The organism is Acidobacteriota bacterium, assembly GCA_009861545.1.
Taxonomy (GTDB): domain Bacteria; phylum Acidobacteriota; class Vicinamibacteria; order Vicinamibacterales; family UBA8438; genus WTFV01.
In genome coordinates this window covers 162,140-218,830 of record VXME01000040.1, presented here as the reverse complement: position 1 = coordinate 218,830, position 56,691 = coordinate 162,140, and the positions used below count along the sequence as shown (strand labels likewise).

At 69.6% G+C, this 56,691-nt stretch carries 55 protein-coding genes, 1 tRNA gene and 2 pseudogenes (1 of these 58 running past the window's edge); 45 read left to right on the top strand and 13 right to left on the bottom strand.

Going from position 1 to position 56,691, the window contains the following annotated elements; genetic code table 11:
• A protein-coding gene (glcF, locus tag F4X11_06250) for a glycolate oxidase subunit GlcF (GenBank protein ID MYN64616.1) crosses the window boundary here: on the bottom strand, positions 1 to 723 show its 5' portion. 594 nt of this gene lie to the left of the window's left edge; the window shows 723 of its 1,317 coding nt (coding positions 1-723); its start codon is at positions 721 to 723; its stop codon lies off the left edge, out of view.
• 167 nt (positions 724 to 890) lie between these two features.
• Between glcF and F4X11_06245 the strand changes: the two genes are divergently transcribed.
• Both F4X11_06245 and F4X11_06240 read left to right on the top strand, forming a co-directional pair.
• Positions 891 to 1,871: a quinone oxidoreductase gene (locus F4X11_06245; GenBank protein MYN64615.1), complete on the top strand. Its 981-nt coding sequence runs from the start codon at positions 891 to 893 to the stop codon at positions 1,869 to 1,871.
• Positions 1,872 to 1,901: 30 nt separating this feature from the next.
• On the top strand, positions 1,902 to 2,375 hold the full coding sequence (locus F4X11_06240; protein MYN64614.1) for a RidA family protein: 474 nt from the start codon (positions 1,902 to 1,904) through the stop codon (positions 2,373 to 2,375).
• A 25-nt stretch (positions 2,376 to 2,400) separates the two neighbouring features.
• On the opposite strand, the gene F4X11_06235 is transcribed toward F4X11_06240, so the two are convergent.
• The gene (locus F4X11_06235) at positions 2,401 to 2,823 is read right to left on the bottom strand and encodes a putative toxin-antitoxin system toxin component, PIN family (GenBank protein MYN64613.1); all 423 of its coding nucleotides are present in this window, start codon (positions 2,821 to 2,823) and stop codon (positions 2,401 to 2,403) included.
• Complete coding sequence (locus F4X11_06230) at positions 2,820 to 3,119, bottom strand: type II toxin-antitoxin system Phd/YefM family antitoxin (protein MYN64612.1); 300 nt, start codon at positions 3,117 to 3,119, stop codon at positions 2,820 to 2,822. The genes F4X11_06235 and F4X11_06230 overlap by 4 nt, the downstream gene beginning before the upstream one ends.
• A gap of 106 nt (positions 3,120 to 3,225) precedes the next feature.
• Here F4X11_06230 and F4X11_06225 point away from each other — a divergent pair, with 106 nt between their 5' ends.
• The 12 genes from F4X11_06225 (at position 3,226) to F4X11_06170 (ending at position 15,197) form a co-directional block, all read left to right on the top strand.
• Positions 3,226 to 4,068 (top strand): formylglycine-generating enzyme family protein, encoded by an 843-nt coding sequence (locus tag F4X11_06225; protein ID MYN64611.1) that lies wholly within the window; start codon positions 3,226 to 3,228, stop codon positions 4,066 to 4,068.
• Positions 4,069 to 4,141: 73 nt separating this feature from the next.
• The gene (locus F4X11_06220) at positions 4,142 to 6,193 is read left to right on the top strand and encodes a thiamine pyrophosphate-binding protein (GenBank protein MYN64610.1); all 2,052 of its coding nucleotides are present in this window, start codon (positions 4,142 to 4,144) and stop codon (positions 6,191 to 6,193) included.
• Between the two features lie 17 nt (positions 6,194 to 6,210).
• The gene (locus F4X11_06215; protein ID MYN64609.1) at positions 6,211 to 6,705 is read left to right on the top strand and encodes a hypothetical protein; all 495 of its coding nucleotides are present in this window, start codon (positions 6,211 to 6,213) and stop codon (positions 6,703 to 6,705) included.
• The gene (locus F4X11_06210; protein MYN64608.1) at positions 6,689 to 7,129 is read left to right on the top strand and encodes a c-type cytochrome; all 441 of its coding nucleotides are present in this window, start codon (positions 6,689 to 6,691) and stop codon (positions 7,127 to 7,129) included. Before F4X11_06215 ends, F4X11_06210 begins: the two co-directional genes overlap by 17 nt.
• A gap of 47 nt (positions 7,130 to 7,176) precedes the next feature.
• On the top strand, positions 7,177 to 7,659 hold the full coding sequence (locus F4X11_06205) for a GNAT family N-acetyltransferase (GenBank protein ID MYN64607.1): 483 nt from the start codon (positions 7,177 to 7,179) through the stop codon (positions 7,657 to 7,659).
• A 2-nt stretch (positions 7,660 to 7,661) separates the two neighbouring features.
• Positions 7,662 to 8,909 carry a DegT/DnrJ/EryC1/StrS family aminotransferase gene (locus F4X11_06200; GenBank protein MYN64606.1) on the top strand — a complete coding sequence of 416 codons (1,248 nt, stop codon included), beginning with the start codon at positions 7,662 to 7,664 and terminating at the stop codon, positions 8,907 to 8,909.
• 27 nt (positions 8,910 to 8,936) lie between these two features.
• Entirely contained in the window at positions 8,937 to 9,071 is a 135-nt protein-coding gene (locus F4X11_06195) for a hypothetical protein (GenBank protein MYN64605.1), read from the top strand.
• Positions 9,072 to 9,209: 138 nt separating this feature from the next.
• Positions 9,210 to 11,990: a hypothetical protein gene (locus tag F4X11_06190; protein MYN64604.1), complete on the top strand. Its 2,781-nt coding sequence runs from the start codon at positions 9,210 to 9,212 to the stop codon at positions 11,988 to 11,990.
• A 9-nt stretch (positions 11,991 to 11,999) separates the two neighbouring features.
• Complete coding sequence (locus tag F4X11_06185; protein ID MYN64603.1) at positions 12,000 to 12,305, top strand: J domain-containing protein; 306 nt, start codon at positions 12,000 to 12,002, stop codon at positions 12,303 to 12,305.
• On the top strand, positions 12,220 to 12,966 hold the full coding sequence (locus tag F4X11_06180) for a nucleotide exchange factor GrpE (protein ID MYN64602.1): 747 nt from the start codon (positions 12,220 to 12,222) through the stop codon (positions 12,964 to 12,966). The genes F4X11_06185 and F4X11_06180 overlap by 86 nt, the downstream gene beginning before the upstream one ends.
• The gene (locus F4X11_06175) at positions 12,966 to 14,792 is read left to right on the top strand and encodes an Hsp70 family protein (protein ID MYN64601.1); all 1,827 of its coding nucleotides are present in this window, start codon (positions 12,966 to 12,968) and stop codon (positions 14,790 to 14,792) included. The genes F4X11_06180 and F4X11_06175 overlap by 1 nt, the downstream gene beginning before the upstream one ends.
• 57 nt (positions 14,793 to 14,849) lie before the next feature.
• Positions 14,850 to 15,197 (top strand): hypothetical protein, encoded by a 348-nt coding sequence (locus F4X11_06170; protein ID MYN64600.1) that lies wholly within the window; start codon positions 14,850 to 14,852, stop codon positions 15,195 to 15,197.
• Here the strand turns inward: F4X11_06170 and F4X11_06165 are convergent.
• Positions 15,155 to 15,814 (bottom strand): hypothetical protein, encoded by a 660-nt coding sequence (locus tag F4X11_06165; protein ID MYN64599.1) that lies wholly within the window; start codon positions 15,812 to 15,814, stop codon positions 15,155 to 15,157. The two genes, F4X11_06170 and F4X11_06165, sit on opposite strands and share 43 nt — an antisense overlap.
• Positions 15,815 to 16,083: 269 nt before the next feature.
• Here F4X11_06165 and F4X11_06160 point away from each other — a divergent pair, with 269 nt between their 5' ends.
• From F4X11_06160 to F4X11_06135, 6 genes and pseudogenes are all read left to right on the top strand, one after another.
• Entirely contained in the window at positions 16,084 to 16,329 is a 246-nt protein-coding gene (locus F4X11_06160) for a hypothetical protein (protein ID MYN64598.1), read from the top strand.
• An 89-nt stretch (positions 16,330 to 16,418) separates the two neighbouring features.
• Entirely contained in the window at positions 16,419 to 16,814 is a 396-nt protein-coding gene (locus F4X11_06155; protein ID MYN64597.1) for a HigA family addiction module antidote protein, read from the top strand.
• Between the two features lie 37 nt (positions 16,815 to 16,851).
• Positions 16,852 to 18,039: a hypothetical protein gene (locus F4X11_06150; GenBank protein MYN64596.1), complete on the top strand. Its 1,188-nt coding sequence runs from the start codon at positions 16,852 to 16,854 to the stop codon at positions 18,037 to 18,039.
• Positions 18,023 to 18,640 (top strand): hypothetical protein, encoded by a 618-nt coding sequence (locus F4X11_06145; protein MYN64595.1) that lies wholly within the window; start codon positions 18,023 to 18,025, stop codon positions 18,638 to 18,640. Before F4X11_06150 ends, F4X11_06145 begins: the two co-directional genes overlap by 17 nt.
• 215 nt (positions 18,641 to 18,855) lie before the next feature.
• Entirely contained in the window at positions 18,856 to 19,878 is a 1,023-nt protein-coding gene (locus tag F4X11_06140; GenBank protein MYN64594.1) for an IS110 family transposase, read from the top strand.
• Positions 19,879 to 20,439: 561 nt separating this feature from the next.
• Positions 20,440 to 20,709 (top strand): annotated as a pseudogene (locus F4X11_06135) (hypothetical protein).
• A gap of 32 nt (positions 20,710 to 20,741) precedes the next feature.
• On the opposite strand, the pseudogene F4X11_06130 reads toward F4X11_06135, so the two are convergent.
• From F4X11_06130 to F4X11_06120, 3 genes and pseudogenes are all read right to left on the bottom strand, one after another.
• Positions 20,742 to 21,498, bottom strand: a pseudogene (locus tag F4X11_06130) (N-6 DNA methylase).
• A gap of 57 nt (positions 21,499 to 21,555) precedes the next feature.
• On the bottom strand, positions 21,556 to 23,220 hold the full coding sequence (locus tag F4X11_06125) for an AAA family ATPase (GenBank protein MYN64593.1): 1,665 nt from the start codon (positions 23,218 to 23,220) through the stop codon (positions 21,556 to 21,558).
• Positions 23,221 to 23,239: 19 nt separating this feature from the next.
• Positions 23,240 to 25,762, bottom strand: a complete 2,523-nt coding sequence (locus F4X11_06120; GenBank protein ID MYN64592.1) for a pyrroloquinoline quinone-dependent dehydrogenase — start codon at positions 25,760 to 25,762, stop codon at positions 23,240 to 23,242.
• 126 nt (positions 25,763 to 25,888) lie between these two features.
• Between F4X11_06120 and F4X11_06115 the strand changes: the two genes are divergently transcribed.
• The 24 genes from F4X11_06115 (at position 25,889) to queC (ending at position 47,969) form a co-directional block, all read left to right on the top strand.
• On the top strand, positions 25,889 to 26,860 hold the full coding sequence (locus F4X11_06115) for a class I SAM-dependent methyltransferase (GenBank protein MYN64591.1): 972 nt from the start codon (positions 25,889 to 25,891) through the stop codon (positions 26,858 to 26,860).
• Between the two features lie 101 nt (positions 26,861 to 26,961).
• Entirely contained in the window at positions 26,962 to 29,463 is a 2,502-nt protein-coding gene (locus F4X11_06110; GenBank protein MYN64590.1) for a TonB-dependent receptor, read from the top strand.
• Between the two features lie 71 nt (positions 29,464 to 29,534).
• Positions 29,535 to 30,284, top strand: coding sequence for a YebC/PmpR family DNA-binding transcriptional regulator (locus tag F4X11_06105; protein ID MYN64589.1), 750 nt, complete (start codon positions 29,535 to 29,537; stop codon positions 30,282 to 30,284).
• On the top strand, positions 30,281 to 30,850 hold the full coding sequence (gene ruvC, locus F4X11_06100) for a crossover junction endodeoxyribonuclease RuvC (protein MYN64588.1): 570 nt from the start codon (positions 30,281 to 30,283) through the stop codon (positions 30,848 to 30,850). Before F4X11_06105 ends, ruvC begins: the two co-directional genes overlap by 4 nt.
• The gene (gene ruvA, locus F4X11_06095) at positions 30,847 to 31,452 is read left to right on the top strand and encodes a Holliday junction branch migration protein RuvA (GenBank protein ID MYN64587.1); all 606 of its coding nucleotides are present in this window, start codon (positions 30,847 to 30,849) and stop codon (positions 31,450 to 31,452) included. The genes ruvC and ruvA overlap by 4 nt, the downstream gene beginning before the upstream one ends.
• A 61-nt stretch (positions 31,453 to 31,513) precedes the next feature.
• Positions 31,514 to 32,533, top strand: coding sequence for a Holliday junction branch migration DNA helicase RuvB (gene ruvB, locus F4X11_06090; protein MYN64586.1), 1,020 nt, complete (start codon positions 31,514 to 31,516; stop codon positions 32,531 to 32,533).
• 52 nt (positions 32,534 to 32,585) lie between these two features.
• Positions 32,586 to 33,617 carry a ketoacyl-ACP synthase III gene (locus F4X11_06085; GenBank protein MYN64585.1) on the top strand — a complete coding sequence of 344 codons (1,032 nt, stop codon included), beginning with the start codon at positions 32,586 to 32,588 and terminating at the stop codon, positions 33,615 to 33,617.
• An 18-nt stretch (positions 33,618 to 33,635) separates the two neighbouring features.
• Positions 33,636 to 34,679 carry a tRNA preQ1(34) S-adenosylmethionine ribosyltransferase-isomerase QueA gene (queA, locus tag F4X11_06080; protein ID MYN64584.1) on the top strand — a complete coding sequence of 348 codons (1,044 nt, stop codon included), beginning with the start codon at positions 33,636 to 33,638 and terminating at the stop codon, positions 34,677 to 34,679.
• 71 nt (positions 34,680 to 34,750) lie between these two features.
• Positions 34,751 to 34,827: transfer RNA gene (locus F4X11_06075), tRNA-Met, on the top strand.
• Between the two features lie 316 nt (positions 34,828 to 35,143).
• Positions 35,144 to 36,343: an AAA family ATPase gene (locus F4X11_06070; protein ID MYN64583.1), complete on the top strand. Its 1,200-nt coding sequence runs from the start codon at positions 35,144 to 35,146 to the stop codon at positions 36,341 to 36,343.
• Positions 36,237 to 37,814, top strand: coding sequence for a tRNA lysidine(34) synthetase TilS (gene tilS, locus F4X11_06065; GenBank protein ID MYN64582.1), 1,578 nt, complete (start codon positions 36,237 to 36,239; stop codon positions 37,812 to 37,814). The genes F4X11_06070 and tilS overlap by 107 nt, the downstream gene beginning before the upstream one ends.
• Before the next feature lie 29 nt (positions 37,815 to 37,843).
• Entirely contained in the window at positions 37,844 to 39,736 is a 1,893-nt protein-coding gene (locus F4X11_06060) for an ATP-dependent metallopeptidase FtsH/Yme1/Tma family protein (protein MYN64581.1), read from the top strand.
• Between the two features lie 81 nt (positions 39,737 to 39,817).
• Positions 39,818 to 40,726, top strand: coding sequence for a dihydropteroate synthase (gene folP, locus F4X11_06055; protein ID MYN64580.1), 909 nt, complete (start codon positions 39,818 to 39,820; stop codon positions 40,724 to 40,726).
• Between the two features lie 17 nt (positions 40,727 to 40,743).
• Complete coding sequence (locus tag F4X11_06050) at positions 40,744 to 41,547, top strand: TIGR00159 family protein (GenBank protein ID MYN64579.1); 804 nt, start codon at positions 40,744 to 40,746, stop codon at positions 41,545 to 41,547.
• Positions 41,547 to 42,458 (top strand): hypothetical protein, encoded by a 912-nt coding sequence (locus F4X11_06045; GenBank protein MYN64578.1) that lies wholly within the window; start codon positions 41,547 to 41,549, stop codon positions 42,456 to 42,458. The genes F4X11_06050 and F4X11_06045 overlap by 1 nt, the downstream gene beginning before the upstream one ends.
• A gap of 48 nt (positions 42,459 to 42,506) precedes the next feature.
• Entirely contained in the window at positions 42,507 to 43,841 is a 1,335-nt protein-coding gene (locus tag F4X11_06040; protein ID MYN64577.1) for a phosphoglucosamine mutase, read from the top strand.
• Between the two features lie 40 nt (positions 43,842 to 43,881).
• On the top strand, positions 43,882 to 44,133 hold the full coding sequence (locus F4X11_06035) for a YHS domain-containing protein (GenBank protein MYN64576.1): 252 nt from the start codon (positions 43,882 to 43,884) through the stop codon (positions 44,131 to 44,133).
• A gap of 25 nt (positions 44,134 to 44,158) precedes the next feature.
• Positions 44,159 to 45,043, top strand: a complete 885-nt coding sequence (locus F4X11_06030; protein MYN64575.1) for a class II aldolase/adducin family protein — start codon at positions 44,159 to 44,161, stop codon at positions 45,041 to 45,043.
• A gap of 38 nt (positions 45,044 to 45,081) precedes the next feature.
• Positions 45,082 to 45,366 carry an ethanolamine utilization microcompartment protein EutM gene (gene eutM / locus F4X11_06025; GenBank protein ID MYN64574.1) on the top strand — a complete coding sequence of 95 codons (285 nt, stop codon included), beginning with the start codon at positions 45,082 to 45,084 and terminating at the stop codon, positions 45,364 to 45,366.
• Between the two features lie 3 nt (positions 45,367 to 45,369).
• Entirely contained in the window at positions 45,370 to 45,648 is a 279-nt protein-coding gene (locus tag F4X11_06020) for an ethanolamine utilization protein EutN (protein ID MYN64573.1), read from the top strand.
• A gap of 42 nt (positions 45,649 to 45,690) precedes the next feature.
• Positions 45,691 to 45,972, top strand: coding sequence for an ethanolamine utilization protein EutN (locus tag F4X11_06015; protein ID MYN64572.1), 282 nt, complete (start codon positions 45,691 to 45,693; stop codon positions 45,970 to 45,972).
• Positions 45,973 to 45,986: 14 nt separating this feature from the next.
• Positions 45,987 to 46,310 carry an ethanolamine utilization protein EutN gene (locus tag F4X11_06010; GenBank protein MYN64571.1) on the top strand — a complete coding sequence of 108 codons (324 nt, stop codon included), beginning with the start codon at positions 45,987 to 45,989 and terminating at the stop codon, positions 46,308 to 46,310.
• A gap of 272 nt (positions 46,311 to 46,582) precedes the next feature.
• Complete coding sequence (locus F4X11_06005; protein MYN64570.1) at positions 46,583 to 47,281, top strand: queuosine precursor transporter; 699 nt, start codon at positions 46,583 to 46,585, stop codon at positions 47,279 to 47,281.
• The gene (gene queC, locus F4X11_06000; GenBank protein MYN64569.1) at positions 47,274 to 47,969 is read left to right on the top strand and encodes a 7-cyano-7-deazaguanine synthase QueC; all 696 of its coding nucleotides are present in this window, start codon (positions 47,274 to 47,276) and stop codon (positions 47,967 to 47,969) included. Before F4X11_06005 ends, queC begins: the two co-directional genes overlap by 8 nt.
• 32 nt (positions 47,970 to 48,001) lie before the next feature.
• Here the strand turns inward: queC and dacB are convergent, their stop codons facing one another.
• The 6 genes from dacB to F4X11_05970 form a co-directional block, all read right to left on the bottom strand.
• Positions 48,002 to 49,687 carry a D-alanyl-D-alanine carboxypeptidase/D-alanyl-D-alanine-endopeptidase gene (gene dacB / locus F4X11_05995; protein ID MYN64568.1) on the bottom strand — a complete coding sequence of 562 codons (1,686 nt, stop codon included), beginning with the start codon at positions 49,685 to 49,687 and terminating at the stop codon, positions 48,002 to 48,004.
• Between the two features lie 197 nt (positions 49,688 to 49,884).
• Positions 49,885 to 51,267, bottom strand: coding sequence for a DUF4340 domain-containing protein (locus F4X11_05990; protein MYN64567.1), 1,383 nt, complete (start codon positions 51,265 to 51,267; stop codon positions 49,885 to 49,887).
• Between the two features lie 5 nt (positions 51,268 to 51,272).
• The gene (locus F4X11_05985) at positions 51,273 to 52,910 is read right to left on the bottom strand and encodes a hypothetical protein (GenBank protein MYN64566.1); all 1,638 of its coding nucleotides are present in this window, start codon (positions 52,908 to 52,910) and stop codon (positions 51,273 to 51,275) included.
• Positions 52,907 to 53,677, bottom strand: coding sequence for an ABC transporter permease subunit (locus F4X11_05980; protein MYN64565.1), 771 nt, complete (start codon positions 53,675 to 53,677; stop codon positions 52,907 to 52,909). The genes F4X11_05985 and F4X11_05980 overlap by 4 nt, the downstream gene beginning before the upstream one ends.
• Entirely contained in the window at positions 53,670 to 54,680 is a 1,011-nt protein-coding gene (locus F4X11_05975) for an ABC transporter ATP-binding protein (GenBank protein ID MYN64564.1), read from the bottom strand. Before F4X11_05975 ends, F4X11_05980 begins: the two co-directional genes overlap by 8 nt.
• A 149-nt stretch (positions 54,681 to 54,829) precedes the next feature.
• Positions 54,830 to 55,597 carry a hypothetical protein gene (locus F4X11_05970; protein MYN64563.1) on the bottom strand — a complete coding sequence of 256 codons (768 nt, stop codon included), beginning with the start codon at positions 55,595 to 55,597 and terminating at the stop codon, positions 54,830 to 54,832.
• Positions 55,598 to 55,897: 300 nt separating this feature from the next.
• Here F4X11_05970 and F4X11_05965 point away from each other — a divergent pair, with 300 nt between their 5' ends.
• A complete protein-coding gene (locus tag F4X11_05965; protein MYN64562.1) occupies positions 55,898 to 56,467 on the top strand; it encodes an OmpA family protein in 570 nt (189 codons plus the stop codon).
• Positions 56,468 to 56,691 lie beyond the last annotated feature (224 nt).

Below are 56,691 nucleotides of genomic sequence, written 5' to 3'. Positions count from 1 at the left end.
CTCGAGGCCGGAGTGCATCATCAACGCGCCGCAGCAGCCCTGCGCCTGCGGGATGACCACGTCGCAGCCCTCGGCCGCGAGCACGCGCGCCGTGGCGGCGTTGACCTCGCTGAAGAAGACCCGCTGCACGCAACCGAGCAGCAGGGCCACCCGTCGTCGGCGCCAGCCCTGCGCCGGGATCACTCCCGGCAGCGACGACCAGATGCCGCCGAACGTGATGGCTGGCGCCACCGCCTCCATGGCGCGCAACCGCGCAGGGAGCAGATTCAGCAACCCGCTGGCGCGCACCAGCCGTTGAATCCCCAGCCGCTGGTAGGCCCACAGCTTCAGCGCCACCCAGCGCAGGCGGCCGGGGTAGGGGAACAGCGAGAAGATCAGCCGGCGGAACAGCCGGTCGCCTGCCGGACGCTCCACGGCCCGCTCGATCTGCGGCCGCGCGGCTTCCACGAGCTTGTCGTACTGCACGCCGGAGGGGCACGCGGTCACGCACGCCATGCAGCCGAGGCAGGTGTCGAAATGTCGCGCGAACTCGGCCGTGATGGCCGCCTTGCCTTCGGTCGCCACCTTCAGCAGGTGAATCCGCCCGCGCGGCGAGTCGGTCTCCCGGCTCCACAGCGCGTAGGTCGGGCACGGGGGCAGGCAGAAGCCGCAGTGCACGCAGTCGGCGAGCAGGTCGGACGACGGCGGGTGGTGCGCGTCGAACGCGCCGGTGCTGGTGGCCATGTGTGCGGCTATGGTAGCGCAATGAGGTCGTGGGCTCTGCGTCGGGCGATGGCGGAGACCGCCTCCGTGACCGTTCGTCGGTCGTTGCCCGAACGGCCTCGATGCCCTCCGGCTGCTAAGATCGGCCAGCAACCCGTCGAACCCATCCGTCCAGCTCGGAGCCATCGATGACTCACGCGATTCGCATTCACGAAAACGGCGGCCCTGAAGCCCTGCGCTGGGAGGCCGTCGACGTCCCCGATCCGGGGCCGGGCGAAGCGGTGATCCGCCAGACCGCGTCGGGTCTCAACTTCATCGACGTCTACTTCCGGATCGGCCTGTACCCGGCGCCGTCGTTCCCGTTGACCATAGGCAACGAAGGGGTCGGCGTGGTCGAAGCCGTCGGCGATGGGGTAACCGAAGTCGTCGTCGGCGATCGGGTCACCTACTGCATGAGCCTCGGCAGCTATGCCCAGCGCCGGATCATCGGGTCGCGGTTCCTCGTGAAGATCCCGGACGGGATCACCGACGAGCAGGCGGCGGCGGTCATGCTGAAGGGCTGCACCGTGCAGTACCTCGTCCGGCGCACGCATGCCGTGCAGCCGGGCGAGACGGTCCTCTTTCACGCGGCCGCTGGCGGCACCGGCCTCATCGCCTGCCAGTGGCTCAAGCACCTCGGCGCCACGGTCATCGGCACCGTCGGCACCCGCGAGAAGGCGGAGCTGGCGAAGGCCCATGGCTGCGATCATCCGATCGTGTACACGGAGGAGAGCTTCGTCGACCGCGTCAAGGAACTGACCGGCGGCAAGGGCGTTCCGGTGGTCTACGATTCGGTGGGCAAGGACACGTTCGACGACTCGCTGCGCTGCCTGCAGCCGCGCGGGCTGATGGTGAGCTTCGGCAACGCGTCGGGCGCCGTCGAGCCGTTCAGGCCGGCGATTCTGGCCCAGAAGGGATCCCTGTTCCTGACGCGTCCGACCCTGGCGAACTACACGGCGACGCGGCAGGAGCTCGAGGAAACGACGGCCGAGCTGTTCGACGTCGTCGGCAGTGGAGCCGTGCGGATCGAGGTCAACCAGACGTACGCGCTCGAGGACGCCGCGCAGGCCCATCGCGACCTGGAGGCGCGGAGGACCACCGGATCGACGGTACTGCTGACCGGCGCCTAGACGACAGCGCCAGAGCATCAGGAGGAGACCATGAGGACTCGCGGAAACGGATTCGTCTTCGTCGCCGGCATCGTGATCGGCACACTGCTCTCGGGCGTGGTGGCCGCGTTGAACGCCACGCAGGATTCCTCGCCCCGCGCCATCAACCTGCCCGGCCGCACCACGACCGCGCCGTTCAGCGACGCGGTGCTGGCCGGCGACACGCTTTACGTCGCGGGCCGCCTCGGCATGGACCCGGAGACCGGCCGGCCGCCGGCGACCGCACAGCAGGAGGCGCGCAACGTCATGGACGGCATCCAGGCCGTGCTCGCCGAGGCCGACATGACGATGGACGACCTGGTCAGCGTCAAGGTCTTCTGCTCGGACGTCTCGCTTTACGGCGCCTTCAACAGCGTGTACCGCGAGTACTTCAACGAGGCTCCGCCCGCCCGCGCCTTCCTCGGATCGGGCACGCTGCTGTTCGGCGCGCGCTTCGAGGTGGCGGGGATCGCGGTCAAGGGGTGACGTCGAGACGGCCGGGCCGCGACGCTCAGGCCGGCGGAGGATTCGGTTCGCCGACAAGATCGACGAACTGCCGCGGCGTCAGCACGACTACATCCCGGCGGCCGCGCGGCGGGTAGTGTCGGAGATTGCCCGTGACCACTACGCTGCCGGTTGCCGCGGCGACCGCGAGGAACGGTGCGTCGTCAGGATCGGGCAGTCCAGCCGACCACGGTGCGGCGCCGACCACCTGCATCCCGAACGTGTCGACCGCCGCGAGCAGGTCGTCCACGCGGGACGGCGTCAGCCCGAGTTCGCTGCGGCGGAGCACTTCCTCGTACTCCTGCCGGATCGCCATGTCGAAGACCGGCTCGATGTATCCGCAGAGTGCAGCCTCGACGATCCATCCGGGTGGCCCGGTCGCGGAGAGCAGACCGGCGACGAGAACATTGGTGTCGACGACGACCTTCATCCGCGCGCTCGACGCGGACGGGCTCGACGAACACGTGCGATCAGGGCGTCGATTTCCTTCGCGGACATGCTTGCCGTTCCACGCGACCGGCTCTCGTCCCGGATCGCTCGCAGAGCTTCGAGTCCCCGTGCGCGGCGCACCGTCTCGATCGTTTCGTCGACCGTGCCGGCGTTCACAGGGAGCAATACCGCAACCGGTCGCCCGTTGGCGGTCAGGAGGGCCTCGCGCTCGCGGGCAAGAGACTCGCGTATCTGCCTCGGACGGGTGCGCAGGTCTCGAATGGTTACGGTCTTCACGCCTTGATCGTATCAGCGGCGTGTGACATAAGTCACCCGAATGTCGCCGACGTGATCCGTGTCGTTGTCCAAGATCAGGGGAGATGCCGTGCAGGAGTCGATACAGATGTCCGTCCGATCGATGCTCGGGCAGGCGGGCATGCTGCCGTCCTGCATGCGTGCCGCCGCGCTGGTAGCGCTGGGGGTCGGCCTGACCGCCGTGCCGGGCGCCGCGCAGACGATCGAGTTGCCGTGGGTGACGATTCCGGCCGGCACCTTCCGGATGGGGTGCGTGCCGGGCGACGCCGCGTGCCTCGACAGCGAGCGTCCGCGCCACGAGGTGACGCTGTCGACGTTCGACCTGATGGCGACGGAGGTGACCGTCGGCCAGTACGCGACGTTCGTGGCGGCGACCGGCTACGAGCTGCCGGCCGTCCCCGACTATCCGCAGGCCCCCGATCACCCGGCAGTCCACATGACCTGGCACGACGCCGAAGCGTTCTGCGGTTGGGCCGGCGGGCGCCTGCCCACCGAGTGGGAGTGGGAGTACGCGGCGCGGGCCGGGCATGACGGGCGCCTCTACTGGTGGGGTGACGAACTGACGCGCGACTACGCCAATTTCGGTACCGTGCAGTGCTGCAGCGGCGCTACCGGCGGCGCCGACGCCTGGCTGAACACGGCGCCGGTGGGGTCGTTTCCCTCCAACGACTTCGGACTCCACGACATGATCGGCAACGTCTGGGAGTGGGTGAACGGTTGGATCACCGTCCGCTATCCGGACGGGCCGCTGAGCGATCCGCAGCCGACCGAGACGGGCTATCTGCGCGTGATGCGCGGCGCGTCGTGGCTCAACTTTCCCAACGTGCTTCGGGTGTCGGTCCGCCTGCCGTTCTCGGCGGACGGGCACACCAGCAACGTCGGCGCACGCTGTGCCCGGGACACGCGGATGCTGTTCGTCTCCGCCGAGTGACGCGCCGCCTGCCGTGTTGCGCTGACGACCGGTTTGCCGCGCGCGTTGACACCCTTGCGGGCGCACGATTAGCATGCGTTCGCGCGGGCGTCGCCACCACGACGCATCGCCCAGTCACCGAGAGTACGGCACGAGTACGGCGGCGCCCAAGGCGCGTGTGGAGGATCTCATGAAAGCGAAGACGCGGAACGCGAAGCGGTCCGGCGGCACGGCGACGGAGTCACGGCGGGCGTTCATGCGCCAGGCGGTTCTGGGCGGTGCAGGCGCGACGGCGGCCGCTCTCGGCACGGGCCGTGCTGCGAGCGCGGCCGAGGAGGACGTCAAGCCGATCACCATTCCGAGCGAGTTCGAGAAGGCGAAGGCGGCCCCGCTGCCGGAGATCGACTTCCCGATGTCGGGCGCGCAGGTGTTCGCGCGGGCCTGCAAGGAAGAGGGGGTCAAGGCGCTGTTCTGCTGCCCGGGCAACTACGACGTGGTGCACGCCATCGGCGACATGGGCATCCCGACCTACTCGGGCCGCCACGAGGGCTCGCTGTGCCACGCGGCCGACGCCTTCTGCCGCGCCACCGGCGAGGTGGCGGCGACGTCCGGGACCGAGGGACCGGGCTTCACCGACATGATCTGCGCCATCTCGGCCGCCAACTCGGCCCGCTCCCCGATTCTCGTGCTCGCCAGCAACAAGACCATCTTCGCCGAGGACACCGAGCAGGGCATCCAGGACCAGAACCAGCAGCCGCTGACCGAGGGCATCAAGAAGTACGGCAAGCGGCTCATCACGCCCGCCCGCACCTGGGAGTACGCCGGCTACGCGTTCCGGCAGCTCAAGAGCGGCGTGCCCAAGCCGGTGCACCTCGACTTCCCGGCCGAGATCGCCCGCGCCCGGTTCACCGATCCGATCGACGTCGAGTACTTCTACGACAAGACCAAGTACCGCACCGACGCCAGGCCGCATCCCGACCCGCAGGCGATCGACCGGGCGGTCGAGCTGCTGCGGAGCGCCGAGCGGCCGGTCATCGTGTCGAGCAACGGCGTCCTCTACAGCAAGGCGTGGGACGCGCTCCGGAAGCTGGCCGAGCGCGCGCACATCCCGGTGGTCGAATCGGGCGCCATGAAGGGCCAGTTCCCGGCCGAACACGAACTGTCGGCCGACGCGGCGCCGATGGCGTTGATGAGCGCGGACGTCGTCCTGCTCGTCGGCCAGTACTGCATGCCGACGCTCGGGGAGTTCGCCTTCGGGCCCGATGCGCGCTACATCCGCATCGATCCGGGCGCGGAGGACATCGGGCGCAATCTTCCCATCGACGTCGGCATCGTCAGCGACGAGCGCGCCGCCCTCGAGGCCCTGGCCGCCGCGATGCCGCGCCAGCGGCGGGAAGCGTGGGTGGCCGAGGTGGCCGCGGCCCGCGAGGCGTTCGAGGCGGAGAACGAGGAGTACTACCGGACCGGGCTGGGGTACACCGACGCGGTGCATCCGGCGGTCATCGGCAAGGAGCTGGCCGACTTCCTGCACCACGGCGACCTGCCGGCGGACCGCACCACGATCCTGCAGGGCGGCTACGGCATCGCGCGCTACACGCGGCGCTACCTGCGCGCGCACCGGCCGGCGCAGATCATCAACGGCGCGTACCAGTACGGGGCGATCGGCCCGGACATCGGCTACACCGTCGGCGTCGCGGCGGCCGTCCGCCACGGCGTCGGGGCGCAGGCGGGCTTCGAGGGCCACCCGGTGATCGGCATCACCGGCGACGGCGGGTTCGGCTACACCGCGATGGAGGTCGAGACGCTGTCCAAGTACCGCTTCCCTGCCGTCATCGTCGTCTACAACAACAACGCGTGGGGCACGTGGACCGGCCAGCGCAACAACACCATCGGGCTCCCCGTGCACCTGTTCCAGGAGAACCTGCGGTACGACAAGCTCGGCGAAGCGCTCGGGGCGCACGGCGAGTACGTCACGCGGCCCGACGAGATGCGGCCGGCCCTCGAGCGGGCCTACCAGGTGGCGCTCGACGAGAGCCGTCCGAGCGTCGTCAACGTGCAGGCCAAGAAGGAGTTCTGGGTGCGCGACCAGTATCCGCCCGGGTTCCTCGGCAAGATCGAGCCGGGCGTGATGTCCTACTACCACTAGTGGAGGGACGTCGGCGCGTGCGGATGGAGGGGCGCGGGCCGCTGCACGACGGCCTGGCCGAGGTGCGGGCGCGGTTGCAGGAGTACGCCGAGCGGGGCGTGTTTCGAGGGCTGGCCGAGCGGCCGGCCCGCCGGGGACGGCACGAGTTCACGTTCCGCTGGCTGGCGCCGTCGCCGTTCACGCTGAGCTACGATTCCGCGTCCGGCACCCTTGCGTTCCGCGATCTGCTGCCGAACGTGCCGGCGCGATCGCCTCTTGCGGGCGCATTGCGGCGGTTCGTTCGGGGACGCACCGCGGTCGAGTTGCCGCCGCACCGCCGGGTCGATCCCGAGCGCGCGGACGTGCGCTGCTTCGTCCGGCGGTCCGCACTCTCTCTCGAGGTGGTGGCCCGCGAGCATCATCACGGTTACGGCGTGAACCGGGCGGTGAACCTGGTCCACGAGATCTTCATGCATCTGCACACCTACTTTCCCGAGTACATGTGGGAGAACTTCGATGCGCCGCAGGAATGAGAATGTGAAGTTCGCGCCGGCCGCTGCGTTGCTGGTCATCGCCGCCGCGTTTGCGTTCCTCGTCACCGCCGCCGCGGCCGCCGCGCAGGAACCTCCCGCGGAGCCTCACGAGCGCGCGGACGCGCAGGCGTTGGAGAACCCGGTCGAGCCGACCCGCGAGTCGCTGGTCGCCGGCCGGCAGCGCTACGTCTTCCTGTGCCGGCAGTGTCACGGCAACCGCGGCGCGGGAGACGGCGACATGTCGCATGCGGGTGGCATCCCGTCCGACTTCACCGACGACGTGTGGACGCACGGCGCGAGCGACGGCGAGATATTCACGGTGATCAAGGAGGGCGTGACCGCCGACATGCAGGGCTACGGCAACCAGCTCCGCGACGAGGACATCTGGAACCTCGTCAACTACATCAAGAGCCTGTCGCGCTAGGAGCCCGTGGTGGTAACCCGCCGGCACCGGCAGCCGCGAGGTCGGACGTGAGCGACGGTGTGAGCTATCGCGCCATGCAACCCGGCGAAGCAGCCGCCGTCTCGGCGCTGATTCTCTCGTCGTTCGACGAGTTCATCGGCCCGGAGCTGACCTCCGAAGGAAACGCCGAGTTCCGCCGGTTCGTCGCGCCCGAGACGATCGAGGCGCGTACCGCCGAGGACCACTTCGTCCGCGTGGCGACCGTCGACGGCGTTCTGGCCGGCATGATCGAGATTCGGGAGAACAACCACGTCGCACTCCTTTTCGTCGACAAGGCGCACCAGCAGCACGGCATCGCGAAGGGCCTGCTGCATGCGGCGCTAGCGGACGCCCGCGCCGCGGACCCGGACCTCGAGCGCGTGACGGTCAACTCGTCGCGCTACGGCGTGCCGGCCTACGAGAAGCTCGGCTTTCGCCAGACCGGACCCGAGCGCGCGGTCAACGGCATCGCTTTCATCCCGATGGCGATGCGCCTCGACGCGGATCTCTGAACGTGCGCGTCCCGTTTCTCGACCTGGCCGCCCAGCTCGAGACCACGCGGCCGGCCATCGAGCGGGCCGTGCTGGACGTCGTCGCTTCCGGCCGCTACGTGGGCGGACCGGTGCTCGAAGCGTTCGAGCGGGCGATGGCCGACTACATCGGCGTCGACCACGCGATAGGCGTTTCCTCCGGCACGGACGCTTTGCTCGTCTCGCTGATGGCCCTCGACGTGGGCCCCGGCGACCTCGTCGTCACGACGCCGTACTCGTTCTTCGCCACAGCCGGCGTGGTGGCCCGGCTGGGCGCCACCCCGGTGTTCGTCGACATCGATCGCCCCACGTTCAACATGGACCCCGCGCGTCTGGTCGACTGGTTCGAGCGCGAGCCGGAGCGGCGGTCACGGGTGAGGGCGATCGTTCCGGTGCACCTGTTCGGGCAGTGCGCCGACATGGCGCCCATCCTCGAACTGGCCGCCGAGCATGGGATTCCGGTCGTCGAGGACGCGGCGCAGGCGCTGGGCGCGCGCTATCCCGGCGGCGGCGGGAATGGGGTCGGCCACGCCGGCGGCAGCCGCGGCGCCGGGGGCGGCGGTCGGGATGTCGAAGGCGGAGGTTGCGGCGACGGGCCGGCCGGCAGCAAGGGCACGCTTGCGTGTTTCTCCTTCTATCCCACCAAGAACCTGGGGGCCATGGGTGACGCCGGCCTCGTGGCCACCTCGGACGCCGTTCTGGCGGAACGGGTGCGCCGGCTGCGCAACCACGGCGCGCACACCGAGTACCGGCATCCCGAGGTGGGTGGCAACTTCCGCCTCGACACGCTGCAGGCAGCAATCCTCGCTGCGAAGCTGCCGCATCTCGACGGATGGCACGCCCGGCGCCGCGAGCGCGCCGCGTACTACGACGAGCACCTGGCGGTTCCGGGCATCGAGCTGCCCGTGGCCGCCTGGGGCCGTGAGCGCCACACGTATCACCAGTACGTGATCCGGGTACCCGAGCGACGAGACGCCCTGCGCGCTCGCCTCGCGGCGCGGCAGATCGACACGATGATCTACTACCCGGTGCCGCTCCATCGGCAACCGTGCTTCCATCACCTTGGTCACGCGGCCGGCGCGTTCCCTTGCAGTGAGGACGCTGCGGCCCGGTCGCTCGCGCTGCCGATCTACCCGGAACTCACTCCGGCGATGCAGGACCGTGTGATCGAGGAGACCGCGGCGTTCTATAGCGGAAGCCCGGCTTCGGACATGGAATCGATGGTCCGGTGATGCTGGCGGGAGTTATAGTGATGTCACCTGAAGGGTGAGCTTCGCGGCCTGCGCCGGACCCGTGTCGGCGACTGCCGCATCGTCTACGAAGTCCTCGACGAGGTGCTCGTCGTTCTCGTCGTGCGGGTAGCACATCGCCGCGACGTCTATCGCCGCCGGTGACCGCGGACGTGTTTCGAAAGTTGAACGAGATGTTCCGCGAGAAATAAGATATCGCCACCGAAGCTGGCCCTCGACGGTCCACGTCCCTCGGCTTGCCGCCGTTGAAGCGCTTTTCGAATTCCTGCGAACGAACGACACGTGCCCGGCAGGCGCAAACGCGGCAATCGCAAACGGTCGGCGCCGGGCCGCGCCCCGCGTGCATCCCCCCGGCGCCTGCTGGATCAGGCGCGAGAACTGCTCGCCGCGGGAGACGGGCGCAAGGCGCTCGATCTGATCCGACAGGTGCGGGATCGGGACGACAGTCTGGCGGGGCTGCCGCTGGTCTCCTTCTGCGCCTCCATGCAGCGCGCCCGCCAACTCGCGGCGAAGGGGATGCTCAAGGAAGCGGCCACCATGCGCGCCCGGGCCGACGGCTATCGGGCGTCCATGTCCCTGCCGGCGCTGTCCGAGGACGAGTGGGTCCAGTACGTCCGGTACCTGGACGGCGGGGACGCGCTGGCGGCCTACGCGGACCACCTGGACCGCGGGACGTCCCTGCCTCGCGTGGAGCGGGTGCTGGCGGACCGCCTGGTCGTCCAGCGGTTCTGGGCCGCTCTCGACGTCTTCGACGAGACCCATCCGCTACGCCGGGACGCCGCGGCGGTCAGGTCGGGTCTCCACGCGATGGATGCCGGCGACTGGGTGCAGGCCGCGAACCGGTTGCAGGGGGTGCCCCGGCGCTCGCCCTTCGCGGCCTGGCGTCTGTTCTGCAGGGCCATGGTCTGTTTCGGCGCGGGCGACGACGACGGGTTGCGCCGCATCCTCGACCGCCTCCCGGACGACTTCGCCCTGGCCCGCACGGTCGCCGAATGGCGGCGCTTCGTGGGCCGCGACGCCGCCGGCAACGGCCGCCCGGGGGCGCCGAAGGAGTCGGAGGGCGGGAACCGGCGCGTGGCGGCCCTCGCCGGTGAATTGAAGCGGGCGCTCCACAACGGCAGCGTGCGCGCGGCGGGGACGGCGATCGAGCGTCTGGCCGACGCCCTCTACCCCGAGGACCCGGCGCGGGCCCGGATCGACCTGGTGGAGATCGCGGGGCTGGCCACGCTTCGGGACCTGCTTCCCGGCAGCGCGATCCAGCACCTGTCGCGGCTCCTGTTGCCTGCCGATCGGGTGATCGGGGTCGCGGCCCGCATCCTCCTCGCGAGACAGCAGATCGTGCCTGCGGCGTGGAATCCCGTGCCGACCGTCGCGCTCGTCGACGCGCTGCCGGTGGAGTTTCCGCGGGCGCAGGATCGGGCACTCGCACGGGCGTGCCTGCTGGAGGCGCTGGCGCGCACGGGACGCAAGGCCGTGGATCCGGAGCTCCTGCCCCCCGAGATGGCGGAGGATCTGCGCACGCTGCTCGGCCGACCCGTGGAGGATCCGGGCCTGGTCTTGGTCGAGCTGATGTTCGCGAGTCTCGAGGCCGATCCCGACAACCGCGACGGCTACCTCTTTCTGCTCGATCTCCTGCGGGGACGGACCGGCGGCAAACCGAGACTGCAGCGTGTCCTGCAGGATATGGCGGGCCGGTTCCCCGACGACTCGACCCCCTGGCTGGAGCTGGCCACCCTCCACTATTCGAGGAACGCGTACCGCCAGGCCGAGGGCGCGCTGGAGGAGGCCCGCCGGCGCGCGCCCCACGACGACCGGCTCCTGGATCTGCAGGCCGTCGGCTTCCTCAAGTCCGCCGATCAGAGCCGAAGGAAGGGTCGGTTCGCGCTTGCGGTCCGGGACCTGGAGCGGGCCCAGGACCTGGGGCGCCGGGTGATCGAATCCGTCCTGCCGGCGAAATGGCTGCTGCTGGAAGTCGTGTCGGGCGATGCGGACACGTCCGCCACGGTTGCCCGCCAGTTGGAAGGCCTGCCGCCGGGCGCGCAGCTTCGGATGCTCGCGTTGCTCCTCCGAGACCTGTACGACAACAACGACGTGAGGAACACCACACCGGAAATGGCCGATGCCGTGTGGCGCCTGCTGGCCGACGGAGTCTCTCGCACCGGCGAGTGCACGCCGGACGAGATCGTCCAGGTGCTCGAACCGCTGCCCACCGAGCTCGACCTCCTCTACGGCGATCGGCACGTGGCGGCGACGTTTACCCGCTGGTGGCCCGCGCTCCTCGAACGCGTGGACGGAGAACGCCTGCCCGTCGTCCTCGACATTCTGATGGACTGCGACAGACAGGATGAGGTTCGGGCCGCGATCGAACGCCGGCTGCGCGGCGTCAGGAAGGCCCGGCGCGATCCGCTGCTGCTCTTCTATCTGGCCGTGACCCGCTACGAGGAGGGCAGCGACCACGACGCCCGGCGCTTCCGCGACGTCCTGAAGAAGGCGGACGCCGCGACGCGGGAACGGCTGCGGGCAGCCGCCGCGAGGCTCGCCCGGCACACCGAGGAACCGTTGCGGAACGCTCTGCAGACGTTCGACTTCGAACCGCTGGATGTGGGGCCGGGTCCGTTCGGCCCGGGACCGCCTCCGGGGCTGGAGGCCTTTCTGGCGGCGCTCGAGGAGCAGTTCAAGGCCGCGGGTGTGCCGCGCGCACCGGCCGCCCTGATGCGGCCGGTCCCGCCGGACCCCGGCGATCCCGCGCTGGTCGAACGGTTCCGGCTGGCGTTGACGGAGGCACCGCCGCACGCCGCGCAACAAGGGATGTTGTTCGACCGGCGAATATACGACGAGCTGGATCGCCTGGACGAACTGATCGACGACACCCGACTGCGCGGCGAGCCCCGGCCCCTGTTGCGGGAGCTCGCCGGGAACCTGCGGGCCGACGAGGAAACGCGGCAGGAGCTCGATCGGGTGGCGCGCGGCTGCCTGACGGCCGGCCTGCGCGACCGGTTGACGCCGGAGCTGCACGCCCTGCTGTTCCCCCGCAAGGGCAAGGAAAAGAAGCGGCGCCGCTAGGAGAGACTCATGCTTGTTCACTATCTCGTGCTGGGACTGCCCCCGTCGGCGACGGGGGAGGAGATCCGGCGGCGCTACCTGGAGCTGGTGCGCGCGCACCGGCCCGGCGAGGAACCGGAGCGTTTCCAGCAGATCACCGCGGCGTACGAAGCTCTGAAGGACGATCGCGCGCGTGTGAGGACCGCCCTCTTCGGAATGGCCGCCTACGGCGACTTCGAGCTGGCCCTCGATGCGCTGGTGCAGGCGCGTCCTGCGCGCCGCGAGATGCCCGGCCTGCAGACCCTCCTGGCGGCGGAAGGGAAGCTGCATGCGTGAACCGGGCGGCGACTGGAAGCAACGCGCGCTCGACGACTTCCGGCAGTGGCTCGACACGGCGGGCGAGGAACCGCCGGAGCACGGCGAACCGGACGCGGCCGACTGCGACCTGCGCGATCTGTTCGCCGAGTTCGCCGCCCTGCGCCAGGAGGTCCGCCTCCAGAACCGGGAGCAGGCCCGGGCGGGCCGCGAGCTGGCGGCGGCCGCGGCGCGGTACGACGCCGCCGTGCGCCGGGAGCAGCGCGGCGACGAGACGCTGGCCGCGTTCGAGCAGCGCATTTCCCGAACGGCCGAGGACCGTTGCCTGCTGGAGACCCTCGAGGTGCGCGACGCCCTGGTGCGGGGCCGGGACGCCGCGGTCCGGCTGCGGGATCGGCGGCGTCTGTTCGGGCGACCGCCGCGGGGCGCCGCGGGCGTCGTCGAGGGCTACGAGCTGGCGATCGGCCGTTTCGACAGGATGCTGTCCCGGTTCGACGTGCGGTCCGTGCAGACCGTGGGGCGACCCTTCGACAGCCGGGTCATGCACGCGGTGGAGGCGCGCCGCGTCGACCGGATCGGCGACGGCGTGGTGGTCGAGGAGTTGCGGAGCGGGTTCGTGCGGCGCGAAGACGTGCTGCGCCTGGCCGACGTCGCGGTGAACCGACGTCCCGAGGAGGATTGATGCCGGCGGAAACCAGGGCTGCGGACGACGACACCATCATCGGCATCGATCTGGGCACCACGAACTCGGAGGTCGCGATCGTCTCCGGCGGGAAGCCCACGATCGTGGAGGAGGAGGGCGAAGCCATCCTGCCCTCGTGCGTGGGGCTCGACGACGCCGGTGCCGTCATCGTCGGTCGGCAGGCCCGCAACCAGGCCGCCGCCGCCCCCGAGCGGACCGTGCTCTCGGTCAAGCGCCTGATGGGTTCCGGGACGCAGGTGCGGATGGGCAGGGACGCCTACACCCCGCAGGAGATTTCGGCCTTTATTCTCAAGGCGCTCAAGGAGCGGGCGGACCGCGCGCTCGGCCGGGACGTGCGCAAGGCGGTCATCACCGTCCCCGCCTACTTCACCGACGCGCAGCGGCAGGCGACGCGCGAAGCCGGGGAGATTGCGGGCCTGACGGTGGCGCGGATCATCAACGAGCCGACGGCCGCCGCGCTCAGCTACGAGAGCGGCGCGGAGGGGAGCCGCACCCTCCTCGTCTACGACCTGGGTGGCGGGACCTTCGATGTCTCGGTGGTGCGCATCGAGCAGGGCGTCGTCGAGGTCCTGGCCACCGCCGGTGACAACCAGCTCGGCGGCGACGACTTCGACGCGCTCGTCCTCGAACGCCTGAACGCGCACGTCGAGACGTCCCTGGGGGTCGAGGATGCGCGTGAGGACCGCCTGCTGCAGGCGCGGCTGCGGCGGGCTGCCGAACGGGCCAAGATCGAGCTGTCGGATCAACCCTACGTGCGCGTCGAGGAGGACCACGTCGCCACGGTGAACGGCGAGGCGCGGCATCTGGAGTGCGAGCTGGCCCGCGCCGATTTCGAACGCGATCTGGAGCCGTTCATCGACCGTTCCCTCCGGGCCGTGACCACGGCGCTGCAGGACGCCGACGTGCGGCCGAGCCGGCTCGACCGCGTGCTGCTGGTGGGTGGTTCCACCCGCATTCCGCGGATCGCCGCCGTCCTCACGGAGCGGCTGGGGCAGGAACCGCACGGCGAGGTCGATCCGGACCTGTGCGTCGCGCTCGGGGCCGGCGTGCAGGCGGGGATCGAGATGGGCCAGGACACGCAGGCCGTGCTGGTCGACATCACCCCCTACACCTTCGGCACCCGGGCGGAGGGGGAGCTCTACGGCCGGCCGTACGCCCACCAGTTCATACCCCTCATCCGGCGCAACAGCAAGCTGCCGGCCACCCGCACGGAGGTGTTCTTCACCCTGTTCGAGGACCAGGAAGAGGTCGAGATCAAGGTCTTTCAGGGAGAGGATCCGGACGCCCTGAAGAACGTGGAGATCGGCACCTTCATGTTCGGCGGTCTGAACGAGCACGAGGACGCGCACGAGCAGGGCCTGCTCGTCACCTACCGCCTCGACCTCGACGGGCTGCTGCACGTCCACGCGCGGGAACGGGCGACCGGTCGGGAACTGCGCGGCGTCGTCGAGAACGCCATCGGGCGTTCAAGCGACGAGGTGCTCGGCACGGCGCGGGAACGGGTCTCGGCGCTCTGGGGCGAGGCGGACGACGGGGCGGAGGCGGGCGCACAGGATGCCGGCGCCGCTACGGCCGGGGGCGGCGCGGCACCGTCCCCGCCGGTTGGCCTGCCCCCCGACGTGGCCGGGGAAGTCGAGGCGACCCTGGCGCGGGCCGAGCAGGCGCTCGAGGCCGCGCCGGCCGAGGACCGGGAAGAGATGGTCAACCTGATGGAGGATCTCCGCGACGCCCTCCGGGAGGGCGCGGCCGAGCGGGCGGCCGAGCTCCGGAGCGAGCTCGACGAGATTCTCTTCTACCTGGAATAGCGGACGACCTGGAACAGCGGACGACCTGGAACAGCGGACGACCTGGAGATAGCGGACGTGGAACGCTGCCCGACCTGCGGGGCCCGGCATGCCGGCGGGCCGTCCTGCCACCGCTGCCGGACCGACCTCGGCCAGGTGCTGGCGATAGAACGGGCTGCGGCCCGCCACCGGCGGCAGGCCCGCGCCGCGCTCGAGCACGGCGACCGGGAGGCGGCCCGCGCCCACGCCGGCCGCGCGTGCGCCCTCCACCGGTCTCCCGAATCCCTGACCGCGCTCGCGGTGACCGCCCTGGCGGCCGGCGACTTCCCGGCGGCGCTGCGGTTGTGGCGGGAGATTCGAGCAGGGTCCGGCCCGATCGGGCGTCAGTACTCGACGCGGGGCGGGGCCGGGAATCCGTTGGAGTAGATCGTCTGATAGCGAAGCCGGCCGCCGTTCTCGTCGAGCCATCCCAGGGACTGCTGAAAGAGCGCCGGCTCCGGATAGCCCGCAGGTACGGTGCCCTCCAGGACGTAGAGCTTGTTCTCGTGCATGTAGATCGACACGAACGTACGGGATCGGTCGGCACGGTTGGTGAGATGCAACTGGTGTCCTTCGACGAGGTCCGTGAAGTTGTAGCCCAGGTGCGTGACCCGGGCGTCTCGCTGCAGAAACGTCCAGGTCGCATAGATGAGGGCGCCTCGCACGTCGTGCCGCCAGTATCCCTCGCCGGTGAGTCCCCCGCCGCTGCATCTCTCGGCGCCCGGAGGGCAGTTGCCGGCCTTCTCCACGAGTATTCTCTCGGCGTGGTTGTAGTCGGCCACCGTGACCGTGTAGCGGCTCGGGCCGACCTCGGCGGCATAGACGCGCGCCGGCAGCTCCGCCCCGAACTCCGACAGCCAGGTCGTCTCCGTCACGGTAGGCTGACCCGGAAAATTGCACGTGAAGCGATCTTCGAGACTCGCGAACTCGGTCCATTCCTGCGCCGCCGCGGGCGCCGAAATCGACAGGAGCGACGCCGCCGCAACGACTGGGATCAGGCGCATTTCGTCCTCCGCTGTTCCCCGGTTGCCGCTGAAAGGGCTACCCAAACCGACCCACCCTAACCTAACCCTCATCGGTCGTCCCCGCAAGGTGGCGCCGCGGGCGTTCGCGCCCGTGCGGGACCTCGTCGATGTCGTTGACGACCCGCTCCACCAGGATGGGCGTGCGGTCGTTGCGGGCCTCCTCGAACAGCTCGGTCAGGGCAGCCTTGCCGCGTTCCTCGCCGAGTACCGGGCGCTGACCGGCGGCCTGAGCGATCTGGACCGGGAACGTGACGGTGCTTCAAGGTGTGCTTGCCGGGGCCAGGCTGGCGGCTGCGCTCCTGTTCGGCGTGTGGCGGATGGTCGAAGCGCAACGGAAAGAAAACCGAGAAGCGCACGCGGCCATCACCGAGAACGTCAAGGGCGTCGACGAACGCGCCGAGTGGCGGGCCGAAGCGCACCGGACGGCGCTGGAGGCCATCGCACGCGACCTGTCGTTCCTGGCGGGCCGGCAGGCGGAACGCGACCGGAAGTGAGCCGCCATCATTCAGCCTACGTGACGACTGAACCATCGCTCAAGCAGCAGTCGGACCGGTAGACGATGACCGCCAGCCGCCGGGCCGGCATGCGTCGCCAGCCCCAGCGGGGTACCCGTACCGCACGTTGCCCGTTCGGTCTCCGCGCATGGCTCCGGGCGACCCTTCGGTGGGATAATGGTCATCGACGTTGGGAGGCTGTATTGAAGACTATCGTCAGGCGTCGGGCTTGGCGGGGGCCAGCCATCCCGCCCGGCGAAGTGCTGCTTGAGGAGTTCCTCAAACCGCTCGGCCTCTGGCAGGTCGAGGCTGCCCAGCTCGGAATCTCTGCGAACCGGCTCAACGAAGTCGTGCTCGGCAAGCGCCGAATCACACCGGACACGGCCTTGCGCCTGTCGCGCTTCCTGAAGACGTCCCCGCAGTTCTGGATGCGGCTGCAAGCCGATTGGGATCTCCATCGGGCGGCGGAGCGCGCCGCCTCGTAGCCATGACCGTCTGCTATCGTAGATAGTGAGCGTGGCGATGAACATCCAGGAGCTGGGCCGGCTGTTGGCGGAGCAGGAGCGATTCCTACGGCAGCTCCAGCCTGCTCTCGAAACGGCTCGCCAACTCCGGCAACAGGTGCAGCCTGCCGTCGACCTGGTTCGTCAGCACGAAGAGAGCTTCAGGCAGATCGCGGCGCACAGACAGACGGTGGCCGATGCTTGGCGTGTCGCAGGACTCGAGGAATCCCTCGCCGCGTGGCGCACCGCCCTCAGTCGTGACGTCGCAAGGTTTCCCCCGGCGGAGCTCGCCCGTCTGGAGGAAGTTGCGGCAGCGGTGCGGCAGTCGATGCGAACCGTTCCCACCCTCGCTCCGGAAATGCTCGGCGGCGCGTGGGATGAGCGGCTCGCCGCCGTAGCGGCTCATCTGCGGGAACGGGCCGAACGCCTTGCCAGTGCGCCCGATGCCGGTGAGCCGGAAGACGTGGAATCACTGGCCGGCGATATCGAAGCGGTGGCCGCGGTTACGCCGGCTGAAGGGCAGGAGAACGTCAGCAGGTGGCTCGTACTCGTGCTGTTCTTCGTGTTCGACGCGTTGGCTCTGGACCCCGCGAAGGAGGCCTTGCGCGATGCAGTTGCGAAACTCCTCGTCATTCTGTTGGTGACGGCAGCGGAAGCCACGGTTCCGACTCCTCCTCTTCCTCCGGCCTCAGCGGTCCCGGAGACGGGCACCGAGACCAGTGTCGAAGACGCAAGCGAGACTACGCGACGTGCGATCTCCGAATTGCGTCGCATCGGTGGATTGACATGGGCCGAGCTTGGGCAGCTCTTCGGGGTATCGCCACAGCGCATGCACTCCTGGGCCAGCGGCGGAACTCCGGATGCCGTCACGGAACAGCACCTGCTCCGGGTTCTCGACGTCGTGCGCCTTGCGGATCGAGGTGACGCACGTAGCAACCGGATGGCCCTTTTCGCGATTGCTGATGGTGAGACGCCTTTCGAGCTCCTGGTCTCCCAGAAATTCGAGGAGGCACGAGCGATCCTGGGGCCCGGCCCCGGCCGTCGGCTCCCGAAACTGACCGCACTCGATGACGCGACCAAGGCGGAACGCAGACCGCCTCCTCCCGAGGAGCTCATCGACGCGTTGAACGACAGCGTCCACCAGGATCTTGGACGCGGTCGTGCCGCATGCACCGTGAGGAACCGTCGGCGTGGACTGGTTGGATGAAGCCCGCCAGGTGCGCATTGACGAGGCGCTCGGAACGTGGCGGCAGGCAGACTGTGCCATTGGGGACCACCGGTTCCTTTTCCGCCTGGACCCCGAAGCACCGCTGACCGAACCCGCCGCCGTAGCAGCTGCCGACCACGCGGACACTGCCGAAGAAGACGTTCGCGGTTTCGCGGTCGTCACGCAGACGTGCGACATCGTCCGTGGCTGTCGCGAACGGCCATTCGTGCAGGTCAGTCCTCTGGTGGAGGTCGATGCCGTAACGCTCCGTCAGATCGAACGTGGTCGCCGACCGCGATACGGTTTCGTTCCTGCCTTTGCGGGCGATAATCTCGTCGCCGATCTCGATCGAGTGATGACCGTAGAGAAAGCGGTCATAGCTGGCTGGACCCGTGTTGAGGGGGTGCAGAATGAGAGTGACGCGCGACGGTTCCAGTTCGCGCTGACCCGCAACCGTGCCCGCGCAGCGTTCCCGGACGACTTCGTCCGGTTGATCTCCGAACTCACGCGCCGGATCTCTGCCAAACACGATGCGGAGAGCGATGAGGGACGTGCTCTCCGAACTCTCCGCGAGAGCGGTCGATCTTGTTCAGGTTGTTGAAGACGTGGGTTGGCGTGGCGTTCGCGTGGACAGGAACCGAAATCAGAAGGCAAAAGGAACGGCCGCGGCGTTTCCGGTAGCACGCGGTACAGTTATCGGACTTGGACCGCGCGAAGCATTGCTTTGGATGATGGGGTGGACGCCTCCTCTCAACGGCATCGGAATGTGCCAAGGTGGAGCTGTTGTGACACACCACCTGGAAGAGGAGGCATCCTATGGAGCACGCTACCATCATCGGCATCGATCTGGCGAAGCGGAGTTTTCAGTTGCACGGCGCACGTGCGGATGGGTCGGTTGCGTTCCGCAAGAAGCTGAACCGCGACAACGTGCTGGGCTTCGTGGCGTCGCAGCCGCGATGCATCGTAGCGATGGAGGCCTGTGCGAGCTCGCACCACTGGGGCCGAGAGTTCGGGAAGCTCGGTCATGAGGTGAAGCTGGTCCCGCCGATCTACGTGAAGCCGTTCGTCAAACGGCAGAAGAATGACGCGACCGACGCCGAGGCGATCTGCGAGGCGGCCTCGCGGCCGACGATGCGCTTCGTGGCGGTAAAGACGCGGGAGCAGCAGTCCCAAGGCATGCTGTTCCGCACGCGCGATCTGCTGGTTCGCCAGCGCACGCAGACGATCAACGCGTTTCGGGGACACTTCGCGGAGTTCGGCGTCGTCGCGCCGCAGGGGCCTGCGCACGTGAAGCGGCTGGTGGAGGCGATTGAAGATGCCGATTCGCCACTCCCGGGCCCAGTTCGGGAGCTGGGCGCGCTGTTGTTCGTTCAGATCGCCGAGCTCAACGAGAAGATCGCGGAGCTGGAGAGGGACCTGCGTGAGCGGGCGCGCGAAGACGAACGGACGGTGCGGCTGATGAGTGTCCCGGGAATCGGGCCGCTATGCGCGATGGCGATCCAGGCCTTCGCACCGCCGCTGGAGAGCTTCCGGCGCGGCCGGGACTTCGCAGCCTGGCTGGGCTTGGTTCCCCGGCAGAGCTCGACCGGCGGGAAGCCGAAGCTGGGGAGGATATCGAAGATGGGTCAGCGCGATCTCCGGCGGCTGTTGGTCGTCGGCGCGATGGCGACAGTCGGCTGGGCGGCGCGGCGCGGCACGAAGGACCCGTGGCTGGCCCGGATGCTGGCTCGCAAGCCGCGCATGCTGGTCGCCGTGGCGTTGGCGAACCGAAGGGCGCGCATCGCCTGGGCGCTGATGACGAAGAACGAGTACTACCGCGCGCCGCTGCCGACCGCTTGAGAGGCAAGAGCCGGTCCGGCGACGTCGGGAATGCGAGTAGGTCGGAAGATGGTAAGGGCAAACGGTCAACGAGACGGGGTCGGGAAAACCAGTGTTTGCGGCAGTGCCTTCGAGCACACTTGGACGATTTTGGACTCGACCCGCGTATCTCCATACGGGCCCGCGGCGCGTGATATGCCGCAAGCAATGAGGCCGGACACACGACAGCACCTGACCGCATGCTGCGGACCATCTGACGGATCTGACGGAATGCAACTTCCCGAGACGAGGGAGAACGGGCTTCGGCCCTCGCTGCGCTCGGAGGCGTTTACCTCGCGCACGGTCGGTCGCGACTGTCAAGCCGCTGCGCGACTCCTCCGCTCTGCTGCGGCCCTACGGGTGACAGCCGCGGCCGACCGTGCAGGAAGCCCTTGCGGGCCAGCCAGGAGGCTGGCCCTCGTTCCACGGGAACAATCGCGGCGCCGCAGGGCCGCTCCGTTGTCGCGGAGAGCCACAGGAGCAGACTGAGCCAGGAGGAGAGACTTCAGGAAAGGCTTGCATTTTCGGAGGCGTCCACACACGCATGGTGATGTGCAGGGAATCACAGATCGTTCCTATTTCCAAGGCTCTCGAAGTACCCCCAGGCCGGTACGCTTGGTGCGGCATGCCGGACATGGGCCGTGGGACGAAACGGTCCGCTCCGTGCTTGGCCTTTCCAAGATGAACTGGAACAACGATTCGCTATACGATCCGTTGCCCGTTACCATGGCTTACGCAAAGGTCCTTGCGCGGGTTGTCAAGCGGATGTCCAGTTTGGGCACTACGCCTTATCAGTTCCGGTTCTTCATGTAACTCGAGGAGATGCGTGCTGCTGGTGCTGCTGGTTAGTTCTCTTCCTGGCCGTAGAAGATACTGGGTGCGAGCCCGATCACTGCCTCGACGAGATCCTGCTCCAGCAGCGCCGGGCGGATGCGGCGCTCCGCGCCCTTGCGGAACAACGCGCCCTGCGGCAGCACCACCGCCATCCGACCCGAGTCCGCCGGCATCGACGCCACCATATGCTGAACCCAGGCGTAGTCGCCGTAGGTGGTCGGCGGGAGGCCGAACGCCGGGCGGCCCCACGGTTCGGCTTCCCACCTCGCGGCCCCACGCCTTGAGCGAGAGCGGCGGATTGGCGATGACGCAGTCGAACGTCGCCAGCGCGCCGGACGGGTCGGTGAACGCCGGGTTCCGGAGCGTGTCGTTCTGCGATCCGGAAGTCCTCGACGCCGTGCAGCACGAGGCTCATGCGCGCGATGGAGGACGTGGTGACGTTCTTTCTCCTCGCCGACAGGATCTACGACCCGGCACGCGCCACGCGGCGCGGACGCTGGCTGGCGTCTCGCGGACGTCGCGCCAGTGGCAGCCGTCCGGCAGCGTGAAGCGGTGCAGCTCGGGAGAGCGCTCCAGATCGACGTCGCCGTACGTCTTTCGGGCCTCGGCTGTCTCTTCGTCCCAGACGGCGCTGATCCGCTTGAAGGACAGCAGCGGGCGGGTGTAGCCTTTCCAGTCCGTCCGGTCGATGGCGCTGCCGCGCAGGATCTGGGCGCAGTTCCAGAGGTTGGACTTCAGCTCCTGTAGCGTCAGCGGACTCGCGGGCATCGGGGATGTGGGATCGTATCGCCGCGCAGGTCGGAGACGGAAACCGGCGGCTGCTCGCTACGCCGCGAGGACGGCGGCGATGGCGTTCCGCATCCAGTCCGTGCGGGCGAGATCGAGGCGCTGCAGGTTGAAAGGCGCCAGATAGTCGCCGGGGCGCTGGTTCTTCATGTCGAGAAATGGGTAGAACGTCTCGAAGTCGTCGGACGCCGTCGCGGCCGCGATCTCCTGCATGGCGCGCGTCTTCGTTTCCTGGGGCAGCGTCTTGATGACCTCGTAGCTGTTCTGGCTTCGTTCCAACGTCATCAGCAGGTGGTCGCGGATGCCGGCCATGCGCTCCCGGAGCAACCGCCGATACTCGGTTTCGTCGAATTCCGGGGGCGACGCCTCCACCAGGTTCCGCGGGTGGAACAGATAGCTTTCAATCGAGTAGTAGCCGAGCACGAAGAGGTCCGGTTGTTCGCGGCGCAACTCCGCGATTTCGTTCGCACCGAGGAAGTCGCGGTCGATCAGCCCGCGGAACTCGGCATGCGCTCGAGTCTGCAGCCCGACCGCGTTCTTGTCGCGTGCTCCGACGAACAGCAGGCCGGGAAGCTCGATCGCGTTGTAGAACAGCGCGTCCTGGTTCTCGCAGACGATCAGCGTCTTGTTCGGAAAGACCTTCAGCGCGGAATCCCTGGGCACCGCGATGTCGAAGATCGCCGCAGATTTCGGGGCCGGCGTCAGCACCCGCGGGCGGTCGAAGTCGAGGTCGTCGAAGTCGATGATGGCGGCGTCCGCGGCATCGCCGGCGTACTCGATGAAGCCGAGCGAATGGCTGGCCGTCCAGAGCTGCGAATAGTCCGGAATCCAGTGCTCGACGACCTCCCGGATCAGCGCGTGCTGGAGCCGCGTGTGCAGATGCACGTCGAGCTCGTCGATGAAGTAGATCGTGCTTGTGAAGTGCTCGCGGCGGGTGAACAGGTTGAGAAGAATGTTGAACACCTCCTTCTCGCCGCTGCTGAGCAGGTCGTAGTGGATCTCGGACGTTCCCTTTCTGAAACGGATGTCCGGCGGGCGATCTTCCAGCGCCGGGCTTATCCGCGTCAGTTGCAACCGTGTCGGAGAGGCACTGGCGAAGATCCGCGTGAGCGCGTCGTTGAGCGGGTCGACGAACTGCGCCTTGAGCCGGTCCGAATCGAACTGCGATCCCCAGACCTCGTCATGGATGCGTCTCGTCATTTCCGAGACGTCGGTCTCGAACCGCGTGTCCTGATCGATGTAGCGTCGCGGGCGGTCCCGGTCGGCGCCGATGGGGCCGGCGGTCCTGCGCCCGCCGCGCAGTTCGGGAATCGTTCGTAACGAGCTTCGACCGTAGAATGCAGACTTCAGGTCCCAATCCGGCGGCGAGGTGGTCGCCGGCGTATCGTTGGATCGACGGACCTCGAAGTTGCCGCCGAAAGAGCACGAGACGGACACATCGGTGCTGGGGTCCTTCTTGAGGTAGCGCGAGTACTCCAGGCCGCTCTTCCGTTTCCTGCCCAGCAATTCTCCAAGGTCGAGTCCGGAAGACGACTCCTTGTGCCCCGCGGACAGGTACTCGAACGCGTCGAACACCGACGACTTGCCGCTGCCGTTCGCCCCGATCAGCAGCACCAGCTTCGGCGCGCCGGCAAACGGCGACAGGTCGATGGTCAGGTCGGTGAAGCGCTTGAAGTTCTCGAGGCGCAGCCTGGTGACGTTCATCGAATCTCGGTCTGCCGCTTCAGTCCGCCGGCAGCGCGAACGCCACGACCCGTGGCCCGCCGCCGATGCTGACGGCGATGTACTGCCGGCCGTCCACCATATACGTCATCGGCGTGCCGATGGTGCCGGCGGGCAGGTCGACCGCGCCGCGGACCTCGCCGGTCTGCTTGTCCCAGGCCACGAGGCCCGGTCCTCCCTGGCTGCCGGCGGTCGGGACGGTGCTGATGAGCAGGGTCTTCGTCAGCAGCGGCCCGCCGATGGTGCCGTCGCCGAGCGGCGGCAGGTTCAGGTGGCGCAGGCGGGGATGGTTGCGGATGCGGTCGCCGTTGCCGAGGGGCACCATCCAGGCGTGCTCGCCGGTGTTCATGTCGATGGCCGTAATGCGCGAGTAGGGCGGCTTGAGCAGCGGCAGGCCCTGCGGCATCCGCGCCTGGTACGACTGTCCTTCGCGGATCTGGCGCAGCCGCCGTTCTTCCGGGGCGCCGTGCGTGTAGAGCATCGTGGCGCCGAGGTCCGGGTCGGGCGTGTAGAGCGGGATGGCGACCGCGATGTTGCGCGACGGGATGTAGAGCATCCCCGTTTCGGGGTCGACCGCGGCGCCGGCCCAGCCGGCCGCGCCGAAGTCGGGCGGGCGCATCAGCGTGCCCTGCGTGCCGCCGTTGATGGGCCGTCCGGGCGGCGTGAACAGCGGCCCGATCTGGTAGTTGCTCACCACCTCTATCGCCATCTCGCGCAGCTCCGGCGTGAAGTCCACGAGGTCGTCGATGGTGACCCCCTGGTAGTCGAACGGGGCCGGCTTCGTCGGGAACGGCTGCGTGGGCGACGGGACCTCGCCCGGCATGTTGGTCGCCTGCGGCACCGGACGCTCCTCGATGGGCCAGATCGGCTCCCCGGTCACCCGGTCGAAGGCGTAGACGAACGCCTGCTTGCTCACCTGCACCAGCGCCTGGATCGGGCGGCCGTCGACCACCACGTCGACCAGGTTCGGGTGGGTGGGGAAGTCGTAGTCCCACAGGCCGTGGTGGACCGCCTGGAAGTGCCACATCCGCTGGCCCGTCTCGACGTCGACGGCGATGATCGTTTCCGAGAAGAGGTTGTCGCCCGGCCGGTCGGCGCCGTAGTAGTCGTTCGTGGTGGTGCCGGTCGGCAGGTAGACGTAGCCCAGCTCGTTGTCGCCGGCGAGCATCGACCAGACGTTGGCGTTGCCGGAATAGCGCCACGAGTCGTTGAGCCAGGTGTCCACGCCGAACTCGTCGGCGCTGTTCGGCACGGTGTGGAAGTCCCAGGCGTGCTCGCCGGTGCGGACGTCCCAGGCCCGCACCCACCCCGGGGGTGCTTCCCGCGTGATGCGCCGGTCGGCGATCTGCGAGCCGTGGATCACCTTGTCGCGCACGACGATGGGCGGCGAGTTGATGGAGTAGAGCAGCGCGTTGAGGTAGTCGCGCGCCTCGCGCTCCACGCGCGGGATGCCGACCATCGCGTCGACCATGCCGCCGCCGTTGGGGCCGAAGTCGGGGCAGGGCTGCCCGGTCTTCGCCTTGACGCAGACGACGTAGCCGTTGCCGGTGCCCCAGAAGATCCGCTCGTCCCCTTCGCCGTCGGTCCAGTAGGCGACCCCGCGCTGCGTCCAGGGCCCGCTCATCGACGGGGTCCCTTCCTCGTAGCCCTTCGGGTTGAAGATCCAGAGCGTCTCGCCGGTCGTCGCGTCCACGGCGACTCCCTGCGACAGCGGCGTGTTGAAGTACAGCACGCCGTCGATCATCAGCGGGGTCACCTGGAGGCGCGAGGGGTTCGGCGGCTGGCTGCTGCGGTAGAGGTTCGGGGTCTCCTCGACCAGCGAGTCGACGATGACGTCGAGCGGCGCCGACCACTCGCCGCCGCCGGGGGTGCTGCGGCTGACGAAGTTGTCGATCGACGTCCACTCCCAGGCGATCTCCAGGTCGCTGAAGTTGCCGGCGTCGATCTGGTCGAGCGGCGAGTACTTGGTGCCGGCGATGTCGCCGGCGTAGCTGCGCCATTCGCCGTTCTCGGTGCCGTAGGTCTGCCACGGCCCCTCCGACGTCTGCTCCTGTGCGAAGGCGTCGCCGGTTCCAATCGCCGTGACGAACGACGTAACCAGCGCGGCGAGCGACGTAATCAGCAGCGACCTCATTCCGGATCCTCTCTTTCCGCTCTTTCCACCGGCTGCGCCGGCGCTCTTTCCGTTCGTCCCGTCGACTCCGCGACGGCTACCGTCTGCACCCCGATTCCGTGCTCGAAGACCAGCCGCGCCCCGAGCAGCGCGGTCTGAACGAGCGCGCCGAGCCCGACCAGCGCGACCGCGAAGGCGCCGATCCGCAACGCCCGCCGCGGCTGGAGAATGTACGACATGGCGAGCCGCAGCGACGCGAAGAACGCGAAGAGCCACGTTGCCGCGAACGCCCGGCCGGCGTGCGCGTCCACGAGCAACCCGACCTCGGGAGAGAACGCTCCCGCCTGCGCCGCGGTGTACCCCGTGAAATACGTGAACACGGCGGTTGCCGCGCCCCCGACGTAGAGCCATGTCGCGGTGTCCCGCAGTCTCCGACCTGGCGCCACGAGGCCGGCCGCATCGACGGCGCCTGCCGCGAACAGCAACGCGATCGGGAAGTGCACGACCAGCGGGTGCAGGTTCGGCGCCCACGCGGGGATGAGCGGCATGCGGTCCCCTATTATGGCGGGATCGCTCGACGTCCTCCACTCGATTGCGAGCCAGCGGCACCACCGTCATCTCCTCTGGCAGCGAGCGCGGCCTTGCGGTCGCGGCGGGAGTTCGCCGGCGCGGCTCCTGCGGCGCAAGCTCCGAGCGCTCTTCCTATACTACGGGTCGCCCGCGATGACCTCCGACAGCAGCGCCGCCGGCTGGGACGGCTGGGACGCCTACGCCCCGTTCTACGACTGGGAGAACCGGCGCACGATCGGCCGCCGCGACGTCCGGTTCTGGACGGACCTGGCGCGCCGGGCGGAGGGTCCGGTGCTGGAGCTCGGTTGCGGCACCGGCCGCCTGTCGGTGCCGGTGGCGCGCGTGGCGCCCCGCTTCGTCGGGATCGACCGCTCCGCCCCGATGCTGCGCCGGCTGCGGTCGCGTCTCCGCCGGGCCCGCCTGACCGCGAGAACGGCGATCGTGCGCGGCGACATTCGCGCCCTGCCGTTCCGCCGCCGCTGGCGCTGCCGGCTGGTGATGGCGCCCTACGGCATGTTGCAGACGCTGCTCTCGGACGAGGACCTGACCGCGACGCTGGAGTCGGCGGCCGGCGTGCTGCCGCGCGGCGGCACCCTCGGCATCGATCTCGTTCCGGAGCTGCCGCGCTGGCAGGAGTATCACCGCCGGGTGGGGTTGCGCGGGCCGCTGAGCGGCGGTCGTCGCGTCACGTTGATCGAGTCGGTGCGCCAGGTGCGCGAGCACGCACTGACCGTCTTCGACCAGGAGTTCGTCGAGTGGCACGGTAGTCGGCGCACCGTGCACCGCTTCTCGCTCGCCTTCCGCACGTTGACGGTGCCGCAGGTTGCCGAGCGGCTCGAGCAGGCGGGCTTCCGCGTCGACGCGGTCCTGGGCGACTACGCGGGCGAGGAGTGGTCGCCGGACGCGAGCGTGTGGGTGATCGTGGCCCGCCGCCGCTGACGCCGGGCCCGCCGCCCGCCGCTCGCCGCTCGCCGCAGCCCGCCTTCATATAGAGTGGGCACGAATACTCGCGGAGGCTGCAACGGATCGCGGAGGCTGCGATGCATGGAGGATTCCGGACGCTCGGCGCCCTGCTGTTGGCCATCCCGTTGACCGTGAGCGCGCAGGACGCCGGACGAGCCGGGCCGGCGGAGCAGGCGGCGTCGGCCGAGCCGGAGGCCGGAGAGCCGCCGCACTTCGCCGAGGAGGTGACGGTTACCGTCACCGCCCGCAAGCGCGAGGAGGACCTGCAGTCGGTGCCCTTCTCGGTGGTCGCGCCGACGCAACAGGCGCTGCGCAACCGGGGCGCGGAGAGCATCGAGGACGTCTCGGCCAACGTCGCGGGCTTCTCCGTCCAGAACCTCGGCCCCGGCCAGAGCCAGATCGCGATGCGCGGCGTTTCGGCCGGCCAGATCGTGCGCGACCAGCCGGGGGTCAAGGAGCAGGTCGGCGTCTACCTCGACGAGTCGGTCATCTCGCTGTCCCTTTTCACCCCGGACCTCGACCTGTTCGACATGTCGCGCATCGAGGTGCTGCGCGGCCCGCAGGGGACCCTCTTCGGCTCAGGCTCGCTGTCGGGCACGGTGCGCTACATCACGAACCAGCCGGTCCTCGGCGTCACCGAGGGAACGGGCGAGCTCGGCTTCAGCTCGCTCACCGGCGGCGGGCTCGGCAACAACGCCAAGTTCGCGGTCAACGTGCCTCTCGGGCCGGCCGCGGCTGCCCGCGTCACCGCCTACAACACCACCGTCGGCGGCTTCATCGACGCCGTGCAGCCGGACCTCGGCGTCAAGGAGAACGTCGACAGCGGCCGCCGGACCGGCGCCCGCGTGGCGCTGCGCGTACAGCCGAACGAGCGCTTCTCCTTCACGCCGCGGCTCGTCTACCAGCACGCGGCGATGGACGGCTGGAACCGCATCGATGCCTACAACATCCTGGCCAACCCCTTCACGACCACGCGCCCCGCGGTGACCCTGGGCGAACGGCAGCAGTTCACGCAGATCGAAGAGCCCTACGCGGACACGTTCCTGTTGGGCGACTTCACCCTCGAGCTGGATCTCGGCGGCGCGGCGCTCACGTCCGTCACCTCGCTCACCGACCGCGACGTCGACGTCGTGCGCGATGCGTCGGCGCTGGGCGGCAGCGTCTCGTTCAGCCCGTTCGGCGCTCCGGAGGCGGGCTACACGCTGGACTTCCCGCTCGTCGACCTCACCACGGCGCGCGGGCTGACACAGGAGCTGCGCGTCGCGGGAGAAGGCGAGCGGGTCGACTGGGTCCTCGGCACGTTCTTCAGCACGGCCGAGCGCCGCTACGGGCAGAGCGCCTACGCCGCGAACTACGTGGCGATCAACGGCGCCGCGGTCTCCGACTTCCTGCGGGTCGTCACCGGGGTCCCGGACCTCGTCTGGTCGGGGTCGCGTCCGCTGGCCGGCCAGCCCGGCACGGAGGAGCTGTTCTACTCGGACCTGCGCTACGACTTCGATCAACTCGCCCTGTTCGGCGAGGCGTCGCTGGCCCTCACCGACCGGTTCAGCCTGACCGGCGGCCTCCGCTGGTACGACTTCGACGAAGCGCGCACGCAGACCTTCGACGGGCTCTTCGCGGACCCGCTCGACAGCGAGGGCACCACGTCGGCGACCGGAGTCGCGCCGCGGATCATCGCCAGCTACGACCTGGGCGCGGAGACGCAGGTGAACGCGCAGGTGTCGCAAGGCTTCCGCCTCGGCGGCATCAACGATCCGCTCAACACGCCGATCTGCTCGCCGGAGGATCTCGCCACCTTCGGCGACCGCGGCACCTGGGAGGACGAGGCGCTGTGGAACTACGAGGCGGGCGTCAAGTCGACGTTCCTCGGCGGCCGCGGCACGTTCAACGCGTCGGGGTTCTACATGGACGTCCGCAACCTGCAGGCGACGGTGACGGCGGGAACCTGCTCGTCGCGCATCATCTTCAACGTGCCCGACGCGCGCAGCGCCGGGGTCGAGCTGGAGCTGGCCGCGCAGCCGACCGCCTTCTTCGACTTCGCGGTCTCGGCCAGCGTCGCCGACGCGCGGCTGCAGTCGACGATCACGTCCACCGACGACGCGGGCAGGGTCGACACGGTGTCGGGCATCGAGGCGGGCCGACGCCTGCCGACGACCCCCCGTTTCCAGACCGCGGCGGCGGCCACCTGGCGCTGGCTCGCCGGCGGCGGCTGGGTGGGCTACGTCAGCGGTACCTTCCAGCACGTCGGCTCGCGTTTCACGCAGGTGGGAGACCAGGCCGCGGGCTTCGGCGCGGTCGACCTGACGGCGCTGTCTCCGGCCCTGCGCCCGGGGGCGTTCATCGGCGGCCCGCTGACGCAGAGCGCGTTCGCGTTCAATCCGGAGCTGCCGGCCTACAACATCCTCAACGCGCGGGTCGGCTTCCTCGACGGCCGCTGGGACATCGCCTTCTTCGCCGATAACCTGACCGACGAACGGGCGCTCCTGGCCCTCGACCAGGAGCGGGGCACCCTGGCCCGGGTCGGCTACCTGACCAACCCGCCGCGCAGCTTCGGCGTCAGCACCCGCATCGACTTCTGACCCCCGTGCGGGCGCGGGCGCGGACCCCGCCGGTGGTTTTCCGCGACCGAAGGTTTTGCGATAATGGGGCCATGTCCGGACATTCCAAGTGGGCTTCGATCAAGCACAAGAAAGGCGTGGCGGACGCGCGGCGCGGCAAGCTCTTCACCCGCATCATCAAGGAACTGACGGTCGCCGCGCGGGACGGCGGCGGCGATGCGGCGATGAACCCGCGCCTGCGCACCGTGATTGCCGACGCCAAGGCCGCCAACATGCCGGCCGACAACATCAAGCGCGCCATCCGGCGCGGGACCGGCGAGGAGCCGGGCGTCACGTACGAGGAGGTCACCTACGAGGCCTACGGGCCGGGCGGCGCGGCGCTCCTCATCCAGTGCCTGACCGACAACACCAACCGGGCCGTCGGCGAGATCCGCCACCTGCTCTCGAAGCACAACGGCAACCTGGGCACCACCAACTCGGTGGCGTGGATGTTCGAGAAGCACGGCCACATCGTCGTGGAGCAGGGGAACGTCGACGAGGAGACGCTGATGACCGCGGCGATAGACGCCGGCGCCGACGACTTCCGCGAGGACGGCGACAACTGGGAGATCATCAGCAGTCCGGATGCCTTCGAGGCCGTCCGCGAGGCGGTCGCCGCGGCCGGCGCCTCGCCGATCTCGGCGCAGATCGCGATGCTGCCGCAGAATCTCGTCAAGGTGGAGGGCAAGGCGGCCCAGCAGATGATCAAGCTGATGGACGTGCTCGAGGAGCAGGATGACGTCCAGCACCTCTGGTCGAACTTCGACATCGACGCCAAGGAGATCGAGGCTTCTCTCGCGTGAGAATCTTCGGGGTCGACCCCGGCTCCGCACACACGGGGTACGGTTGCATCGACACCTCGGGCGGTCGTCACCGCATCCTCGTCTGCGGGGCGTTGAGTCCGCCCGTCCGGAGCGCCTTTCCCGAGAAGCTGCGCGCCATCCACGACGGTCTGGCGGCGCTGATCGCCGAGCATCGCCCCGAGACGGTCGCCATCGAGGACCTGTTCCATGCCCGGAACGCGCGCAGCGCGCTGAAGCTGGGCCACGTGCGCGGCGTCGTCATGCTGGCCGCCTCGGAGGCGGGGCTGCCCGTGGTGGAGTACGCGCCGGCCGAGGTGAAGCGGGCCGTGGTCGGCTACGGGCGGGCGGAGAAGCAGCAGGTGCAGCAGATGGTGGGTCTGCTTCTCGGTCTGGATCCGCCGCCCTCCCGTCTGGACGTTACGGATGCGTTGGCCGTTGCCGTCTGCCACGCGCACTCCATCCGGCCGGGGGCAGTGGACGAGCAGCCGGCCGCGCCGGGCGGGGCACCCCGTTCGTGGCGGCAATACCGGCCGCGGGGCGACGCCGTGACGGTGCGGCGGCCATGATTGCCAGGCTCCACGGCAAGCTGGCCGAGAAGCAGCCGGGCCGGATCGTCGTCGACGTGGGCGGTGTTGGCTACGACGTGCAGATTCCACTCTCCACCTACTACGCGGTGGGCGACCGCGGGGCGGAGGTGGCGTTGCGCATCCATACCCACGTCCGCGAGGAGGCGCTCTCGCTCTTCGGGTTCGCCACCCGCCTGGAGCGCGATCTGTTCGAGCGGCTCATCGGCATCAACGGCGTGGGGCCGCGCCTCGCCCTCGCCGTGCTGTCGGGTATCGAGCCGCCGGTGCTGGTGCAGGCCATCCGCACCGCGGACGTCGCGCGCCTGACCGGCATTCCGGGGGTCGGGCGCAAGACGGCCGAGCGCATCACGCTGGAGTTGAAGGACAAGCTGCCGGCCGGCGCCCCGGCCGACGACGCGGGCGGGGCGGACGGCGCGGCGGAGGTCGACGGGCGCGATTTGCGCGGCGACGTGATCTCGGCCCTCCTGAACCTCGGCTACCAGAGGCCGCCCGCGGAACGCGCCGTGGAGGCGGCCCTGAAGCGCAGTCCCGGGGATTTCGAGGCGGCGCTGCGGCAGGCCCTCCGGGAGCTGGCCGGTTGACCCGATCTCCGGACCGTCCGGCCGGCCCCCGCGTCCGTCCGGCGCGTAGAATGGTCGGGCGGTGACTACCGATCACGTTCTCAGCACGGTGCGGGCCGAGGAGGACGCCCAGTACGAGGCCGGGCTCCGCCCGCGCTCCCTCGACGACTACATCGGCCAGGACCGCGTGCGCGAGAACCTCACCGTCGCCGTCACCGCGACGCGCAACCGCGGCGAGGCGCTCGACCACGTGCTGCTCTACGGGCCGCCCGGACTCGGCAAGACGACGCTTGCCCACGTCATCGGCAACGAGCTGGGCGTGCCGGTGCGGGGCACGGCCGGACCGGTGCTGGAGAAGCCGGGCGATCTCGCGGCGATCCTGACGAACCTGAAGGCGCGGGAAGTGCTGTTCATCGACGAGATCCACCGCATGAGCCCCGCCATCGAGGAGATCCTCTATCCCGCGATGGAGGACTACGAGCTCGACATCGTCATCGGGCAGGGGCCGAGCGCACGCTCGGTGAAGGTTCCGCTCCAGCGCTTCACGCTGATAGGCGCCACCACCCGCGCGGGGCTCCTGACGTCGCCGCTCCGGGCCCGGTTCGGAATCGTGCACCGGCTCGACTTCTATGCCGAACGCGATCTGGTGGAGATCGTGACGCGCTCGGGGCGCATACTCGGGGTGCCCATCGACGCGGCGGCGACGGCGGAGATCGCCCGCCGGTCGCGCGGCACGCCGCGCGTCGCCAACCGGTTGCTGCGGCGCGTGCGCGACTACGCCGAGGTGCGGGCCGACGGCGCCATCACGGTGGAGGTCGCGCGCGACGCCCTGGCCCTGCTGGAGGTCGACGAGCAGGGCTTCGACGAGGCGGACCGGCGGTTGCTGCATGCCATCATCGACAAGTTCGGGGGCGGCCCGGTCGGACTCAACAGCCTCGCCGCCGCCATCAGCGAAGAGAAGGACGCGATAGAGGACATCTACGAGCCGTACCTGATTCAGGCCGGCTTCCTCGACCGGACGCCGCGCGGGCGGATGGCGACGGCCCGCGCCTACGACTACTTCGGGCTGGCGAGCCCGGAGCGGCACCCCCGGCTGCTCTAACGGCGCGGGCGGGCATCACCGGCAGCGGCTGCCGGAGACAAGGACGAAGCGAGTGGCGAACGGAAACGGTGGGCGATTCGACGGGGGCGGCGCGCGGCGGCGTGTCAAGGTCACGTCGCTCGGCACGTACGTGCCGCCGCGCGTGCTCACGAACGCCGACCTCGAGAAGCTGGTGGATACGACCGACGCCTGGATTCTGAAGCGTACCGGCATCCGCGAGCGGCACGTCGTCGACGAGGGCGTCGCGTCGTCGGATCTCGGCAAGGAGGCGGCGATCGCCGCGTTGGCGGAGGCGGGTGTGAGCCCCGACCAGATCGGCTTCATCGTCGTGGCGACGACCACGCCCGACATGTTCTTTCCCAGCACCGCGTGCCTCGTGCAGCACAAGATCGGCGCCACGAACGCCTGGGGCTTCGACCTCGGGGCCGCCTGCTCCGGGTTCACCTTCGCCCTGACGACGGGCGCCCAGATGGTGGCCAGCGGCGCCCACGACCACGCCCTGGTCATCGGCGCCGACGTGATGTCGTCGATCATCGACTTCCAGGATCGCGCCACTTGCGTCCTGTTCGGTGACGGCGCAGGAGCGGTGGTCGTGTCGCCCGCCGCCGACGGCGAGCCGGGGATCATCGACTTCGCGCACGAGATCGACGGCAGCGGCGGTCCGGCCCTGTGCATGCCGGCGGGCGGCAGCCTGCGGCCGGCCACGCGCGAGACGGTCGATGCACGGCTCCATTACGTGCATCAGGACGGTCCCGCGGTGTTCAAGTTCGCGGTCCGCAAGATGTCCGAGATCTGCCGGCGGGTACTGGAGGCGAACGGGCTCGATGCGGGGGACGTCGATCTGTTCGTCTCGCACCAGGCGAACCGGCGGATCATCATGAGCGCCGCCGAGCACCTCGGCGTCGACCGCGACAAGGTGATAGTCAACATCGAGCGGTACGGAAACACGACGGCCGCCACGATTCCGCTCGCGCTGGCCGACGCGCGGCGCGAGGGCCGCCTCGAAAAGGGGGCGCAGGTTCTGTTGGCCTCGGTCGGCGCCGGATTTACCGTGGGCGCCGTGCTGCTGCGCTGGGCGGGCTGAGGAGCGCACGGTCCGTCCATGCGCCTGTCGGACTTCGACTACGAACTTCCCACCGAACTGATCGCCCAGGAAGCGGCGCAGGTCAGGGACTCGGCGCGCCTGTTGCGGCTCGACCGCACCACGGGGGCACGCTCGCACCATCGCGTTGCGGACCTGGACGTGCTGCTGGAACCGGGCGACGTGCTCGTGGTCAACGATTCGCGCGTCGTGCCGGCGCGGTTGCTCGGCCGCCGCGAGCCGAGCGGCGGCGCCGTCGAGTGTCTGTTGCTGCGGAGGATCGACGGCGACCGCTGGGATGCCCTCGTCCACCCCGGACAGAAGTTGAAGCCCGGCTCCCGCGCGGTGTTCGAGGGTGGTGGGCGCCGCCTGGAGCTGGAGGTGCTCGACCGTCACCATCATGGGCGGCGCACCGTCCGCCTGACTGCGGATGACGGCGCCGTCGACGCCGCCGTCGACGCCATCGGGCACGTTCCGCTGCCGCCCTACATCCGGCGGGCGGACCGGCCGCTCGACGCGGAACGCTACCAGACCGTCTACGCGGCCGCGCGCGGCTCGGTGGCGGCGCCGACCGCCGGACTGCACTTCACCCCGATCCTGCTCGAGCGGCTGCGCGCGCGCGGTGTGGAACGGCACGCCATCACGCTGCACGTCGGCTACGGCACGTTCGAGCCGGTGCGGACCGAGGAGGTCGAGGCGCATCGCGTTGCGGCCGAGCGCTACACCGTGCCGGCGTCGACGGCGGCGGCGGTCAACGACGCCCTGGACGAGGGACGCCGGGTCGTCGCGGTCGGCACCACCACCACCCGCACGCTGGAGGCGGTCGCCCGCGCCCACGGCGGCCGGCTCGAACCGGTGGCCGGCGAGACCGACCTCTACATCCATGGCGATTTCGACTTCCAGGTGGTCGGCGGCCTGCTCACCAACTTCCACCTGCCCCGGTCGTCGCTCCTGCTGCTGGTCTGCGCGTTCGCCGGCCGCGACGCGATCCTGAACGCGTACCGCGACGCGGTGGAGCGGCGCTACCGGTTCTACAGCTACGGCGACGCGATGCTGATCCTGTAGCTCCGCCGGTGCGACCCGCGCAACGCCCCCGACGAAGTCCGCGACGCTGGCGTATAATGGTGAGATCCCGTGCCGGTGTAGCTCAGATGGTTAGAGCAAGCGGCTCATATCCGCTAGGTCCGGGGTTCAAGTCCCTGCACCGGCACCACCTCTTCTCCCGCCCCGGCCCGGCCGGCGCCGTTGACCATTTGCCCCAACATGCGCGAGGAGGTCGTGCGCACCTCCGTGCTTCGTCGGTCCGGGCGCGGTGTCTTGCGAACGCCTGCGGCGAACTGTACTCTTCGCCCGACGACGAAATGGTGGCGTCTCGCGTCCGTGCGTGACGGACACCATGGCGTAGGTCGATGGGAGGACTCGACGCAGTGGCGAAAATCGAGGGAATCCGGATCGCGAATTACCGCGTGTTGAAGGACCTGACGCTCGGCAAGCTGTGGAACACGCAGCGCGTCCAGCCCCTGACCCCGCTGTCGGTCGTGATCGGGAAGAACGGGGTCGGAAAGAGCTCGCTCTTCGATGCTTTCGGATTTCTTGCAGACTGCCTGAAGCTGGGCGTCGAGGAGGCCTGCGACGCTCGAGGACGGGGAGGATTCGAGCGCATCCGCTCGCAAGGTAGCGACGGCCCGATTGAATTCGAGATCTACTATAGAGAAGAACGACGGGCGCGGCCGATCACTTACGAACTGGCGATTGACAGGGACGATTCAGGAAGGCCATACGCCTCACGGGAACGCCTTCGACAGCGACGCAAGGGGCAGAGCCACGGACGGCCGTTCTCGTTTCTCGTGATGAACGGTGGCAGAGGGGTAGCGTGGACAGGACAGGCCGAAGGGCAGCAGATCGATGAAGTTGTTGACAGAGAATCCGTGCTGGAGATGTTGCTCGACCGTATTGAAAGAAGACTGACCGGAGAAGAGCGTGCGGAAACGGAGTTCGTGGAGCTGCAGGACAGACGCAAGCTCGGCATTGCGACTCTCGGAGCCCTGAAGCAGCACCCGAGAATATCGTCCTTTCGCCAGTTTGTCGAAGGGTGGTACCTGAGCTACTTCACTCCGGACGCCGCGCGAGGTCTGCCGTTGGCGGGGCCGCAGAAGCATCTGAACATTCATGGTGACAACCTCGGCAACGTCGTGCAGTTCATGGAGCGTGAGCACCGGGAGAGATTCAAGGGCATCCTGAATCGTATCGCCGGGAAGATCCCGGGCATCGACCGGATCGACACGGAGCAGAGTCCGGATGGAAGGCTGCTGCTCCGTTTCAACGACAAGGGATTCGATGATCCCTTTTACGCGCAACAGATGTCCGACGGGACGCTGAAGGTCTTTGCCTACCTGATCATGCTGGAGGATCCGGAGCCGCCGCCATTCATCTGCATCGAGGAGCCGGAGAACGGCCTATACCACAAGTTGCTGGAGATTCTTGCCGAGGAACTTCGCGAGCATGCCACCGGAAGGAAGAGCGCGCCGCAGATATTCGTCACTACACACCAGCCGTATTTCGTCGACGCGCTGCGACCGGACGAGACGTGGACTCTGGAGAAGCAGGCGGACGGCTTCGCTAGTGTCTCTCGGGCGAGTGACGATAAGGTCGTCGGCGCGATGGTTGAAGAAGGGTTGCCGCTCGGCGCACTCTGGTACAGCGGTTACCTGGGTCGCGCCGGCATTTGAGCCGGCGGCTTGGCCAAGAACCGTGTCACCGCTGGTGCAGCGCGTCCGGCAATCCCTCGAGCGCGAGGCGCTCATTCCATCGGGCGCGCGCGTGCTCGTGGCCTGCTCCGGCGGCGGCGACTCGGTGGCGCTCGGCGCCCTCCTGTGCGAACTGGCGCCCGCTGCGAGCTGGTCGGTTGCCGGGCTGCTGCACGTCAACCACCGGTTGCGGGGGGGGGCATCCGACGAGGACGAGACGTTCTGCCGCGACCTCGCCGCCACGCTCGGGGTCCCCATCACCGTCGAGCGCGTCGACGTGGCCGCCCGCGCGGGTGCGGAGCGGATCTCCATCGAGGCGGCGGGACACCGGGTTCGCTACGAGCTGTTCGCGCGCGCGGTGCGGGCCGGGCAGGCCGACCGCGTGGCGACCGCACACACCCGCGACGATCAGGCCGAGACGGTGCTGTTGCGGCTGATCCGCGGCGCCGGGCCGGCCGGACTGGCGGGCATCCGACCCCGCATCGGCGCCGTCGTGCGGCCCCTGCTCGACATCCGCCGGGACGAGCTCCGGGGCTACCTGCGCCTGCGCGGCCTGCCGCATCGCGAGGATCCGAGCAACCGCGACGAGCGCATCTTGCGCAACCGGGTTCGGCACCGGCTAATCCCGTTCCTCGCCGAGCACTTCTCGCCGGCCGTTACGGACGCTCTCGCCCGCGGCGCGGCGATCGCCCGCGACGACGCCGACTGGCTGGACGACGCGGCGAACGCGGCGGCGCGAGAGATCGTCCAATACAAGGAGGGGCCCCTCGACGCGGGGGGAGACGTCGCAGGGGGGCGCCTTGAGATCGACGCGGCGCGACTGGCGGCGGCCCACCCGGCGCTGGCTCGGCGGGTCGCCCTGCAGGTCCTGGAGCGGGCCGGCGGCCGGCGGGTCGGCTTCGATCACGTGGAGCGCCTGCGGCGGTTGGCGGAAGCGGAGGGGACGGCGCCGGTTGCGGCGGATTTCCCCGGCTGCCGGGTCGAGCGGCGGGGAACGATGCTGGGCTTCACGCGCCGGCGGGGGCGGCGGGCGCCCGTTGCCGGCGCCGAGGGCTACGAGTATCCGCTGGCGGCGCCCGGCGCGGTGGAGATCTCCGAGGCCGGTCTCCGCATCACCGCCGAGCACGGCGGCCGGCCGGCCCGGCTCGTCGCGCGCGGCGGCGTCGTCGCGCTGCCGGCGGCGCGGATCACCTTGCCGCTGACGGTGCGGAGCTGGCGTCCCGGCGACGTGTTCCGGCCCCTCGGGCTCGGCGGGCGCAGGAAGAAGGTGCAGGACTTCTTCGTGGATCGCAAGGTCCCCCGCGACCGGCGCGCGACCGTTCCACTGGTGGTGGACGACCGGCTCGGGATCGTGTGGGTCGCGGGGCACGGGTTGGGGGAGGGAGCGAGAATGATCGGCTCGGACGAAGGCGTGATAGTCTTGAAGATCGTGAAGACGGGAGGTTCCGTTTGAATCCGTCTGTCAGAAGCTTCGCTTTCTGGATGGTGCTCGTCGTCGTCGTGGTGCTGATCTGGAATTTCTCCACGGACTTCCAGTCCCGCGACGAGTCCGTCTCGTTCAGCGAGTTCATTCGGATGGTCGACAGCGGCCAGGTGGAGAGCGTCACGCTCACCGGCAACGAGGTCACCGGGTCGACGACCTCCGGCGAGTCGTTCCGCTCGTTCGCGCCGCCGCAGTACGAAGGGCTGGTCAACCGGCTCGTCGAGCGCGACGTGGCGGTGAGCGCGCGCGAGGCGGCGGGCAGTCCGTGGACGACGCTGCTCTACAGTTGGGCTCCGCTCCTCCTCATCCTGGGCTTCTGGATCTTCTTCATGCGGCAGATGCAGACCGGGGGCAACAAGGCGCTCTCGTTCGGCAAGAGCCGCGCCAAGCTCTCGTCGAGCTCGCAGAAGAAGGTCACGTTCAAGGACGTGGCCGGCGTCGAGGAGCCGAAAGAGGAGCTGCAGGAGATCATCGAGTTCCTCAAGGAGCCGCAGAAGTTTCAGAAGCTGGGCGGCCGGATCCCGAAGGGCGTCCTGCTGATGGGGCCTCCCGGAACCGGCAAGACGCTGCTGGCCCGCGCCGTGGCCGGTGAAGCCAACGTGCCCTTCTTCTCGATCAGCGGCTCCGATTTCGTGGAGATGTTCGTGGGGGTGGGCGCCTCCCGCGTTCGCGATCTGTTCGAGCAGGGCAAGAAGAACGCTCCGTGCATCGTGTTCATCGACGAGATCGACGCGGTTGGCCGGCACCGGGGCGCCGGGCTCGGCGGAGGCCATGACGAGCGGGAGCAGACCCTGAACCAGTTGCTCGTCGAGATGGACGGGTTCGAGTCGAACGAGGGCGTCATCCTGGTGGCCGCCACCAACCGCCCGGACGTCCTCGACCCCGCGCTGCTGCGCCCCGGCCGCTTCGATCGCCGCATCGTCGTCAACCGACCCGACGTCAAGGGCCGAGAGGGCATTCTCGGGGTCCACACTCGCAAGATTCCCCTCTCGGACGACGTCGACGTCCACGTTCTCGCCCGCGGCACGTCCGGGTTCTCCGGCGCCGATCTGGCCAATCTGGTGAACGAGGCCGCGCTGAACGCGGCGCGCTACAACCAGAAGGTCGTCCAGATGCAGGACTTCGAGTTCGCCAAGGACAAGGTCCTGATGGGCTCGGAGCGCCGCTCGATGATCATCAGCGACGAAGAGAAGCAGGTGACCGCGGTGCACGAGGGTGGGCACGCGTTGCTGGCAGTGCTGTTGCCGCATGCGGATCCAATCCACAAGGTGACCATCATTCCGCGCGGCATGGCGCTCGGCGTCACCCAGCAGCTTCCGGTGGACGACAAGCACAACTATTCACGCGACTACCTCAACGATCAGATCGCGATCCTGCTCGGCGGGCGTCTGGCCGAGGAGCTGACGAACGGCAACATCACCACTGGCGCCGGCAACGACCTCGATCGCGCCACCGAAATGGCACGGCGGATGGTGTGCGAGTGGGGCATGAGCGAGTCGATCGGCCCTCTGACCTACGGCAAGAAGGAAGAGCAGGTGTTCCTGGGGCGGGACTTCGCGCAGTCGCAGGACTACAGCGAAGGCACCGCGATTCGCATCGACCAGGAGATCAAGCGGATCGTGACGGAGAACTACGATCGCGCGCGCAACCTGCTGAGCACGCACAAGGAAGAGCTCGTCTGCATCGCCGAGGAGCTGCTCATCCGGGAGGTGCTCGACGCCGAACAGGTCAAGCGGCTCGCCAAGGGGTTGTCCATCGAAGACCCGATACCCGATCCGGCGCCTGGTTCGGCGCCGCCCACCGGCACCGTGTCGACGTCGCCCGACGAGTCGGAACCCGCTTCAATCGTGCCGCCGGTGCCTTCGTTCGACAAGGCCGTCCCGCAGGAATAGGGGTTCGATCCCGACCGGCCGTCACCGCCCCGGCGCCGTCGGCGGGCCGGGCCGGAGACTGTCGGTCGTTTCGGAACGAACATGACCCCACGGAAGCCGTACACGCTCTCGCTGCCGGGGGGGCGCACGCTGGAGCTGGGGGCGCGCACGCTGGTGATGGGCATCGTCAACATCACGCCGGACTCGTTCGCGGACGGCGGCGAGTTTCTGGACCCCGCGCGTGCCGCGGACCGGGCCATGGCGCTCGATGAAACCGGGGCGGACCTGCTCGATATCGGCGGTGAATCGACCCGGCCGGGCGCGGAGCCCGTGCCCGTCCAGGAGGAGATGCGGCGGGTCCTGCCGGTGCTCGACCGGCTCGCCGGGCGGGTGCGCGCGCCTGTCTCCATCGACACGTACAAGGCCCAGGTTGCCGAAGCCGCGCTGGATCATGGCGCGACGATGATCAACGACGTCTCCGGACTCGCTGCGGGGCCGGCGCTGGCGAGCGTGGCGGCCGCCGCCGGCGCACCGCTGGTGCTCATGCACAGTCGCGGCGGCTCGCGTGACATGTACCGGCACGCCCTTTATCGCGACGTCGGCCGCGAAGTCGCCGCCGAGCTGGGCGCGCTCGTCGACCGGGCGATCGCGGCCGGGCTGCCGCGCGAGCAGATCGTGGTCGACCCGGGCCTCGGGTTCGCGAAGCGGGCGGACGCGACGTGGGCCGCGCTCGCGGCGTTGCCTTCTCTGCGGCGTCTGGACCGTCCGATCCTCGTCGGGCCGTCCCGCAAGTCGTTCCTGACGGCGGCACTCGGGAAACGCCCGCCGGGCGATCGGGAGTGGGGGACGGCGGCCGCCGTCGCCGCCGCGGTGTGGTTCGGCGCGCACATCGTCCGCGCGCACCGCGTGGACGCACAGGGCGATGTGATCCGGGTGGCGGACGCGATACGGATGGCCGCGGTCACGGCGGGGACCGACCACGCGGAGCGAGCCGCGCCGCATGCGCCCTGAGGCAGGAGACCTGAAGGATGGTGTTCGATGCCATCGGCGGCGTGCTGGGCATTCGCGTCGGTTGGCGCGACGTGCTGGACATCGCCGTGGTCACGTTCCTCTTCTATGAGCTCCTTACGCTGATCCGGCACACTCGCGCGGCGCAGGTGGTCTTCGGCGGCGTCCTCCTCGTCGGGCTCTACTACGCGTCCGAGCTCGCCATGCTCCGGACGGTGCACTGGATCATCGGGGACATGTTCGGATACATCGTGTTCGCGGCCATCGTGCTGTTTCAGGCCGATATACGCCGGGGGTTGTCGAGGCTCGGCCGCGCTCCCGCGTTTCGCTACCTGACGCGTCGCGCGACCACGGACGAAACGGTCGAGGAGGTCGTCACCGCGGCAGGACTGCTGGCCAGCCGGAAGGTCGGCGCGCTCATCGCCATCGAACGGGCGATCGGGCTTCGGAACTACGTCGACAGCGGCATTCCGCTGGACTCGCGGGTGACCTACGATCTGCTGGTCAGCATTTTCCAGACGGAATCGCCGCTGCACGACGGCGCCGTAGTCATTCAGGACGAGCGAATCGCGGCCGCCGCCTGCTTTCTGCCCCTGACCGTCAGTCCCCAGAGCACGGATCTCGGAACCCGCCACCGCGCCGCGATCGGGTTGACGGAGGAATCGGACGCCGTTGCGCTCGTGGTGTCCGAGGAGACCGGCGCCGTGTCTCTGGCGGTCGACGGGCAGATCGAGCGCGACCTCGACGCCGGCCGCCTGACGGCCAGACTCGAGGCGCTCGTGCGGCCGGCTCGCCGGGGCCGTCCGGCCGGGGGCGAATTCTGATGCTGCGACAGGCAATCGCGCGAGATCTCGGTCTCAAGCTGCTGGCGTTCGCTCTTGCCGTCGCGTTCTGGTTCCAGGTGGCGGGGCAGCCGGTCGTCGAGCGCGGCATCGACGTGCCGCTCGGTTTCGAGAACGTGCCCCCGCTCCTGCATGTGGCAGGCGATCCGCCGGATACGGTCAGTGTGCGCGTGCGTGGCGCGTCCAGTATCGTGAGCGGTTTGCAGCGCGGCGACGTCGTCGCCGCGATCGACCTGGCCGGGGAGCGTTCCGGCCGGCGTCTGTTCGACATGTTCGCGGGCCGTGTCCGCGTTCCGTTCGGCGTCGAGGTCGTGCAGGTCGTGCCGGCCACGATCGCGGTGTCGCTCGAGCCTGCCGGCGCACCGCGCGTGGTCAGGGTGGTGCCGGACATTGAGGGCCGGCCGGCGGAAGGGTTCGCCATCGGCGCCGTCACCGCGTTGCCGGCCACCTTCGAGGTGGTGGGGCCGGCGGGCCGGCTCGCCGGCGTGATCGAGGCGCTGACCGAGCCCGTTTCGATCGAAGGCGCCGCCGACCGGGTACAGGCGACGGTCACTGTTGGCGTAGCGGATCCGGTGGTCAGGCTCCGAACGCCGGGGACGGCCGTGGTGACGGTGGATATCGTGCCCGCGCCGCTCGAGCGGACGCTGCCCGCGGTGCAGGTTCGCGCGGGAGAGAGCCGTCGGACCGTCTCGATCGAGCCCGCGGTGGTGCGCGTCGACGTGCTGGGTCCGCGAGACCGCGTGCAGGCCCTCGATGGCGCGGCGGTCGAAGCGTTCGTCGACGTTGCGGGGCTCCGGCCCGGCCGCTACAATCTCCCCGTCACCGTGGAGTCGATCCCCGCTGTCGGCGTGACGCGTATCGACCCGTCGCGCGTGACCGTCACCGTGCCCTGACTGCCCGCGGCCGGGCCGCGGGCGACCTTCCCGAACGCTGCGGATCTCATGTCGAGCGTCCTCTTCGGTACCGATGGCGTGCGCGGGGTACCGGGTACGCCACCACTCGACGCAGTGACGATCGCCTGTCTCGGCGCGGCTTTGGCGGAGGAGCTGGGCGGAGCGCCGCGCATCGCCTGCGGGCGCGACACCAGGGACTCGGGCGCCTGGGTCGAGCGGTGGTTCGCGACCGGGGTGCGGGCGCGCGGCGGGCTGCCGGTAGGCATCGGAGTCGTGCCCACGCCGGGGGTCGCCGTCATCACGGCGCGTCACGGGTTCGATGCCGGCGTCGCCGTGTCCGCATCCCACAATCGGCATCCGGACAACGGGATCAAGATCCTGCTGGCCAGCGGCGCGAAGGCCTCGGTCGATCTGGAGCGCCGCCTCGAGGCACGGGTCGCAAGCACCCGAGCGGGGGGCAAGGCGCCGGCCGATCCGGGGCTCCCTCTCGACACGGCGGATCTGCTGGAGGCCTACGTCGATCACCTGCTCGGCATCGTGGAGGGTGCGGATGTCGCGGGCCCGCCGATCGCCATCGACTGCGCCCACGGCGCGACCAGCGGCGTCGCGTCCCGGGTGCTGGAGCGGCTGGGCGTTCCCGTCGTCGAGTTGCACGCGTCGCCGGATGGCCGGAACATCAACGAGAACAGTGGTTCGACGCATCCGGAGAGGCTGCGTGCGGCGGTGCTCGAGCAGCGGTGCCGGCTCGGCTTCGCGTTCGATGGCGACGGTGATCGGGTCATCCTGGTGGACGGCCGCGGCCGTATCGTGGACGGCGACGGCGTGCTCTTCGTGGCGGCCCGGCATCTGCATCGCGCGGGACGCCTGGCGGCCGGCGGCGTCGTGGCGACAGTCATGAGCAACTTCGGGCTGGAGACGGCGCTGGGCAAGTACGGGATCGCGCTCCACCGGTGCCCGGTGGGCGACGCCCAGGTACGCGCGGAGATGGAGCGGCGCGGCGTCTGTCTCGGAGGCGAGCAGTCGGGGCATGTCATCTTCTCGGATCTGCTGCCGACCGGAGACGGGCTCGGCACGGCGCTGTCCGTGCTGCGGATCGTTGCCGAGACGGGGTGCGAACTCGCGGATCTGATGAGCGACTTGCGCATCCTTCCCCAGGCGCTGTTGAACGTGCGCGTGGCGCGCAAGCCGAATCTCGAGGAGGTGCCGGCGATCGGGGAGGCCATCCGATCCGCGGAGGCGAGCCTCGCCGGCGCCGGCCGCGTGCTGGTACGCTATTCAGGGACCGAGCCCGTGCTGCGCGTGATGATCGAAGGCCGGGAGCGGGGTGTCGTGCAGAGTCTTGCGGAGGGCGTCGCCGCCTGCGCGCGGCGCGAGCTCGCGTGAGCCGGCCCGGGGGTATCATCGCCGGGATCGGGGTCGATGCATGGGGTGGATCTTGCTCCGTCTGCTGCTCGCGGCGCTGATCATCCGTCTGATCTGGAAGTTCGTCGCGGGCGCGGTCTCCGGAGCCGCTGGTCCGCGGCCGCGCAGCGCAAAGCGCGGCGTGGCACTCGTGCGGGATCCGGTGTGCGGCACCTACGTCGAGCCGTCGCGCGCCATCAGGATCCGTGCGGGCGGGATGACACACTATTTCTGTTCGCAGGAATGCCGGCGGTCGTTCGTGAAGACGGCTTGACGCGAGACGACGCTCAACGGATTCCATGACCACCGAAGAAGCCAAGCGGGCGGACATCGTCGAGATCGGCCGCCGCCTGCACCAGCGCGCCTACGTCGCCTCGAACGACGGCAATATCAGCGTGCGTCTCGACGCCGAGCGGCTGCTGACCACGCCGAAGAGCGTGTCGAAGGGCTTCATGTCGCCCGACATGCTGGTGGTCACGGACTACGCAGGGCGCAAGCTGGCCGGCGAGCGGGATCCGTCCTCCGAGCTGCCGATGCACCTGGCCGTGTACCGCCGCCGGGCCGACGTCACGGCCGTCGTCCACGCCCATCCCCCCGTCGCCACGGGCTTCGCGGTGGCCGGCATCCCGCTCGATCGGGCCGTGCTGGCCGAGGTGGTGACTACGCTGGGCAGCATCCCGATCGCCGAGTACGGGACCCCGTCGACGCAGGAGCTGGCCGACGCGGTGGGCAGGCACATCGCGGCGCACGACGGTCTCCTGCTGGCCAACCACGGCGCCATCACGGTGGCCGGCGGGTTGCTGCCTGCCTATTACAAGATGGAGACCATCGAGCACTTCGCGCGCATCAGCGTGGTGGCCCGCGTCCTGGGCCGCGAGCGTCTGCTGTCGCGCGAGGAGGTCAACCGTCTGCAGGAGCTGCGGGGCACGTACGGTATCGCCGCCCCCGCCCCGATCTGCCCCGAAGGGAGCGACGGCATCGTGGCCGGCGGCGACGCCGCGTGCCAGACGCTCGAGGCGCCGTCCGCACCGGGCGCCCAGCTCGTGGACGATGTGCCGGCCGCGCCCGGCGGCGCGGCGCCGCCGGCGCACGGGGACACGGAGATTCGTTTAACATACCGCGAACTGGCGGCCATCGTCGAAGACGCCGTCAACCGTCTGCGCGACCGGGAGCCTGCGCCGTAGAGACGGGGCCAGACTCCCGGTCAGGCGCGGAGGACAACATGGGTGAAGCGTTGGGGCTGGTCGAGACCAAGGGTCTCGTGGCGATGATCGAGGCGGCCGATGCGATGGTCAAGGCCGCCAAGGTCACGCTGGTAGGCTGGGAGAAGATCGGCGCCGGCTACGTGACGGCGATCGTGCGCGGCGACGTGGCGGCGGTCAAGGCCGCGACGGACGCCGGCGCCGCGGCCGCGCGCCGGGTCGGTGAACTCGTGTCCGTGCACGTGATCCCGAGACCCCATGCCAATCTGGAGGACGCTCTCCCGATCGGCAAGGCAGGCGTGTAAGTCTTGATCCTGGCCAAGGTCGTCGGGACGGTGGTGGCGACGCGCAAGGACGAGCGTCTCGTCAGCAACAAGCTGCTGCTCGTGCAGCCGATAGAGCCCGATGGTGGCCGGCGCGGAAACCATATCGTGGCGGTGGACACGGTCGATGCCGGCGCGGGCGAGACCGTGCTCGTCGTCAGCGGTAGCTCCGCCCGGATGGCCGGGGACCTGAAGGACACGCCGGTCGACGCCGCCATCGTCGGTATAGTCGATTCCGTCGAGGTGAGCGCGGACGGGAGCTGAGTCCGTCGACGCCACCGGCGACGGCGGGGGAATCTGTCGACCATGCAACTCGCCCGTGTCATCGGAGATGTAGTCTCGACGATGAAGGACCGCAGCCTGCAGGGCCAGAAGCTGCTCGTCCTGCAGCCGATGACGCCGGCGGGTGCGGCGTCCGGCCGGCCGCTCGTGGCGGTCGACTCGGCGGGCGCCGGCGCCGGGGAGACGGTGTTCTTCGTACGCGGACGCGAGGCGTCGTTTCCGTTCCTGCCGGACCTGGTGGCGACCGACGCCAACGTGGTCGGCATCGTCGATCACTGGACGGTGGAGCCCGAGGCGTCACCCTGACCTCGGCCGTATTCATGCAGTTGGCGCGCGTGACCGGGACCGTCGTGGCGACCCAGAAGCACGAGAAGCTGCTCGGGGCGAAGCTGTTGCTCGTCCAGCCGGTCGATGCCGAGGGCAGAGCGAGCGGGGTGCCGCTGCTGGCAGTGGATGCGGCGCAGGCCGGCGTCGGCGAGCATGTGCTGGTGGTTCAGGAGGGGCGTGCCGCCGTGGCCGCCATTCGCCGCCCCGCAGCGCCCGCCGATACGGCGATAGTCGGGATCGTCGACCGGGTGGACCGCGTCGACGGCGAGCCGTTGGCCGCGCGGGCGGATGCCGCGCCGTCCGGGGGGACGCGATGACGCGGCCGGACGTGCGCGGCGCGGTCGAGGCCGCTATCCGCCGGCATCTGGACGAGCGCCGTTCCCCGCCTCGGCCGGCCGAATCACGGCCGGACCCGGCGGCGCCGGCGGACGATCCGTCGCATGCTCGTTTTCTTCGTGCGGCGCTGCCGGACGATCCGCCGGACGGCCGTTGCGTGATCGAGCCGTCCGTGGCATGCACCGGCTGTGGATACTGCCAGTCGCACGGCCACTAGCGCGACCCGCGGTCACGTTGGGAGGTCCTGAGCACGATGGCTGGGCGCGGCGCTCCTCCGGGGCACCGGTACTTCGCGTTAGTCGGCTCGGCGTTCGTGGCGACGCTGCTGATCTCGAACATCGCCGCGCAGAAGCTGATCCTGCTGGGCCCGTTCGTCTTCGCCGGGGGCATTCTGCTGTTCCCGGTCACCTACGTCTTCGGCGACGTGCTGACCGAGGTCTACGGCTACGCGCGGACGCGGCAGATCATCTGGGTGGGGTTCGGCGCCAACGCGCTGATGGCGGCGTTCCTGGGCCTCGTGGTCGCCCTGCCGCCGGCTCCCGGGTGGGAGCTGCAGGACGCCTTCGCATCCGCGCTCGGCCTCGTGCCCCGCGTGGTCGTCGCCTCCATCCTCGGCTACTGGGCCGGCGAGTTCGCCAACTCCTTCGTCCTGGCCAAGCTCAAGGTCGCCACCAACGGGAAGCGCCTGTGGATGCGCACCATCGGGTCGACGGTGGTGGGCCAGGGGGTGGACACCGTGCTCTTCACCGTCACCGCCTTCGGCGGCCTCCTGCCCGCCTCCGTGCTCGTCACCACGATCTGGTCCGGCTACCTGTTCAAGGTCTTCTACGAGGTGGCCGCCACGCCGCTGACCTATCTGGTGGTGTATCGGCTGAAGGCGGCCGAGGAGGTCGACGTGTACGACCGCGAAACCTCCTTCACGCCGTTCTCCCTCGCGCCGACCGATGGTTGACGGCGCGCACCCGGCCGGGCGCGCCGTCGTCCTGCTGAGCGGCGGGCTCGACTCCTACACGGCCGCCGCCCTCGTCCGTGCCGAGGGGCATGCCCTCTTCGCGCTGACCGTGCGCTACGGGCAGGTCCACGCGGAGGAGATGGACGCGGCGCGGCGGGTCGCCGCCGCCCTCGGTGTCGAGCGCCACCAGGAGCTGTCGGTGGACCTCGCCGCGCTGGGGGGGTCGGCCCTGACCGGGGAGGGCGCCGTGCCCAAGGACCGGGAGCTGGAGGGCGACGGAATTCCGCCGACCTACGTGCCGGCCCGCAATACCGTCCTGCTGTCGCTCGCGCTCGCATGGGCCGAGGCGCTGGGCGCGGGCGCCCTCGTCATCGGGGTCAACGCCGTGGACTACTCGGGCTACCCCGACTGTCGGCCGGAGTACATCGCCGCCTTCGAGCGGCTCGCGGCGCTGGCGACCAGGGCGGGGGTCGAAGGCCGCCGCTTCCGAATCCACGCTCCGCTGCTGGCCATGACGAAGGCCGACATCATCCGCCGGGGGCAGGCGCTGGGCCTCGACTACGGCATCACCCACAGTTGCTACGACCCGATGCCGGCCGGCGCCCCGTGCCGCCGCTGCGACAGTTGCCGACTGCGTGCCCGCGGCTTTGCCGAGGCGGGGCTCGTCGACCCGCTGGACCTCCGCTGATCCGCGACCAGGTAAGCCGGGTCGCCGGGATACTACCGGCGCGAGAACGACGCGAGCACCGCCACCGCCTCGTCGATGACGCGCGTCACATCGGCGGCCGGTGCGCTGAAGTTGTTGGCCAGGATCGCGAAGGCCAACGGCTCGCCGCTGGCGCTCTCGACGTATCCCGCCAACGCGCGCACGCGGCTCATCGAGCCGGTCTTGGCGCGGGCGATCCCTTCGGCCGCGGTTCCGACCAGCCGCTCTCGCAGCGTCCCGTTCCGGCCGGCCACGGGCAGCGCCGCCATGATGGGCGCGCGGTGATCCGGGTCCTGGTAGAGCCTGGCCAGGACCTCCACCAGCGTGCCCGCCGTCAGGTAGGTGTAGCGCGACAGCCCCGACCCGTCCGCGACCACCGCGCCTCGCGCGTCGATCCCCCAGTCGTTCAGTACCGCGCCGACCACCGAGCGTCCCGCCCGGGCGGTCGAGCCCGAGGCGACACCGAGGTGGCGGACCAGCGACTCGGCGTAGAGGTTCCGGCTCTGCTTCAGCATGTCGGCGCCGATCGCGGAGAGCGGTTCCGACCGGTGACGGACGAGTGCGCGCAGGCCCGGCAGGGCGGGCGCTCTCTCCCGCGCCGCGAGCGAGTCGACGTCTACCGCCTCGCCGTCCACGGCGATGCCGTGCTGCTCCAGGGTGTTCTTGAACGCCTGCACGAAGAAGAGGGTCGGGTTGCCGACCGCGGCGGTTCGCACGATCGGGGAGGAACCCTCCGGGATCTGGCCGGCGACCACCAGCGAGGGTCGCCCGGGCAAACGCCGCAGTCGGATGCCCGCCGTCCGATCGGCGCGCACGGTGATGACCTCATTGCGCAGGATCAGGTCGGATCCAGGGTGTCGGAAACGTGCGCGCGCGGGTCGGCCCGCGGCGCTGCCCGGTTCGACGACCACGTCGACCACGTTCCCGCGGTGCTGCAGCGCTCCCGCCGGGGCCGCGAACCCGCGCGCGAAGTCGTCCCAGGCCCACCCGCTCCCGAAGCCGGGGGTCTCGAGGGCGCCGTCGTCGAGGACGTCGTCGTCGCCGATGATGCGCCCTGCGATGCGGCGCACGCCGAGGCTCCGCAACTCGTCGGCCCAGCCGGCGAAGACGTTCTGCGTGCGCGAGGCGTTGATCGTCGGATCGCCGGCGCCGCGCACCACGAGGTCGCCCTGCAGCGTTCCATCGCGGATCGGGGCGGCGGTGAGCAGCGTGGTCTCGAAGCGGTCGTCCCAGCCGAGCCGCTCCGCGGTGGCCGCGAGGGTCACGAGCTTCATCGTCGAGGCGGGCGTCAGCAGCACGTCGGGACCGCGGGCATAGAGGCGCTCGTTCCTGTCGAGCGCCCGGACATCCATGCCCCAGATCGCCGGTCCGACCCCGCTCGCGTCGAGCAGCCGATCGAGATGCCGGGTGAGGCGGGGATCACCCCGACGGTGCACGCCATGGGCCGGAGCCGGCTCCTCGGGTGCGTGCGAACGATTCGCAGCCGAGGGAGGAGCCGGCACTCGCCGGTCGGCGTCCCCCGCGGCGGAGGAATCGGCCGGGCGTGCCGCTGCGGTGATCGCCGGCCCAGCCTCCGCCGAGCGGTCCTCGACGTCGGCAGGGGAGGTGGCGCCCGGAAGGGAGACCGGTGCGCCGGCGCGCGCCACGCAGCCGGTCACCAGCACGGCCAGCAGAATCGGTGCGATCCGGAGTGTTCTCATGTCGACGGAAGCCTCGCACTGATCTATCGGCCGAAGCTGCGGGTACACCGAGGTCCGACGGGTTCCTTGGCGGGATCCCGGCCGACGATCGTCGCCGAACGCGACCACAGGGTCGCGCTGCGACCTCCGATTGCCGCCCGTGCGCAGCGAAGGGGCAGTCCGTTTCCGATTGCCGCCCGGTGCGCAGCGAAGGGGGGTCAGTCCGTCGAGGCGCCGGGGTCGAGCGCGTCCAGCGCTTCGAGGGCGCCGTCGACGGCGGCGGTGTCGACGACGGCGGCGCCGGGCTCGTCACCGTGCGCGCCGTAGGTCGCGTCTCCGGACCGGCCGATGAGCACGCGCTCTTCCTCACCGTCGTCGCCGAACGTCGCGGCGATCGTGGCCAGCGGCGCGTCGAGCCCGGTTCCCTGTCGGCTCTCCACGAAGGAATCCGCGCGCAGATCCGACAGCGCCCGCAGCAGGGTGTCCATCTCCGGACGCTCGACGTCTGCCGGCTCCGGCTCGATCCGACGCCATACTTCCTCGGCGGCGCCCGCCTCGCCTTCCGCGGTCTCGTCCTCGGCGGCCGGCCCCTTCTCGAACCGAATCGTCCGCCCGCCGCGCACCACGGTGAGCGTGTTCGCGTTGAACGGGCGGAAGTCGAACAGGTCCTTCTGGCGATAGGTGTCCGCGCCGCGCGCCAGGTCGTCGACCAGAGCGGCGTCGATGGTGAAGACCAGCTCGCGCGCCGCGTCACGGGCGTAGACGGTCGTTTCCGGGTTCTCGTCGCCGACCAGCAGGGTGTGGCTCTCGCCGCCCACCTCGACCGTCGCGGTGAGTCGGGGTGCGGTGAGCCCGAAGGGCTCGAGCGCGCCTTCGGCCGCCGACTCCGACTCGATGGCGACCATCTCGCCCGAGCCGAGCCGGCCGACCATCGCTTCGACCAGCCCGAAGTCCGCCCGTGCGTCGAGAGGTTCCACGACGCGCCAGTCGCCGTCCGCCTTCGCGAAGCGCAGCGTGTCGTCGCCCTGCTCGACGGCGAGACTCGTCACGTCGGGACCGGTGAACTCCAGGATGGATCGGTCGCGCAACTCCAACGTCGTGCGGTTGAGCGTCGACTCGACGAAGCCGGCGACGAGCATGACCCGGCTGCCGACGGCCGCGTAGTGCTCTCCGCCGGTCGGCGATTCGTCTCCGACGGACAGCGTGGTCGGGTCGCCGTCGGGGGTCGCGAAGGTGACGCGCACGGGCGGCTCGGCCAGTCCGAACGGCGCCAGGTCCGCGGCCGCGTCCTCGACCACCCGCCGGATCTCGAGCGCGGCCAGGGTGGTTGCGATGGCGGTCGCCGCGTTGTCGTCCGCTTCCGTTTCGACGGGTGCGGTGACCTCCCAGTCGATCTCGTTCTCCGTGCGGGTCAGCACCGTGACGTCGCCGTTCGCCGCGTGCACCGTGAGGTCGGTGATCCGGCCGGCCGCCACTTCGAACGCCTGTTCGTTGGCGTCCGCCTCCGACGCGGGCGGCCGTTCGCGTTCGACGAACCAGGCGTAGCCGCCGATCGCGAGGAAGAGCGCCAGCAGCACGAGCGTCGAGCGCAAGCGTCTCATGGCCGTTACCCCCGCCGGCCCCACCAGGTGTAGATTCCGGCGCCGGCGATGAACCCCGGCAGAAGCAGCAGAGACAGCCAGTAGACGCGCGCCTGCTGGTCGGCCGTCAGCGTGATCCGGCGATCCTCGGGCTCGCGCGGCCGGATGGCGATGAGGTTCTCCTGCTGGGCCAGCCAGTTGATGGTATTGAGAGCCAGATCGCGGTTGCCCTGAATCCCTACCGCGCTGTTCGAGGCGAAGTCCGAGTCGCCGAAGACGGCGAGGCGCGCTTCCAGCGGGGGCTCGTCGTCGTCCGCGTCCGTATCGCCGGCGTTGCTGTCGGCGGCCCCGTCTGCGTCCTCGTCGTCTGGCGCGGGTTCGGGCTCTTCGATGGTCTGCGATACGACCGTGGCGATGGGCACCGGACCGGGCACGTCGCCCGCGTCCTCGTCCAGGGTGACCTCGCCGGTCGCGAGCTGGCTCAGGTCGGCCTCCGCCCAGCTCCGGGCGCCGGTCTCGACGACGACCACGCCGGTCCGGCCCGACACGCCGCCGGTCGCCGGCCGGACGGAGCGGGCGAGCGGAAAGGCCGTCAACAGGTTGAAGCCGTCGGTGATGGCGTGCGGGGGGTAGGTCGCCGCGACCGGCACGGAGGCGTCCGTCCCGAGCAACTGGCCGACGCCGCTGGCGTCGACCACGACGTCCGTCCCGAGCTCGATGCCCCACTCGCCGGCCAGCGCGGTCAGGTTGGGCTGCGGCGGATCGTCTTCCGTGTCGGGGGGGTCCAGCATGAGCAGCAGCTTGCCGCCGCCCTCCAGGTAGTCGCGCAGCAGGTCGGCCTCGGCCGGCAGCAGGTCCGTCGACGGGCCCGCGACCACCATCACCGTGGCGTCGGCCGGCACCTCGCCGGTCTGCGCCAGGACCACGGACTCGACCCGGAAGTTGTCGCGTCCGAGTGCGTCGCGCACCGCGCGGTAGCCGTCGCGATCGTCGCCCTCGGGGTCGCGCTCGCCGTGGCCCTGCACGAAATAGACGGTGCGCTCCTCGCCCTCCACCGCCTTGATCAGCGCGTTGGTCAGCTCCTGCTCGCTGTTGGACGTCGTGCGCTCGATGCGGCCCTCGTAATCGAAGACGATGGTGCCGTAGGCCTGCACCTCGTACTGGCGTGCGCGTACCGGGCTCCGGTCGACGTCGATGTACTCCACGTTCACCTGCGAGGAGACGTAGGCGTACTCGTCGAGCCGGTCGCGGAACCCCGGGAACTCCGCCTCCCGCGCGAAGACGAGCACGGAGATCGGCGCGTCGAGCTCCTCCAGGACCCGCCGCGTCTGATCGGACAGCGAGTACTGCTGCGCCGCGGTCAGATCCCAGCGGACGTTCTGCCGCGAGAGGATGTAGTTGGCGGCGACGAGGATACCGAGGGCCAGCGCCACCCCGGACGTCGCCATCACCCCCTCGCGCGCCTGCCGCCGGCTGAAGAAGGCGAGGATGTCGCGCCACTGGCTCAGCGTATGCACCGCGACCATCACCAGACCCGCCACCGCGAGCCACCACCAGAGCTCCTGTCGATCCGGGAGCGTGAAGCGGACCACCAGCGCCGCTAACACGACCGCGACGCCGGTCCATCCGAGTCCCTGCAGGATCCTGTTCGCCATCGCGCTCATCCCCGCCACCTTTCGCTGTCGACCGACTTCGCCGTCAGGAACAGGCCGAAGACGATGAAGCTGAGGTAATAGGTCACGTGCCCGGTGTCGATGACTCCCTTCGAGAAGTCGTCGAAGTGCTCCAGGATGGACAGATACGAAAGGATGGCGCCGGCCGTCGGTCCCGCGGAGTCGGACATCCAGCTCAGGACCCAGAACAGCAGCAGCAGCGAGAACGTGCCGACGCCCGCCACCACCTGGTTGCGCGTCGTGCTCGACACCAGCAGTCCGAGGGCGATGAACGAGCCGCCCATCAGCGCCAGCCCGAGGTAGCCGCTCAGGATCGAGCCGAGCTCCGGCTCGCCGTACCAGAACAGGATGCCCATGTGCACGGCGGTGACCGACAGCATCAGAAGGAACAGGGCGAACGCCCCGAAGAACTTGCCGAGGATGATCTCGACGTCGCTCAGCGGCGACGTCAGCAGCAGCTCGATGGTGCCGGAGCGCTTCTCCTCGGCGTAGGCGCGCGCGGTCAGGAACGGCAGGATGAAGAGCAGGATGATCGCGGTGTTCGAGAGGAGCGGCCGGATCATGAACTCGTTGACGTTGACGGTCTGCGGCCCGCCGCCGAACATCCCGGCCTGCGAGCTGAACTGCACCATGAAGGCGAGGCTGGCGACGTAGAAGTAGCCGTAGAGCAGGGCGAACAGGCCGACCACGACATAGGCGATCGGCGAGACGAAGTAGGAGCGCAGCTCCCGGTGGGCGATGGCGAGGATGTTACTCATCGGCGCTCTCCGTGGCCGGGCCGGGCTCGTCGGCCTGTTCGTCCGGCGTGCCTGCTTCCTCGCCGGCTTCGTCTTCCGCGGTCGTCAACTGCAGGAATATCTCTTCGAGGCTGAGGCGCGCCCGGCGCATCTCCAGCAGGCCCCATCCGCTCGAGACGACCGCGTTGGCGATGTCCCGGCGAACGTCCACGTCCTGGGCGCTCTGCACCTCGACGGTCCGGCCGTCGCTTCCGGGTTCGCCCACGTTCACGGAAGCAACTCCCGGCACGGCCTGCAGCGTATCGGTCGGATCCGCGCCGAGGGTGTCGACCTGAAGCTGGATGGTGACCGCCCCGTGCAGCCTCCCGGTGAGGTTGTCCGGCGAGTCCTCGGCGACCACGCGGCCCTTGTTGATGATCACCACCCGCTCGCACGTCTGCGCCACCTCGGGCAGGATGTGCGTGCTCAGAATGATGGTGTGGTCGCCGGCGAGCTCCTTGATCAGCTCGCGGGTCTCGATGATCTGCTTCGGGTCCAGACCCGCTGTCGGCTCGTCCAGGATCAGCACGTCCGGGTTGTGCAGGATGGCCTGGGCCAGACCCACGCGCTGCCGGTAGCCCTTCGACAGCTTGCTGCAGTGGCGGTCGGCCACGTCGCCCACGCTCGTGCGCTCCATCACCCGGTCGATGCGCGAGGGGCGTTCCGCTGCGGGCAGACGGTTGATCCGGGCGATGAAGGTCAGGTACTCCCGCACCGTCATGTCGGGGTAGAGCGGCGGCGACTCGGGCAGATAGCCGGTACGCCGCTTGACCTCGATGGGCTCCTCGAGCACGTCGAACCCGGCGATCGTCGCGGTGCCCTCGGTCGGCGGCAGATAGCCGGTCAGCACGCGCATCGTCGTGGTCTTCCCCGCGCCGTTGGGGCCGAGGAAGCCGAGGATCTGCCCCGCTTCGACCCGGAAGCTCACGTCGTCGACAGCAGCCACCGGACCGTAGCGCTTCGTGACATGCTGCACTTCAATCACTACGCAACTCCTGAAATCGGACTCGCCGGGAGGAGCTCCTGGCGCTTCTGGTGGCCGGAACGCGGCCGGACGGATCTCGACCAGTCTCCAGACGGAGATGGTAATCAGCAGGCGGAATGGGTGTCAACCGCCCGGCGCACCCGGCGCGGTCACGGCTCGTTGCCCACGGCGTGGCGGTCCACGAACTCGTCGATCGCCGCCTGATCCGCGGACCGAACCTGCTCGAAGCGCAGCCCCATGCCGCGGCGCCGGTCGCTCCAGACCACGCGCGCGTGCGCTTCGACGGCGCGTTCCGTGGCCGGCAACCGGAACCGCACGTGGACCGGCGAGCCGGAGGGAAGCGGATTCGTGGTCCACACGCCGAGCCCCCCCTTGCCGAGGTCCAGGGTGCGGGCCGCGGTGACGGTGCCGTCGAACCGGCAGGCGACGGGAATGCCGAGCGCGACACGGCGGCCGAGCCGCCGGTTGAAGCTGTCCGGGAACAGGTGGGGCGCCAGAGACGGCACGATGTGGCCGGGGCCGCTGTGCTCGTTGACGTAGCCGGCCACGCCCAGTCCCGCGAGTTGCCGGATTTCCTGCGCGTTCGTGATGGAGCCGCTGAAGATCAGGATGGGAAACCGGCAGGCGCCGCACTCGCGGACCGCGCGAATCAGGTCCACCGGCGGGGGCGGCACGAGCCGCAGGTTCAGCACCACCAGATCGACGGCGTCCGACCGGGCCTGCAGGCACGCGAGTAGCTCCGGCGCGGTTCCGACCCCGATCGCCGTATGCCCCGCGTCCGCGAGCGCCGCCGCGAACCGGTTCCGGACGTCGGGGGTCTCGTCGGCGACCACTACGGTCTTGGATGCCGTGGCGGATGCAGCCATTGGTGGATCTATCGGTCGCTGCCGGCCCGCGGACAGTGTGTGCGCCGGCATCGCCGCGTTGCGGCGCTCAACCGCTTCTCGCTATAATGCGGCCCCGATATCATTCATGTCCTGCTGCCCCGCATGCGATGCGGATGTCGACGTCGACGAGTTCGACGTTCGACCGGGACGACGAGATCGGTTGCCTGGAATGCGGGTCCAATCTCGTCGTCAAGGCGGTCGTTCCGGTCCCGCTTGAGCGTGCGGCGGGGGCGGCGCGGCCGATGAACGGCCGCAGGACGATGATGAGCAGGCTAAGCCTTTCCATTGACACGGTTTGGCCGGCTATGTAAGCTCGGCCACTAGCAATGGATGGGTTCGAGGAGGTTGTCCCGACGATCCGCCCGGGCTGAGAACCGGCAGAATGTGGAGATCCGCATTATGAAATCAGCGTGGCGATATGTTCTGGCTGTTGTCGTGACCGTGGTCATGGCGTTCGGGGTTGCGGCCTGCGGCGGCAATCCGCCGCCGGAGCCTCCTCCGCCGCCTCCGCCCACGGAGGAGGAGCTCTTCATGCGGATGACGCTGGACGAGTTGAACGCCACGGCGCCTTTGCTGCCCGTGTTCTTCAACTACGACGAGTCGGAGATTCTGCCCGCCGGGCAGACCACTCTGCAGCAGAACGCCGAGTGGATGCGGCGCTGGCCTTCGACCCGCGTGCGCGTCGAGGGGCACTGCGACGAGCGGGGCACCAACGAGTACAACCTCGCGCTCGGCGATTCGCGGGCGGCCTCGGTTCGCGACTACCTGGTTTCACTGGGAATCGACGCGAGTCGGATCACGGCGGTGAGCCGTGGCGAGGAGTCGCCCTTCTGCATGGAGGAACACGAGGGTTGCTGGTCGCGCAACCGGCGTGGGCACTTCGTCGTCATCGTCAAGTAGCTCGCGGCGAGACCGGACACTGAGGTCAGGCGGGGGGCCGTCCGCACTCTTGCGTGTGCGTCCCGCTCGCTTCACTGGCCGCCGGGGCGGATGTTCCGTAGCGACTCGAGGAGTGCCGCGGGCGCGGGGGGGGCGGGCCCGCAGGCAAACGCCCGCGGAGCGCGCCGGCGGGTAAAAAAAAAACAAACCCCCCGGAAAAAAGCGAAAAGAGCTTGAAGTCTGGT

Bases quoted from the DNA above. Each gene is read 5' to 3' on its own strand.
- F4X11_06035 (MYN64576.1), top strand. From the start codon at position 43,882: ATGGGGTGGATCTTGCTCCGTCTGCTGCTCGCGGCGCTGATCATCCGT.
- F4X11_05970 (MYN64563.1), bottom strand. From the start codon at position 55,597: ATGCCGGCGCACACACTGTCCGCGGGCCGGCAGCGACCGATAGATCCA.
- F4X11_06115 (MYN64591.1), top strand. From the start codon at position 25,889: ATGAGCGGCATGCGGTCCCCTATTATGGCGGGATCGCTCGACGTCCTC.
- queA (MYN64584.1), top strand. From the start codon at position 33,636: ATGCGCCTGTCGGACTTCGACTACGAACTTCCCACCGAACTGATCGCC.
- F4X11_06030 (MYN64575.1), top strand. From the start codon at position 44,159: ATGACCACCGAAGAAGCCAAGCGGGCGGACATCGTCGAGATCGGCCGC.
- F4X11_06125 (MYN64593.1), bottom strand. From the start codon at position 23,220: ATGAACGTCACCAGGCTGCGCCTCGAGAACTTCAAGCGCTTCACCGAC.
- folP (MYN64580.1), top strand. From the start codon at position 39,818: ATGACCCCACGGAAGCCGTACACGCTCTCGCTGCCGGGGGGGCGCACG.
- F4X11_06150 (MYN64596.1), top strand. From the start codon at position 16,852: ATGAACATCCAGGAGCTGGGCCGGCTGTTGGCGGAGCAGGAGCGATTC.
- F4X11_06185 (MYN64603.1), top strand. From the start codon at position 12,000: ATGCTTGTTCACTATCTCGTGCTGGGACTGCCCCCGTCGGCGACGGGG.
- dacB (MYN64568.1), bottom strand. From the start codon at position 49,687: ATGAGAACACTCCGGATCGCACCGATTCTGCTGGCCGTGCTGGTGACC.
- F4X11_06240 (MYN64614.1), top strand. From the start codon at position 1,902: ATGAGGACTCGCGGAAACGGATTCGTCTTCGTCGCCGGCATCGTGATC.
- F4X11_06110 (MYN64590.1), top strand. From the start codon at position 26,962: ATGCATGGAGGATTCCGGACGCTCGGCGCCCTGCTGTTGGCCATCCCG.
- F4X11_06225 (MYN64611.1), top strand. From the start codon at position 3,226: ATGTCCGTCCGATCGATGCTCGGGCAGGCGGGCATGCTGCCGTCCTGC.
- ruvA (MYN64587.1), top strand. From the start codon at position 30,847: ATGATTGCCAGGCTCCACGGCAAGCTGGCCGAGAAGCAGCCGGGCCGG.
- F4X11_06180 (MYN64602.1), top strand. From the start codon at position 12,220: ATGCGCTGGTGCAGGCGCGTCCTGCGCGCCGCGAGATGCCCGGCCTGC.
- F4X11_06040 (MYN64577.1), top strand. From the start codon at position 42,507: ATGTCGAGCGTCCTCTTCGGTACCGATGGCGTGCGCGGGGTACCGGGT.
- F4X11_05990 (MYN64567.1), bottom strand. From the start codon at position 51,267: ATGAGACGCTTGCGCTCGACGCTCGTGCTGCTGGCGCTCTTCCTCGCG.
- F4X11_06175 (MYN64601.1), top strand. From the start codon at position 12,966: ATGCCGGCGGAAACCAGGGCTGCGGACGACGACACCATCATCGGCATC.
- F4X11_06120 (MYN64592.1), bottom strand. From the start codon at position 25,762: ATGGCTCTACGTCGGGGGCGCGGCAACCGCCGTGTTCACGTATTTCAC.
- F4X11_05965 (MYN64562.1), top strand. From the start codon at position 55,898: ATGGGTTCGAGGAGGTTGTCCCGACGATCCGCCCGGGCTGAGAACCGG.
- F4X11_05985 (MYN64566.1), bottom strand. From the start codon at position 52,910: ATGAGCGCGATGGCGAACAGGATCCTGCAGGGACTCGGATGGACCGGC.
- F4X11_06010 (MYN64571.1), top strand. From the start codon at position 45,987: ATGCAGTTGGCGCGCGTGACCGGGACCGTCGTGGCGACCCAGAAGCAC.
- F4X11_05980 (MYN64565.1), bottom strand. From the start codon at position 53,677: ATGAGTAACATCCTCGCCATCGCCCACCGGGAGCTGCGCTCCTACTTC.
- F4X11_06105 (MYN64589.1), top strand. From the start codon at position 29,535: ATGTCCGGACATTCCAAGTGGGCTTCGATCAAGCACAAGAAAGGCGTG.
- eutM (MYN64574.1), top strand. From the start codon at position 45,082: ATGGGTGAAGCGTTGGGGCTGGTCGAGACCAAGGGTCTCGTGGCGATG.
- F4X11_06165 (MYN64599.1), bottom strand. From the start codon at position 15,814: ATGCGCCTGATCCCAGTCGTTGCGGCGGCGTCGCTCCTGTCGATTTCG.
- F4X11_06050 (MYN64579.1), top strand. From the start codon at position 40,744: ATGGTGTTCGATGCCATCGGCGGCGTGCTGGGCATTCGCGTCGGTTGG.
- F4X11_06245 (MYN64615.1), top strand. From the start codon at position 891: ATGACTCACGCGATTCGCATTCACGAAAACGGCGGCCCTGAAGCCCTG.
- F4X11_06015 (MYN64572.1), top strand. From the start codon at position 45,691: ATGCAACTCGCCCGTGTCATCGGAGATGTAGTCTCGACGATGAAGGAC.
- F4X11_06155 (MYN64597.1), top strand. From the start codon at position 16,419: ATGCGTCGCCAGCCCCAGCGGGGTACCCGTACCGCACGTTGCCCGTTC.
- F4X11_06045 (MYN64578.1), top strand. From the start codon at position 41,547: ATGCTGCGACAGGCAATCGCGCGAGATCTCGGTCTCAAGCTGCTGGCG.
- F4X11_06005 (MYN64570.1), top strand. From the start codon at position 46,583: ATGGCTGGGCGCGGCGCTCCTCCGGGGCACCGGTACTTCGCGTTAGTC.
- F4X11_06060 (MYN64581.1), top strand. From the start codon at position 37,844: ATGGTGCTCGTCGTCGTCGTGGTGCTGATCTGGAATTTCTCCACGGAC.
- F4X11_06210 (MYN64608.1), top strand. From the start codon at position 6,689: ATGCGCCGCAGGAATGAGAATGTGAAGTTCGCGCCGGCCGCTGCGTTG.
- F4X11_06235 (MYN64613.1), bottom strand. From the start codon at position 2,823: ATGAAGGTCGTCGTCGACACCAATGTTCTCGTCGCCGGTCTGCTCTCC.
- queC (MYN64569.1), top strand. From the start codon at position 47,274: ATGGTTGACGGCGCGCACCCGGCCGGGCGCGCCGTCGTCCTGCTGAGC.
- F4X11_06140 (MYN64594.1), top strand. From the start codon at position 18,856: ATGGAGCACGCTACCATCATCGGCATCGATCTGGCGAAGCGGAGTTTT.
- F4X11_06220 (MYN64610.1), top strand. From the start codon at position 4,142: ATGCGTTCGCGCGGGCGTCGCCACCACGACGCATCGCCCAGTCACCGA.